Source organism: Shewanella sp. MBTL60-112-B2, from assembly GCF_019655055.1.
Classification (GTDB): domain Bacteria; phylum Pseudomonadota; class Gammaproteobacteria; order Enterobacterales; family Shewanellaceae; genus Shewanella.
This window is the reverse complement of the sequence record NZ_BPFA01000042.1, coordinates 1-44,024: the sequence shown is the minus strand read 5'-3', so window position 1 is coordinate 44,024 and position 44,024 is coordinate 1. Positions and strand designations below refer to the sequence as shown.

Sequence of the window (44,024 nt, the reverse complement as noted above, 5' to 3'; positions counted from 1 at the left end):
GGAAAGTAGAAGCAAATATCCATCAGGGCCAGAGGAGTACCTCAATAACAGGCCGAATATATGGGTGCAATGAACTCTTCTCAAAGTCGATATTAAATATCTTGCAAACCGGATGGGTCCATATATGGCGATTCTGAGGCGATAGCGATTTTCGAAAATGACTGAGGATCAACAACTTCGTCGGGGGCGGCTCGGGTGATGCAAGAGGGGGAAGCTGTTGTCCCCCTTTTGCCCGGGTGTGGGATGGAATCTCACGACGTTTATTAAGCGCAGCTTAATTGTCTATTGCTCTAAAGCATAAGTCAGGCGTAGCCTGATAGAATTATCAAACGAAGTTTGATTGCTAGCACTTGTTAGACGCAGTCTAACTATAGCAACTTGATTAAATTGCATCGGCAATACCAAAACTCAAAGCAAAAAAAAGCACCCCATTTGGGATGCTTTTTTGTTTTACAGCCTAACGTAAAACTCAACTTATTAGGCTTATCAAAGTTACCCGTGGGTAACTCAATGGGTATCCGATAGTATTTGCAAGACTCGGATTGAAAAGTAGTTCGGTCGAAGCTTCTAATAACAATGCCTCAGCTCTGTCGAATCCGGCTCAGCCAGCGGAGCTAGCTAATGTCGAACTCCCAGTCGATTGAGTCCTCGTTATATCAATGAACTCTCCGACCTAAACCGCTGAGTTCAAACTAGCAAAAAAGTGTGACGTATGTCAAATATTTATAGCTTTGAATTTTAACCCTACTAAACCAGCACATCTAAACAGTTAAATCTGTTGCTTAAAACTTAAACCGCTAAAAGAGAAATTATCCACTATGGCAATCATCATGGCTGCTGATTTAAATCTAAAATCAGCAAGCTTTTTTACTTGTTATTTACGCAACTAATTAAGTCCGCCCTTAACATAACCTAACTAGTTTCAGAGTAAGAAGTACCTACGGATAGTAGCCGCTAGCATATACAAATAGAGGCTAAAAAAACGTTAAGTTAACCTATGCAGGACACCTAGAAAACCAACTTTGGCGTTAACCTAGTAATTTAAACCATGCCTCTGAATCTGGACCAACAACACACTCTCCATCAACTCTTAACGATAAGCGTAATCGGCAACGGCGGGTGACGTCTTTAAACTCATCATCCGGTAACTGCCTGACAGAATCAACTAAGGCACGACAATGAGGAGCGGCTTGCTCTTTTAGGGTGTAGAACACCCACTTGCCCTTTTTTTCGTGGTTCAGTAACCCGGCGCGATACAGCATCTTTAAATTGCGCGACACGTTATATTGAGTGTCACCAATAATATCCATCGCTTCTGCTACAGCCATACACTCATCGACGTGCAAAAATAACCAAAACAAGCGCAAGCGATTAGGCTCTGACAATGCTTTTAGCGCATCAATATACTTTTCATCGATCATGCAATTACCTTTTAACAAAACACGCCACTCAACTGAGTGGCGTGACGTCTTTATACGACATATTGGAAGATAGCACCGCCAATTATCGCAGTCATTAATATAATACCCACAAAAGCGATTACCGCTTTGCGCTTAAGTACCGCTGATACTAACGCGATTTCAGGCAAACTAGCACCTGTGCCACCAATAATTAATGCTAACGCAGCACCTAAGCCCATGCCTTTTGCAATTAACACTTTCAGTAGTGGAATGGCCATTTCGATGCGCAAGTACAACGGAATACCAATCAAAGAGGCGATAACAATCGAGCCGAAACTATCGCCACCAACGTATTTTTCTACCATGTCTGCCGGTAAATATGCCGCAGAGAAACCACTGATTGCCGCGCCCAGTAACACGTATGGAATAATGCGCTTAAACAAAGACCAAGCTCCGGCCATGGCATTTTTCATTCTTGAAGTTGAGGTTGGCGCACCGCCACAGGTATTGGCTTTATTGCCGCTACAGCCTTTACCTTTAGTACCTTCTAGTTCATCGCCACGCTTGATCTCATTTTTCCAAGGAGACTTAGAGATTAAGTAACCACCCAGTACCGCTGCGGTAAAGGTGATGAACAAATAGATCACGGTGATTTTCAAACCAAAAGCAGCATAAATCATTGCTAATACAATGAAATTACATAAAGGCGCTGAAATAATAAAACTCATCACAGTGCCCAATGAAGCACCCATTGAGGCCATGCCCATAGTTACAGGCACTACCGCTGCACTACAAAATGGGGTCAACATACCAAACAGTGCCCCCAGTAAAGAGCCCCACTTTTCATGTCTAGTTAATGTCTGTTGCAGTTTATCTTGCGGGATATATTCACGCATGATGCCTGTTAACAACGAAACAATAGCAATAATAATCACCAAGCCTTGAGCCACATAAAAAAACTCGTTTAACGCAATACTTAATTTCGCATCCACAATCACAATCTCTCGCAAGTAATAAGGCGAGCGATCGTACGCACACATGCGCTTTTGTGCAAGTATAATATTAAGGTAATATCACAATAAATTAAATATCATTTAAAAACAGTTTTGTAGCTAAGCTTGTGTCAAAAAGGACAACTATCGCAGACAGCCACTTCTATGCAAAGTGGCCGAGTGAAACATTCATCATTAAGGGAAGATTCAATAAACCGATCCTACGCATTATGCTTGCCTTAGGTAGGCGATTGGAGGAATGCATCCACCTAAAATGCCTAGTAATATTAGTCTAATTGTAGCTATGCCTGTTTTTTCACTTACAACGCTGCTATTGATCTTATACCAACAGCCTCCCTAGCTTACTTGTATTCCATCGCAGTAAACTCCAGCAACTGTTGGTACAACCATCGCAAAGCAGGATCATTCATACTCTGCTTATGCCACACCAAACTATAGGCCACCTCACCATAATCTAGCGGCATTGCTTTAGTCACCAAGCCTTGTGCTTGCAGCGCGTTTTCAGCCCAACGCCGTGAGCAGGTAAATAGCAGTTCACTGTGATGACACAGTAACGCTGCGCTGCCAAAATCGGCCACCGAAATGGGTACTGCGCGATTACGCGATTGCTGGGCTAGCTGCATCTCAAAATATGGCGTATTGAGGTCAGTATCGCTAATGCTGATATGGCTGAAATTCAGGTAATCATCAATAGAGAACTGCGGTTGCTGTGCAAGCGGGTGTTCAGGGTTCATCAAGCACACCATTTCGTCGGTGAGCAAGGTCTCCCACACCAATTCTTGCTGCGAAATAGGTGGCTGACTTCTATCGTGGGGTAATAAGATAAAGTCCAAGTTGCCTTTAACTAGTCCTTCAAAACCCACGCTGTCTTTAGCATAAATGTCTAAACGAATATTGGGCGCGAGCGTCAACACATGGGCGATGAACTTCGCAGCCAATAACTCGAAGGAACTCTCACGCATAGCCAGTGAGAAACTCCCTTCGTAATCTGCAGGGTTAAACGCCTCTTGGGTTACCAATTGATTCATATCACTGATGATTTGATGCACGCTTGGGCCGAGCCTGCGAGCGAGCGGCGTGGCCACCAGCTTATTACCGTGACGATAAAACAGCTCATCGTCGAGGCTGAGCCGCAATTGACCCAAGGTCTTACTCACCGAGGATGGACTTAGGCACAAACGCTCAGCACTGGCAGTCACGCTCAAGGTGTCGAGCATGACGTGCAGGGTGATCAGGTGCTTCATGCTGATCCGAGAGAGTTTAGCGAGGTCCATAAGTCTGCCTAAAAGAGCCGTAGATGAGTAAAAGGGATATAGTCGTGAACTGGAATATAGTCGTAAACTGGAATATAGACGCAAATCCCTTTGCGGTATATTGCTAAGGCCAATATTCACGAGCATCATCGCAGATCCTGCAAAGTCTTTAAGACTGCCATTAAACCTGCCCGTAGCTAGCGAGTAGCTATGGCTGTAGTTAAAGCCTACCAATAAGATGAATTTTCCGTGGTTGAATTTTTGCCGTATAATCTCGGCTCACCAATTTTTAGGCAGGCCTGCATGTTTAATATCGCGCTTTATGAACCCGAAATAGCCCCAAATACCGGCAATATCATTCGCTTAATTGCAAACAATGGCTGCCACCTGCATTTGATTGAACCTCTGGGCTTCGACTTGGAAGATAAGAAACTGCGCCGTGCGGGTCTAGACTATGCCGATTTGGCCAATGTGACCCACCATAAAAACTTCGAGGCCTTCCTTGAGGCGATGGCTGGAAAGCGCATTATGGCTTGCACCACTAAAGGCAGCCGCCCACATTCAGAGCTAACCTTTAAGCAAGACGATGTGTTGCTATTTGGCCCTGAAAGTCGCGGCCTACCTGCCGATATCATCGACTCGATTCCAACCGATCAGCGTTTACGTATTCCTATGATGTCGACTAGTCGCAGCTTAAACCTGTCGAACGCCGTGGCCATTATTAGTTACGAAGCTTGGCGTCAGTTAGATTATGCAGGAATGTAACGGGTTAAAGCCACGCTATAATGCCAACAAAAGAAGCCGCGAACATCGCGGCTTCTTGCTGTGTGCACTTAAGTGTTTACAGCTCTAATCAGGTTTATCCACCAAAGCCCACATCGGTCATATTCACTTGCTTGACCTTGCCATGTTCTTTAGCAATCGGCGCTATCTTTGCCGCGTTACCTATGATGACAAACTGTAGGTTTTCTTTCGGAAAGTAAGTGTCAATTAAACGCTTAGACTCCGCTAGCGTTAAGCCATCCACCTTAGCCTGAAACTCATTGATAAAGGCATCATCAAAGCCATACAGGTACATATCTGTCATCAGCCCTGCAAGTTGCGCACTGGTTTCGTACTTTGGCGGAAACTGCCCCTTTACATAGGCTTTAGCCGAATCTAAGGTGGCTTGATCTAAGCCCTGCTCCCACAGTCTTGCATAGGTCTTCAATGCTAGATCTATGGTTTCCTTGGTGGTCGCCGTCTTAGTGAAGGTGCTGATCTTAAAGGTACCTGACGCCGAATAAGCGCTAAAGCCTGAGCGAGCACCGTAAGTCAGACCCGCGTTAACCCGTAACTCATCATTGAGCCATGAGGTAAAGCGGCCGCCTAAAATGGTATTCACTACCGTAAGGCCAACAAAATCAGGGTTATCTCGACTAATCCCCATGCCACCTATTAAAAACGTAGTTTCAATCGCATCAGGCTTATCCACTAGCAAGACGTCGGCTTCATCTAACTTAGGCAAACCTTTTGTAAGGTCGACTAAGGTAACTGGTTCTGAATCTTGCCAATTTGAGAATAGTTTCTCTAGCTTGGCCTGCATCTGTGCCGGCTCAAAATCACCGACTACGCTAATGGCAGTATTTGATGGCTGGTAGTAGCTCTTATGGAAGGCGCGTAGCTGCGTAATGTTCAGTTGGGCTAGCGAATCACTGTTACCCGATGTGGCATTACCGTATGGGTGCTCGCTAAAAATCAGCTTGTCGAAGTAACGACTAATCACCGCTCGCGGGCTCTCTTTAGCCTGAGACAGACCAGCGATTTCTCGCTGGCGCAACTTATCAAATTCGCTAGCATCAAAATCTGGCGAAACCAGAATATCCTTAATCAATGGCAGCATTTTGTCGGCATCTTTCGCCATAAAGTTAGCACTGATATAGCTACCCTCTTTACCGGCGCCGCTACTTAGATTTGCGCCTAAGAAATCGACCTCTTGCTCTATCTCAAGCTTACTCTTACCACCAGCGCCGAGCATCAAGCCTGCGGCGGTCATATCGGCCACACCTGAGGTGGTGTCGTTGACCGCGCCAGCGCGAACAATGGCGTCGACTGTGATTAGCGGCACTTCACGCTGAGGCATCATATACACAGTTAAGCCGTTTGACAGGGTAACTTGCTGGTAAGCGGGCACACTAAAACTGCCAGTATCGACGGCCTTTGAGGTCTGCGTTGCCGCGCAGCCCGCCAATGTCAGCGAACTAGCAATGGCTATCGCCGTAAGTAACTTCTTAGGTTGCAGCAAAGTGGCCGAGGCGCTTACGCTAGGGTTAACATTCTTCATTGGTCAGCCTCCTCGGTTGCAGCCAGTACGGCAACGGTGCGGTTTGCACGTTTTAGGTAAGTTTGCGCCACGCGCTGAATGTCTTCTGGCGTCACCTTGTTGTAGGCTTCTGGTGCATTGAATAGCTTGTCGTAACTACCAAAAAATAGCTCATAAGTGCCTATGGTATTGGCCTTGCCATTAATGGTTTCCATGGCACGATAAAAGCCCATTAGCTTGATATTTTTCACCTTTTCAAGCTCCTCAGGCGTCACACCGTCACGGGCAACACGATTGATCTGGCTGATCATCGCATCTTCCAGCTCTGGCGCGGTCACTCCGGGATTAGCCACACCCATCACGTAAAACAGGTTCGGATCAAATGACATCGGCATATAGGTATCGACTTCGATGGCGACTTGCTTGTCGACCAAGCCTTGATACATGCGCGAGCTATTGCCTGTGGTCAAGATTGATGACAATAGATCCAACGCATAATAGTCGGCATTTGAGGTGGCAGGGATATGGTAGCCCAGCATCACATTCGGCGTGCTAACCGAAGCTTTTTGCACAAAAACACGGCGCTCACCTTTTTGTAGTGGCTCAACCGTTTTCACCTCTCTCGGCGGTGCTTGAGCAGGAATTGGCGCAAAGTACTTATCGGCTAGTTTTTTCACTTCAGCCAGTTTCACATCACCAGCAATGACTACAACGGCATTGTTAGGCGCGTAGTAGGTCTTGTGATATTGAGTTAGGTCTTCTAACGTCCAGGCGGCAATATCGGATTCATGACCGATAACCGACCAGCTATAAGGGTGGGCTCTAAAGGCTGCGCCTTTAAGCTCTTCTTGCAACACGCGCCAGTTAGAGTTCTCTAGCCCGGTTAATCGCTCAGAGGCCACGACCCCACGCTCACTTTCCACCATCTGCTCGTTAATATCGAGGTTTTCGATACGGTCGGCTTCAAGATCAAAAATGGTCTCTAGTGCATTTGCTGGGAACCAGTCAGTGTAGACGGTGAGGTTTTCTGTGGTGTAGGCATTGTTTGCTCCACCAGCCGCTTCCATGGTGCGGTCGAACATCTTAGGGCCATATTTTTTCGAGCCGTTAAACATCATATGCTCGAAGAAGTGAGAGATCCCGGTTATACCCGGTACTTCGTTACGTGAGCCAACCTTCCAGAAAAGGTACATATTGGCGTTGGGTATGGAACTGTCTTCCAATACCATTATTTTCATGCCGTTATCCAAAGTGAAACTTTGAATATCTTTGGCCTGCGTCGCTTGTGCCATTGGCGCTGCTAATAGCAGGCCAATAGACAATAACAGTGCCTTGGTATAGCGCTTCATTATCCGCTCCTTGTTAAATGCCACTCAGTATAAGCACTCTAGTTATATGCTGATTTTTATAGTCAGAACATAACGAAAATTCGGTTTTCTTCGAGAAATATTCTTATCCATAGCGATTTGTCGCTAGAAATCAGCATCCATCAAAAAGCAAATTGTGATGAAAATCAAATTTACTGCGGCAAATATTTGTAACTCAAGGTAAACCTAAAGCTACGCAAAGCTGATTTGGTTTTTTCAGCGGGGCGTTTATGCTAGTTTCAAACTCTATTTCATCGATGGTTAGGCTGTTATATGTCATCAGAAAAGGATTTCAACACATTAGATACTCTCAACTGCAACACAGATGTGCATTTGCAGTTACTCACGCCGACGCAAACCATTCGCCTACGTAGCCGTTTAATCGGCGTAGATCCAGGACGTTCGGTCATTTTGGCCCAAGGGAATGACAAAGCTTGGCAAGCCGCAAGTGCCTATCTCAGGGAAAGACAGAGTGTGGTGATTCGGGTGGTGAATAGCGATGAGCAAGATGCCACTATCTTGGCCTTTAGAAGTAAGATTCATCAAATCACGTCAGCCGCAGGACGCTGGCTTATTGTTAGCTATCCAAAAGAATTACAAACGGTTTCTTTAAGGCAGCACTCAAGAGTTCCAATCAATATTAAAGCCTGCCTTACCGCTATAGATTCCAGTGAGCTCATCACCTCAGGTTATCTAAAGGATATTTCGATTAAAGGCGGCGCCTTTGTTAGTGAGACCAAGATTAATTTTAATATCGATAGTCAGTATTGTCTCAAGCTGGAGTTCGACGGCGAGCAAGAGTCCATCTCTATCACCATCAAGAACCAACAGGAGCTCGATCCTGTAACTAGGCTGGCCCAATATGGTTTTGCGCTCAACACCGAAGCCAAAGAGACTGAAAAGCTACTGCAGAAGATCATTTTGCAACATCTGAACCAATAGCGGTTAATTATGACTTTGTATCAAGAAGGGCTGCCCACCGAGTCAATCGAGTAGGCAGCTTAACGATTTACATCATTTACTGATCCAAAAATACCTGCTCAACCTTATGTAGCAATTGCGGCGATTTAAGCTCGACTTCGCCCGTCATCAATAATGAAAAGTTCTCGGCGATAATCTCTTCCGGATGAATGATGTAATTGGTATTGCGACCAATCTGCTTAAAGAAGCCTTTAAACTCAGATACCTTGACGATTTGTGCATTATCAGGATCGTAGGCTGCAATATTAGGTCGCTCATCGCTACCGACGATCACAAACATAAACTCCAGATAATCGAAAAACTCGCCGCCTTTCTCAAGACTGTAACCTTGCTCTTCGGAATATAGAATGGGGACCGCCCAAACCATTTTTCCGTCATGCATCACTCTAATGGCAAAGTCGTTTATCGGTGCATCTGGGTTAGTGATTTTCTGCTGAGTGAGTGAAGTAGGAAAAGGGATTTCACCAACGGGATAAAAGCCTATCGCGTGATAGAGCTGCTGCTTCACTTCCGGGTTGAAGCGAGAAAAAACATGCAGTAGCTCGTGGGCGATTAGGCCTGGGAGCCTTTGCTGATTATCAATCTGCTTCTGCTGCAAAATAATTGCCTGTCCACGGGTGTAGGCGGCACCTCCCTCTTCTAAACCTGTGGTTTTGATAAATTGAATCGGTTGTGGCAACGTAACTTTTAATGCCGTAAGCTTAGGTTGGAGTTGCTTAAATGCTTGGGTTACCGCATCACGATCTTGCTGGCTCCAGTCTAAAGTTTGGCTCGCGATAAAGGCTAGATAATCGACTTTACTCGGACTATCTTCGCGCTTCATACGCGAAGCCATATCGAATTGGCTAATGCCGCGAACGAAGTCATCTTCTTGAGTCAGCACCTTGGCGGCATCTTCTTTAGTTGAAAAGCTGATAGCATCTTGAGTCGCAGCCTGTACAGGGCTCAACAACATCACACTTAAACAGGCCCATGCCGAATAGCTAAATAGCCAATTTGTTATTCTCATGTCGATCATTCCTTTGTTGGTATTTATCGCCCCCCTTACAGCAAGCAAGAGAGGTGAAGCCGGATCACTTTAAGACTAGAGACCAAGATAACACTATGCCTTAGTAAACAGCACCACATCATTGCCCAGCACTTCTAACGTCCAATTATATTGCTCCGCAATCCACTCAAACGTCGCTGTTGAATAGAAACAAATATGTGTCGGATCGCCTTTGTAATGCCATCGACTGAAAGCCTCGAGATCACCGGCACGCTTAGTCATTATCACTAGTAGGCCGCTCGGCTTTAATAGGCTGTCTAATGTTGCTAATAAAGATTTTGCATCCGCGACATGCTCAATCACCTCAGTGATAGTGACGAAATCATATTGCTGCTGAAGCTTTTGAGGATCGTTGCAATAATAAAGATCGTAATTATCTACTTTAATGCCTTTTTCTGCCGCCATCACACTAATCGTAGGGCCTGGACCGCAACCAAAATCTAACCCTTGGGCGCCTTGAGGAACCCGTTCGAGGATCGGGTCGAGTGCCCGCGAGAGGAATCTGCGATAGCCGAGATCTTCTGAATCATTTTGATGTTGATCATATATGGCTTTTTCGTCGGCTGCGTTCAGGTGCAGCGCCGCAGGAACAGACACCAAGTCGCAATGGCTACAGCGCTGATACTCTCTAAATTTATCTTGATAAAAAGCCTGTAAACTCGGCTGCTGACACAGGGGACAGATACTCAAAGGATATTCCTAACTCTACTTATTTAAACTATTCAAAAGGTTTAGGGATTTGGCGATCTTTGCTTGCCGCTTCTCTAGCTTCACGTAAATACTTCTCTTCTCGAGACTCTCGCTTATTAAATTGCTTCTGTGCCTTTTCTCTTTGCTCGCTCTCCCAATCGCCGAACTCTTGTCTTTCGAGCACTTTCTTCTCTCGTTCTGCTCTTTGCTTGGCGGCATCTCGTGCCTTTTGCAGCTGATCTTGTTCGACTTCTTGTTTAATTTTCTCCGCTTGCACAGATAATGAATCGGCACGAACCTTTTCATTTTCCTCAGCCGCTAATCCTAAGCTTATCGACATAATGGTGGTTAGTGCCAACACTTGCGCTAACGATACGATACCTTTAATAGCCACTATAATTCCTTGTCATAATTTCCTCATCTCGGCCGTCCATTCTAACCAATTCATCACATTGGCACCGCCTTTTATTCAGCCCAAAAGAACAGCAGAGTTAAATCACAATAAACACACTTAAGTTCAGCCACTTAACTTATATGCCTTCCATCAATTTTTTAGGGCGACTTCAAGTGTATTTCTTAAGTTTTGTGAAATTATTTAATATAAATGTTCTCTAGATTCAAATTTATTACATCTTAATTGTACAAAGCGTCAAATAAAGGTACTTTTGACGCAAAAGCGACTGGCTGTATCAAAATTTAACTTTATTGTTGTAATTATCAGTAATTTGCCTCTAAAAATGTCATGCCAAAAGGGAAGAGTGTATGAGTTTGTCAACCTGGTCTGAATTGTACCCGCGTGTATCTTCTGCAGATCCGGCGCTATCCGAGCAATTCTTGCTTTGGCAAAATGAAGCTGAATCGACAGCTCTGGCAATATTACAAGGGCATCACTTTCTTGCCGCCACCCCTGCGGCGCTCAGTTATTTTGAAAGCCAAGAGCAAAACTTTATTCATGCCACTCCCTTTGACTTCTCTCCTAGGCTGCAGTCTTCAGGAAAAAGCAGTGTCGAGTATGGCCAGCAAATGATAAAAAAGGCCGCCAAAGGTGAAGTTGTCTCATTGAGTTGGTTGCATATGAGTCAGCAAGGTAAAGAACTGCCTACCGTGTTAACGCTGTACCCTGCACAACTCGATGAAAATAACGTGATGCTAGTGTCCTTCAAGCCTTTAGATAGACGCAAGCGCAGTAGGGTATGTAGCAGTAACGGCTTTGAAACCCTTCCCAAAGAGCTGATGTCGATAACCCTTGAAGACAGCGCCGAAGCCGTTTATATCACTGATGAACACAATAAGATTTTGGCGGTCAATAAGGCCATGTGCCGCATCTGTGGCTATAGCGCCGAGCATTTGATTGCCAAGACTCCTAGCGAAATCAATTTAGAGTTACCGCATCAAAGCCAAACTATTGATAGCCCACTCAAGGGCAAGGGCAGCTGGCAAGGAGAAGTTTGGAAATGCCGCTCTGATGGCTCAACCTTCCCAGCATGGCAAAGCTGCCGACGGATTTACGCCGATAACACCGTCTTTTACGTAAATCTATTTAGCGATATTAGTGAGAAGAAAGCACTTGAAGATAAGCTGACTCAACAAGCTAAGTACGACAAGCTAACCGGGCTGCCTAATCGTTTTCATCTGATCCAACTACTCAGAAAAGCGATCAACAATATCAAGCAATCTCCCGACTTACTCGGCGCCTTGATGTTTTTGGATCTTAACGGTTTTAAAAATATTAACGACAGCTTCGGCCATTCGACTGGAGATAAAGTCTTGCAACTCGTTGCCGCTCGCTTAGAAGCTTGTTGCATTGAAAATGCGGAAATTGCTCGCCTCGGTGGTGATGAATTTACCTTAATCTTGCCTCAGTGCCAGAGCAGGCGAGAGATTGAAGCATTTTCTGAGCAGATATTGTCACTCTTTGAGGCACCGTTCGAAATTAATGGTCAGAAATTCTATCTCGGCACCAGTATCGGGATCTCGTTATTCCCACAGCAAAGTGACGATCCGAACCAATTATTAAGTATGGCTGATACCGCTATGTATTCGGCTAAAAAAAGCCCGAAACATATCCGCTTTTATAATGCGATCATCCGCGAGGCTGCCGAGAAAAAGCTACATACTTTAAATGACTTACGCCACGCTCAAAGTCTGGGGCAGTTCAGTTTAGTTTATCAGAGCATTGTCGATTTAGAGTCTCATCACACGGTGGCCATTGAGGCTCTGTTACGCTGGAACCAGAGTAATGGCGAGGTTGTTGAAGCTCATAATTTTATTCCTCTACTAGAAGAGGCCGGCCTGATGGTCAACGTTGGCCTTTGGGCGTTAGAGCAAGCTTGCATTCAAATGCTGAAATGGCAGCAAGACTATGATCCAACACTTAAGATCAGCGTTAATATCTCAAGATCACAGCTAGAACACCCAGATTTTATTCACATGCTTAAAGAGTTACTGACACGCACTCGGTTTCCCACTAATGCATTGATTATTGAGATCACCGAGAGTGCATTTATACGCAGACCGAAATTGATGACAAAAGTCTTAGCTCAGTTAAAAGAGATGGCTATTAGCATCTCGATTGACGACTTTGGCGCTGGATTATCCTCCTTTAGTAGGCTCAGCAGCCTGCCGATCGACTGCCTAAAAATTGATGCCAACTTTGCTCAACGCCTAGATAGTGAGCAAGGTCGTAAACTTTGCAAAGCCATTATGCAGCTTGCGCAAACCTTAGAGATAAATTTTGTAGTTGAAGGGGTAGAAACTCGAGCCCAAAGGGATATGTTGTTAAATCTAGGAAAAGGCATGGGACAGGGACACTTCTTCAATACACCTGCATCGGCTGAGCTCTTCACTCACAAGATACTCGAGCCGCTCTACGATTCACCGCCGGCCGATAATGTAAACTCAATGAGGAAGGTAGCTACGCCAGCACTCTGAATAAGTTATTCAGTGTCGCCCCCTGCAAAAGCTGTTGCCGACGTAGCCCCTGATTATCATCATAAGATGATGGGGTTATTAGACCTGATTAATTGAAACATTAGCGTGATATCTACGGTGTTTTATCAAGGAATAAACGATTTAAATCACAAAAACTCACATCTGTATCCAACCTGAAAATATCAGCGTTTGTTTAGGTTTTACTTAGTATCTTGTTATCGATATCTAGCCCGCACATCGGCAGGCATAGAAGCTAACCTTTGTTCTACCATCGCATTTAATGCCTTAGTTAACGGGGCAACATCTTGCTGGTTATCTATGGCTTTTAACATCATGGCTGCAGCTTCTAATGTAGACAGACTATCACTACGGCTGGCCTTACGTATGGTGTAATTTGAAGCGCAATCAAGGTCAAGATGCAAGGCTGGGTAAGCCTGTAGCCAAGGGTTAAGCTGCAGCAATTTATAGGCTTTACGCCAAGTACCATCCAAGAAAAGCAGTATCACTTCTTGCTCAAGCTCTCTCTCGTTGGCCGACACGCTAATATCTGACGGATACACTAAGTAAACAGGCTTGTTAGACTGGGCTAATTGCTCGCGTAAGCCTGCAAAATCATCGGCAGTTTCCCCCACCACCACTTGAGTATTTGCAATAACCAGCTCTAACAAACGCACACTATTCTTCGCATGCCCAACTTCGCTTGGATCTTGCAAAATTATCAGCTCAGGTTTGACCTGCATGGTTTCAATACTGGCACATAGACAGGCGTTTTGTGGATAGTGGCAGTTTGGACAAGTTGGACGGGACACGAGACCTCGGGGTAATTGTTTAAAGTAGCCTGCAAATTGTAGCTGACTGTTGATACAAATAACATGACATTGAGATCCACTGAAACTCATTAAAAAAAGCCTGCATAGATGGTTAGTCTGTGCAGGCTAAAGCGTTTCAGGGTGAAACAAAGTTAACTGTTACTATCTTCAACTGACCTCTCGGCAATCAAGCCTAATAAGCGTGTTGTTCTTGATGCCAATGGTCAAACTTAGGCATCGCCATCATGGCCAGAAGCGCAACAGCGCCTACGCCCATCAAGGTTGCAACTGCATAAGGGGCAGTTAGAGTTGTTTGCTGCACTAATGCTGTTAGCAGTGAGGCACCACTCATCTGAATAAATCCAAGCATTGCCGTTGCAGTACCCGCTCTTTCGCCAAAGGCTGATAACGCCATACTGGTTGCAGGGCCAAGTAACAGTGCAAAACCAATACATAGCAACATCATAGGCAACATGTAGCTATACGCCGCCATCATGCCTGCTTGTGGGCCAACGAGCTGCACTAATACTTGAGTCACGGCAGACACTAGCATTAGCGCTAATGCGATAATCACCGTAGGACGATTACCTAACTTTTTGATCACTAGTGGCGCAGCAAAACAAGCAATAATATTCACCACTGCATTTAAACCAAATAAGCCACTAAACGTTAACTCAGAGACTCCTAGGTGGCCAATCAACCAAACTGGCGCGTAAGACACGTAACTTAGAATCGCAGCCATACCAGCCATACAAGCGATGGCATAAAATAGGAAGTGTGGTTCGGTAATAACCGGCTTATAGCGCGCCCAACGATACAGCGGACCATCGCTAATAGTATTTTGTGGACGAGTTTCAGGTAAACGTAGGCTGACTATGGCCAGAATAACTAGGCCGTACAAAGCCATAAAGATGAAATTTGATCGCCAGCCAAACTGCAACGCCAGCATGCCGCCTAATGTCGGTGCTAATGCCGGAATGATACAGATCATGCCATTTAAATAGCTGTAATAGCGTGCACCTTCTTTAGGAGAAAAACAGTCCCGCACCGCACTGAACACCACAATAGAGGTCGAACATGCCGCTAAACCTTGCATCACCCTGGCGATTTGAAGCCAATGAAACTCCACCGCAATAGCCGCTAATACACTGCTAATCATATAAAAAATGATGCCACCTATGGCAACCGGTCGACGACCATAGCGATCAGCCAGTGGGCCAATTAATAACTGGCCTGTACCCATAGCAAATAGGAACAGCACTAGCGTTGACTGGATCTCGCTAGCAGACACAGCAAACTCAGCCGCCATTACAGGCATAGAGGGCAGGTAAATATCGATAGCCAAAGGACTTAAAATCACCATTGGCAACAAAATGGGTAACAAACTACGACGCATGATCTTTCTCAAAATTAGGAAAACAGCGCTATAGTAATCAAACTAAGGTATGAACAGAAATGATATTATTTCCATTATGAATTTCCATTGAGGAATATCTTTGAAACTTGAAAATCTCGCACGTATCGATTTAAACCTATTGGTTATCTTGCAAGTGCTATTAGAGGAGCAGAGCGTCACCCGTGCCGCCAACCGCTTACACCTCAGCCAGTCGGCTCTGAGTAAAAGTTTAAATCGCTTAAGGGATACTCTTGGAGATCCGCTTTTCCTGCGTACAGCTCATGGACTTAAGCCAACAGCCCACGCAGTACATTTAGGCAAAATCCTGCCCCAGAGCCTTCAAAGCTTGTATCAACTGACACTGCCGCCAAGCTTTACGCCCCATAACAGTACGCGACAGTTTTCGTTTGCTATGGTGGAAAGCGCCTACGAAACCCTGCTGCCTTACTTTATCGGCACATTACTCAATCGCGCCCCCAACCTTAAACTCGATAGCTTTGTTTGGAGCGAGAATTCGATGCAGGCGATTCAACAAGGGCAGATTGACTTTGGAATTGCTGGTCGCGAACTCCACCCGCAATCGGCCTTCCAAGTGGATAGACTGCCCGAAGGTGTCGCTCATCAAACCCTGTTTACCGATCATCAGCTATGTTTAGTTCGCCAAGATCACCCCATTCTTTCTGCTGTAGCTGCGGGTCATTGGGATCTGACCGTCTATTTAGAGATGTCACATGTGCAGGTGCGTTGTGAAGGAAATGACTGGTGGGCACTAGACTATCATCTTGCCGATTTAGGCCATCATCGCCGCCTGAGCACTATCGTGCCCGATTTCTATGGCGCTGCGAGTGTTTGCGCCCATAGCGATTTGATTTTTACTCTACCAGCGAGCTTTGCCCAACATGCGAAGAAACTCTATCCCTTAGTGGAGTTGCCACTACCAATTGAGTTTATTCCGCTGGCCTACGTACTGCTCTGGCATGAGCGAAGTGCTGAAGATCCAGGGCATAGATGGGTTAAAGAGATCATTTGCGAAAGTGTCGCCAAGGCATTTTTAAATAGTGATAGCACTAAGCTTGTAAATTAGATTAACCTTTATTAACGTGATCTTGGTTCAAATAGACGGCAGTATAATATTCAACAGTTAGCCTTAAGCATCACGAACAAAAGACTAAGCCATTCAGTCTTCATTCATCTTCTTCGTGTAAGCTAACATTAAGATATTTTGGAGAACATATGATTTATAGCCAATTTCAGAACAATCCGATGCAGAACCGATTTTCAGGTACTCGCGGGTGGTTAGCATTCGTTATCGGAATCGCGTTTATGACATTAGCCTTAGTCGCGCTGCCATTTCTACTCCTGTTTGGTGCCATTACTTTTGTGGCCTTGAGCCTATTTGGACGGGTATACCTTAAACGTCAACTTGCTCGCTTTCAAAAACAGCAAGCGAACAAGGAGTTTCAATACAGCGAAGAGTTTCAGGAGTCGATTTACAAAGAAGCACCGACCTCTGCTACACACAAAGGCCGTACATTCGAACACAATCCTAACGAGCCTATTTAGTTTAATAGCTAAGATAGGCTAGTTAAGCTAAATAACCATATCCGACGCGTTTAGAGGTCTAGATAACAGACTTTCGAAGCGCGTCCATTTTTGTGCTTTTGTGTCTGCTTTCGCTTCGACCCAAGCCGCTACGGCATCTTCACCCACGCTATAATTAATCACGTAAGAACGATTGCGTTCGTAAAACTTTACTCGTTGTTTGGCGCGAGATTCAGGATAAAGTGCCCCCTCGATTAGCATATTTTCTGCCGTTTCGGCATCGACCTGCTTATCGGTTAGACACTTGCTAACATAGTTCTCAAAGTAGCCCAGCTTTTTCACCAATTTTAATATTTTGTGAAACAGAGCAAGATCACCGTTCAAGCCTGCCAGCGGCATTAAAATATCACGCTCAAAAGCTAACACTTCTTCATCAGACATGATCAGACTCAAGGCGTAGTTAGCGCTGCCCTCAGACAGATAAGAGATTGGGCTATATAAAGGATAGATGGCATATTCTAGCCACTGTTTAGCCTTCACCAATTTCTGCTCTTGTAAAACATTAAATACGTGATGCCCTGGGTAACCTTCATGTGAGGCTAACTCCAAGTAACGCTCAATACCTAGGGGCTGATCTTGATTTAACTGGATTAAACTGTGCGAGTCACCCTTATACCAGTTATACGCAGTCCACACCTTATCGTTCACATATTCAATTTCAAAACTTTCGTTTTCGGGTAACTCCATATGCTTACTAGTGAGGGTTCGCGCTATATCCACCGAAGCGCTAAATACCTCGGCCGCCTTGTCTTTAGGAACAATAAATTGCGATTTAAACTCATTGTAGCGATCGGTGAGCGAACCCTCTCCCGGTAATAGGGATTCTATTTCGGCCAGCACTTGTTGGTGTTCGAGCAAGGAATAGGGGCTGAGATGGCAATCGTATAAAGCAATGGCTTCTTCATCGAAACTCAACTGTTTACCTTGCAAAAAGTTAAGGTAAGCGCCGATGGAGTGCCACTGAGTCTTCAAAAATTGGTAACGCTCGCTAAGCTCATCAACAGTCAGTTGCTGGCCAATGCTAGCTAATAGCTCTGAGCCAAGCTGATGCTGATTTAACAAATCGGGGATTGGCTGCCAATACGTTTCTTTCTGCCAATCTTGTGGGCCGTAGTATGCGTCGACATAGTAATTATCATGCTGACCTACTGCCAAAGCGAGTTTGATATAACGCTCTGCAAATTTATTCAGGGCTTGCTGCTGCGCCTCATCGGATAATGTCGAAGTACGAGTTTTTTCAGTATCAAATTGTGGCAAGAGAGCTCCCTTTAAAAGCGGTTAAAATTAAATCTTCGCCCACTGTATACAATATGCAACACGGATGCAAGATAGAGGGATATGACTAACTAGTCAGCATCAGGAGGGATACACTTATGAAAAGCTATGATTTAAAGCGCTTAATGAGCAAAGACAAACCTAAGCCTAACGCCATGATGAATAAAAGTACGAACAAAAAAAAGCATTTCTAACTTAATTCTTAGTTAAAAATGCTTTTATGGTTATTTTCAAAAAAAATGCATATTTACGCTAAGTGACAGCCTCAGATAACAGCTCTGCCGCTTTGTTTAATGATAAAAGCTCTTGTTTTGAATTAGTAACCGCTAAAACGGCATCCACTTGTTGCGCCAATGAATGCCATAGCGGCAAAATCACATCAAGCTCAGTTTGACTGGCTCGCTCTCTTGCCATTTTGAGTAACGCTGCCGCAGAAACCACATCAATACGCCCCAAGATACCATCGGCCAGTGAGATACTGAGTTCAATCATAGCGGGTACGCTATGGCCATACTTAATCACCTCTCGCAGATAAGCTTCAGCTTGAGACAAGTCTTGCCCAATAGCACTGTCGTCATGCAGCATTCCCTGCGCGCAGGAGAACATAGCATCCACCTGCCCCTGCTCTGCCGCTTCCGCCATCCAATAAGCACTTTTAATACTGTCTTGTTTACAGCCTTCGCCACGAGCCAGCATCAAGGCTAGATGATATTGGGCGTGAGGGAATCCAGCTTGAGCCGCTCGATGGATATACTTGTAAGCGTTTTGCAAATCAGCCTGCTGATAATAAAGCACGCCTAAATTCGCCATCGCCTCTGATTGTTCCAGCTTGGCGGCTTCGCTTAAGTATTGCTGCGCCAGGTTTAGATCTGTTGCAAACTGCTTACTGCCTACCAGATAGAAATAACCTAATAACGCCATCGCATTCGCTATACCTGCTTCAGCTGCCTTAGCAATAGCAAGCTCTCCGGCAACCACATCGGTCTCTCCGCTGTAGCCGTGGATCAAAGAGACCCCATGCTCGAACAAGGCGTTCAAATTTTTCGTCGACGCCTGGGCAAACCAGTAGCTGGCCTGCTTAAAAGAAGCCGTTGAGCGCTCTGCAACCGCCTCATCACCACTGTCCTGCAGTGCGAGCTCTTGCTCTCGCTGCATCAAAGCTCGAGTTTTTAATGACATCCCCACCAAGTACTGCGACTCGGGATCGCGCTCCATAACTGCCCGATAACAAAGATCTCGGCCAGCTAACGAGTCAAAGTCTTCAAAGTAATATTCAGGTTTGGTTTGCTTAGTCACGTCAACAAACAGCGACTCAACCAGAGCTAAAAGCTGTTTAATCGAACGCTCACTTAACTGCTGTAGCTGCTCGGGAGTGAGGTGATACTTTTCAGGATGGGCGCCACGATTACCGTCGGCTCTAAGCTTGTGCAGTGCACGGGTGGTTTTAACACTAATGAGTCGATGCTGATTTAGCTGCTCGATACGGTCATACAGGTTAGGGCTTTCGAAACGGATCTTCTTAGGCTCCCCCAACAAACTCGTGAGCTTATGACTAAAACTACGCACATGTAGCAATGCTTGAGTCGGTACATCTTTTACATAACTTTTGGCCTTGCGATAGTCCTCACCTAATTCGGCAGAGAACAGATTGACGAACTCGATATCGTTCAACAAGACATTTACCCCTAATCAAGAATAACCCTAAGCTTTTCAGATAATAGGCTAGATATTGCAGCAGCTATATTAAGGTAAGTCGCTGCAATACCAGAGAATAAATTCCTAATCAGGAATATTATTCTTCGTTTTCAAGGTTGCCCGGAGTTTCAGGCGTTGGACGTGACACCATATATAAACGGAATAACGCCACGTTCACGAATAAACCGAAAAAGGCCACGATGACTTCACCAATAAGCTGGACAGGCATGCCACCTAACTGAGTTAATTGCGCTAATATACCGCCAAATAGCGACAGAGGAATATATAGCAATAACACCACTATCGTTTTAAAAGCGATAGGACCACTAAAACTAAAGCTGCGCTTAATCGCTTCCATCGGTGTGAGACGCTCAACCACCACCATAAAGTTTACAAAGGCTAAACGCGCAAACAGGTAGATGCTACCGACCAACCCAATAATGCCTAGGGCAGGGTTAATGGCGAGCAGAATAAACACTGGTGCGAGCACCGCAAGACCCGAGAACACCCCAGCCAACAAGAGCGCTGGCACAAAGTTCAAACTGGTCTTCAAAATCATTCCATTAGATGGACTATGACCCTGAGAGCGGATCTCTAAAAATAGCGTTAATGCCGCAATCAAGAACGAGAACACAAGTAATAACACCAACATGGCAACCATGTGGCTAGTACCAAATTGCGGGTTTTCGAGATCTGCTGCACTAATTTCTAAACTTAGCCATAACTGTATACCAACCTGTACAAATAGAATTGGTACAAACAAAAACGCTAACTGACTAATATTGTTTCTAAAAAAATTAAAAGCTTGAGTCAATATTGCTGACAATTGCATAGGGCTTTCCAAAAAATAAAATTCAATAACACGAGTTAAAGCTAAGGATACCCAAGTTTATAAATTAATGCACAGTTGAAATCACCAATTACTGCGCAGCGATAAACAAAAAATGCAATCGAATTGTTAAAAACGTTAGAATAAGCAATTATTCAAAGATTAGACGACACAAGGATAGCCTCGATGAAATCAATGACTGCAACTCTACTTACCATATCTGCTTTATTAACCACTCCAGCAAGCGCTGGGATTTTAGACCAGCTAGGCCAGGCGACGGCAACAGCTAATGAGCAAACTCAGCAGGCTGAATCGAGCGATTTAGTTGGCACGGTAATGTCTCAATTAGGTCTTAGCCAGACTCAAGCTGAAGGTGGCTTAGGCAGCTTACTCTCGCTAGCGCAAAGCTCTTTAGGTAGTAATGACTTTAGCTCTATAGCCAATTCGATCCCAGGTATTGATGGCCTCTTAAGTGCCGCACCTGAACTCGATAGCGACTCAGGTATGTCTGGCCTACTCTCGCAAGCAGGTGGTTTCGGTGAATCTTTACAAGGTGGTGCTATGGTCTATGATGCTTTTGAAAAGTTAGGCATATCTAAAGAATTAGCCGCACCAATGATTGATATTGTTAAGGGCTATCTAGACACTAATGGCAGTACAGGAACCTCTGATCTACTGATGAAAGGTCTTAACTCGATCTTGTAATTAGCTAAATACTCTTGCGGTTTTTTCGAAGTAATATTAAACGAATAAACCGCAAAATTTCTGCTAAATAAGCAGAACATACAAGTATACAGCCTCCTAGCCCAGATTTGCTTTCAAAACCCTAAAGCTGCCTTATAGCAATCGATATAAGCCGTTGCTCTACCCAGAGCGTTTATAGCAAACTAATTCAAAGCGAATAAATAGCCACAATCATTTCGACTCGAAGTTATTTTCACATTTTATCAGCAGTGCTATACTGCTCAATATTGTTTCGAATAAAAACTTAAGTGATATAAACAGTGAAAAATACAAATACAAGCAACATTTGCGACCTATTAGAACGCTTAAGCACACTATTTCGCAATGAGGTAAGGCAGGCTGGACTCAGTCATGGCTTGCATCCAGTACATTTGGAAGTACTCTTTTACTTAAATCGCTGCAATAAGTTCAGCGATACTCCTGCTGCCGTGAGAGATTTTCTAGGTACAACCAAAGGCACGACATCTCAATCAATCACATTGCTTGAGAATAAAGGCTATGTGATAAAAACAAAAGATAGCCACGATAAACGCGTATTCCATTTAAGCTTAACAGAATCAGGTAAAGCGATTGCCGAACAAACTATGCCCCCAACCAGCTTAAGAAGTGCATTAGAGCGCTGTACAGACAATGAGAATAATAGTTTAAAACTGCAATTAGAGAATTTATTAGCGGATATGCAAATAGAAACGAGCTCGACAGCTTTTGGACTGTGCCAGACCTGCATTTATCATTTGCCAAAAAGTCAGACTTTGTTTTTATGCCAGCTCACCCAACAAACTCTCCCTAAGAAGTTTGGTGAACTCATTTGTCGCGAGCACCAAATTAAGGCCGTTAATGAGTAACGACAGAGCTCAATAGCCAGCAAACTATGCTTACCAATTGAATCAATAGCGACAAAAAGCCAAGCAATGCTTGGCTATCATAAAAATATAATGAATTTGTCTAACTGACTATGCCGGGCAACCTTCTAATTTATAGATGGCATAACCTTGTCTTTTTATGGCTTCATCATACTCAGGCACTGAAGGTGCTGTATGGCAAAACGAACAGCCATCACTACGAATTTCAGCTCCCTGTTCACCAATTTCATTCAGCCATTGCTTGGCAATAGTTAGCGCGAGCTCCGCATCACGTTTAGGCAAGAGTACATCAAAGTGTATACGTTTGCCTGAAGTCGTGTATGCATAGGTATCAAAAACATGAATAGACATAATTTACCTGTTATTTTCTAGCGACCACTTTACCGGGCAGCGAAAGATCACCTGAAGCGATATCGTTAACTTGCGTTACGCACAGCAAAGGATTATGCACACTGGCATTGACTTTCAATACAGCAGTAACAGCATCGAATTTGAAGTCTTCTTGGAAAGAAATATCTTTAGTCGGTACTTCTACCGATACTGAATTCTTAACAAATTCTGGCGTGTAGCCAGGACTATCAATATAGATGGGTAAACCAGGCCAAGTGACCGGTAATGCTGGCTCCATTCCCTCGGGAATATCTTTCACTTTCAAGCCGCCGCCACAAGCTTCATCTTTAGCTAATACGACCCAGTGAGAATGCCATTCGTTGCCATCATTGGCCTTATCACCATCCAGATTTTCATCAAACTTTGGTGTGTCATCAAAATCAGGGTGTGAAGTCACAGCAAGCGCTAAAATACCCTGACCTTTTTCAAAGCCCACAGCTTCAGAGTCAAGATTAGTAGGCCAAACATAGCTGTAAACTTCAGCTCCTGCCAACTTACCAATCGATTGCGGTCTCTTTTGACCCAGCTTACCAGTCACCTCAGCCTGAAAAGTCAGCGAAGTGCCATTTTTAACTACTTTGGCATGAGTTAGGTCAAATTCACTGGCAACCTTATCACTCGACTGACTTAGGATATGACCATGATGGCCGGCATCTGCAAACACATTTGAACTCAACGCCAGTGTAATGGCAGCAACAAGATACTTATTCATCGGAGCCTCCGTTCTATATTAAAAGGGCAGTAAAAATACTGCCCAATAATCACTAAGCTTTAAGATCTGCTAGCGCAGCGCCAAAGTTAATGTGGAACACACCATTATTGAGCAATACAGCCGGGACTGATTGCACACCTGCAGCTTCAGCTTCAGATATACGTTCTGGTTGCTCACCTAAGTGAACAATTTCTGCATTTAGTGCTTTAGCAACTTCCTGTTCTGCTTCAACACAAATAGTACATCCGGCATGATAAAAAACGGGCTTATTCATAATGTAGAGTCCTTTTAATTAATGAAATCTAGTTTCGCCTCGAAACAACATTTAGTTTATACAAGTCTAATTAACTGTCAAATGGTTTCGACTGAAAACTTAGTTAAGGTTTTGCGACATTAAAGAATGGAACAGAAGTTTTACCGCTTTTAAACTGCAGAATGTGTTAATAAAATCATCCTTCCAAGTAAGAAAGACTTTATAGATCAATGAAAAAGATGAAAGGTTGCAATGGATAAAAGCAGCTGCACACTATGACTAATTGGTCTAAAATTAAATATCAGTTGCGAGCCAAAGGTTCACATCGGCCGCTAAATCGATGAGTTTTCAATGTAATTTATGCAAGAGTGGCATTAGAAATAAATAGTAATCAGACGTAATTGCTGGCAGATGTTTAAGATAGCTTAACGGACAAAGGAACTCTCTTGAGAAATTAAACTCTAAACACCTGTGACATCAATTACCGCACTTAGCTTTAGGAGCCAATATGATCGCTAAGCTCAAACAATTCTTTGGTAACCCGCAAGCCACTCTTTCAGACGAAGAACGTCAAGAGCACTTAAATCTTGCTGCCGCAAGTTTATTGCTAGAGGTTGTCATGGCTGACGAAAGCATGTCAGAGCAAGAAGCTAAGTTACTTCCTGATCTGCTGACGACAACACTGAGTCTAAGCACCGATGATGTGCAAAGCCTGATTAGTGAGGCTAAAACATCACAGCAAAAATCGACCTCTTTATACGAGTTCACTCAAGCTATTAATGACAACTTTGATGTGGCTCAAAAGCAGCAGCTAATCTTAGCTATGTGGCAACTGGCCTACGCCGATGGCCATCTATGTCAGTATGAAGATCAAATTATCCGTCGAACCGCAGAGCTATTTTATTTACGCCATAGTGAGCTCATTCAAATGCGAAATATCGCGATGGAACAAAAAGATAAATCTTCTTAGGCTAAATATTTATTATCTTTAAACCCACAGGTAAGCAAAGGTTACTATTTTAGCTAATCGCTAATTTGCTGCAAAATATAGGCTTTGATGCCACTAACGAAACCTTCTGGGCAGTTACATGCGTGATCACATCGCGATAATAGCGAGTAACTTGGCTTACGAATAACCGAATGAAGTAATTCATATTGCTGTTCGCACATTTTTACTGCTTTAAGACCATGAACCATACCAACAAATTCTGCGGCGCAGTGTGTACCGATAAATGAAATTGCATCACTACTGCGCAACTTTGTAATCAGCCCTGCGAGGCTATGGGTTTTATAAACAGAGCCTAAAGCTAGTTGGTTTTGCTCACAATAAGCTTCCAGTGGATCCCGAATATCGTTAAACCCTTCAATCGCCGTTACCACAAAGGGGTAGTGAGCGATATCCACTAAAGATAAGCCACTAAACCACACAGGATGCTCCTCCCGAGCAATAATATACACAAACTGCCCCGTTCCAATAGGGGTGGCCATAAGTGTCGACTTGTGCCTCTTTAAGGACTCTTGGGTGCTGTGATCATCATCTTGTATAACGGCTAAGCACATCCCACCTTGCAGCATCTCTTCGCAGGTTTGAGGCCTTACATGCTTGATGTGAGTAGAAGCACTCAAGCTACAGCTTTCTAAATCACTATCGATAAATTCCGGCAAGCCTACCGACAGCGTAGGCGGCACAGCAATAGTGCACTCTTTCTTAGGCGTTAAGCAGATTTCTGTGACACTGATAGCTGATAACAACTCGCTGATTTCACAAATTTTGGGGTATATCGCCTTCGCTCTAGCTGTTGGAATGAAACCTTCCTTTTTTCTTATAAATAGCGAATCTTGGTAATACTCCCTTAAACTTGAAAGATAACGAGTCACTTTAGAGTTAGAGATTCGGTACTGCCGAGAAGTCTCCCCACAGCATCCCGTTTCATAAACAGACTTAAAAATCACCAACGCCTTCACATCGACGTCTATCATCGTCAGTTCCTTAATTTACCTAGGGTTATTTTTAATTATTGAAATTGTATTTTCTTCAAACTGAAAATATTGCTTTACGCTGCAAATACTCACCTCTAAAAATACAATACCAATAATTCTAGGTAGAATACGCTCCATAGATAGGCCACTGATAAATAACACTTAAAGCGACAACTTTCAACCACTTACAGGACGATAACAGATGAAAAAGCTTGCAGTTTTATTACTATTACTCGTTAGTTCAAATGCTTCTGCTATCGACAGCTGTACTGAGTGTCATGATGAAAAGTGGAAGCAAACACCTGCTCATATATGGATAGATACCGAAGTCCATCTAGATGCAGTCAGCTGCATGGATTGTCATCGCTGGAAAGAGGGAGACGACCTGCCTCCAGTGCTGCCTAGCCAAAAGACCCTAGATAAAGATTGCGGCCTCTGCCATCACACGCCCGAAGATCTCGCACGTAAGATGAACATGGAGCAATACGAGCAAGAAACAGACGAATAGCACCTATCTAACCAGTCCCTGCAAAGGTCCGCGCCCTTCATCAGACGCGGGCCTTTTACCTTCTACGAATCAATTTAAAATCAACAGTGCTTCCCACTCAAGATTTCCAATACAAGACTGTTCTTGATGATAAAATATACCATCATATTTATTTCAGATAGATTTAGATCGCAGAACTGCCCTAACTGTCACAATATTTTACCTTTCAAAACAGATATTTATAATGCAAGTTCAGATATTAAAATCGAATAACTTCAAGGTAGGACTAACTTATTTAATAAGGCTTGTATGGGGATTTCCTCCAAAAGTCGTCAGCGAATAGCGATTTTTAGAGGAAGTGTGTACATACTTTAGTTTGGTAGATAAGTAACGGCTGAGCCCAGAGCTCAGCACATTGCTTTAGCTAAGCCACTTTAGCTAGTTTTTGCTGCTCATACAGCTCTTGTGCAAGAGTAAACTTTTGCTGTAGCAACTTAGATAATGCCTGAGAGAAGTCATTTTCATGAGACTGATGGTACTGCAAGAAGTAAGTGTAGCGCTCACGATTACGCTGAGGAAACAACACTTGATTAAAAAACTCAGTTGCATCGACATAATCAATATCATTGCGATTATTGAAATAAAGATAGGAGAAAACTGAAGCACTTAAACAAACATCATCTGTCTTAGCAATATGATTAAGCGCCATCGCTAAGCTCGTTGTCTTAAAGCTCAGCTTAAGATCTAAAGAACGATCTTTTGCATAACTTTCAAACCAGTGATCCACCAAGCCCACTTTGGAATAATTGATAAACACCAACTTATTTTCCAGCAAGCGCTGCAAAGTTAACTCTTGCTTAAACAGAGGGTGATTCTTGTTAGCGGCCAGGAAAAAATAGCGTACATCACCAACCTTGACGTTTTTTACCGCCTCAGATTGCTTTGAGTTAACCGTAATCGCGTAATCAATCTTACCTTGTGCCAATAGCTCCTGAACATTATCACTCCAAGGCTGAATAACGACCGACATCTCGCGGCCTAAGCCCTGACAAATTTCGGTAATTGATTCGACTAAGAATCCAGATAAATGCTCCTGAGCAGCGATAATCAACCGATTACTGTCAGTTGAATAACTGGTAATCTCTGCCATCTGCTCATAGCCTTGCACAATAGACTTAGCAAGAGGGTACAGTCTGTCCGCCATCAGGTTAGGCTCGACACCATACTGACGTCTGATAAACAACTCATCGTGGATCACTTCACGCATATTGCTCAGAGCACGACTCACTTTAGGCTGAGTAGTGTTAAGTTTCTGTGCCACCACAGAGCCATTTTTAAACTCAACTAACCCAATAAACACCTTAAGAGTGAAATAATCTAACTTTGAAAATTCCCTACGCATCAGACCCTTGCCTAAAAACACATTTTTGTTAATTTTTGTATACAAATTATAACACTGAAAAATAAACAGTTTTGCTACATCAATCACATACATACCTAATTATAGGTATTAGGGCGAGAGGCAAAACACAATTATTCTCAATTTCAGCTATCGCTTACCTCAGGGCAAAGAAAACCTAAGTGGGATCATACTCCTTTGCCGCAAAGCAAGTTAAACTAAGGCTATCAATGATATGGTACTCATCTATGCAAACTGAACACACCGCTGAACTTAATCTGCTTTGGGGAACTTTAATCTTAGAGGAATTGGCCCGCTTAGGCGTTAAACATGTCTGTATGGCGCCGGGTTCTCGTTCCACCCCACTGACTCTTGCTGCGGCGAAGCAAACCAAGCTTAGCCAACACATTCACTTTGATGAGCGTGGGCTCGGCTTTATGGCGCTCGGTTTAGCCAAGGCCAGTCAAGCACCTGTAGCGATTATTACCACCTCAGGCACTGCAGTTGCCAACCTGTATCCAGCAGTGATCGAGGCTTGGCTGACTCGTGTTCCCTTAATCGTATTATCTGGTGATAGACCTCCAGAGCTTATCGATTGCGGCGCCAATCAGGCTATTATTCAGCCTGCTATTTTTGCTCAGTATGCCAAGCAACTAAACCTGCCTACACCCGATCTAAATATTGCTCCTCAAGCATTGCTTAGCCTGTTAGATGAAGCGGTTTGCAACCAATCACAGCCTGTTCATATTAATTGTATGTACCGTGAGCCCCTGTACCCCAACGAGCCTAAAGTAGATTTTGAACATTACTTAGCGCCAGTTAAGCAGTGGCAACAAAATACAGCACCGTATAGCCAATTTGCCAAGCTAAGCACTGGCCTATTGCCTACATCTGACGCACTCGCCCGCTTCGTACATGGCAAAGGGGTTATTGTTGCGGCAACGCTCGCGCCAGAGCAGCAACCGGAGCAGCTGATTGAGCTAGCCCACAAGCTAGGTTGGCCTATTGTCACCGACGCCCAGTCGCAGCTCAGACAACATCCTGCTGCCATAGGCAATATCGACCAGCTGCTGCATCAGCCAAAATCTAAGGCACTTTTAGCTCAGGCTGAAAGAGTGATTGTCTTCGGTGGTCGCATTCTTTCCAAACGCCTTATCAACTACCTTAATGAGCAGAATTGGAAAGATTATTGGCAGGTGCTGCCACAGCAACAAAGGCTGGATCCTAGCCATAAAGCAAAACAGGTTTGGATTTCTCCTGCGCATCAATTTGCTAAGCTAGCTTGGCCAAGATCTTCTGAGGCTAACTGGGCGCTCAAGCTTGTACAGCATAACGATGACCTAGAAACGCTATATCAACAGCAAATTGATCATGCTGAATTTGGTGAAGCGCAGACCATTCGAGCCATAGCTAAGAGACAAACCGATGAGCAACAACTATTTATCGGCAACAGTCTCCCAGTTCGTCTATATGACATGTTTGCCCCTATCACTCCCTCAAGTCCCAAGGTCTTTACTAACCGTGGTGCATCCGGTATCGATGGTTTGTTAGCTACGGCGTGTGGTGTTGCAGCAGCAGAAGGTAAACCGACCACCCTTATTATTGGTGATATTTCGGCGCTACACGACCTTAATTCATTGGCAATCGCACGCTCGGTTACTAGCCCGCTGGTGATAGTGATCCTCAATAATGATGGCGGTAATATCTTTAACTTACTGCCTGTGCCCAATGAGCAGTTAAGAACCGATTACTACCGCTTGTCTCATGGACTCGAGTTTGGCTTCGGCGCCGCCATGTTTGGCCTCGCTTACAATCAGGTTGATTCATTAACTGACTTTGTCGAGTCCTACGAGTATGCAATGACCTACTCAGGCCCCTCTGTTATAGAAGTTACTGTTGCCCAAGATCAAGCCAGTGAACAGATAGCGCAGCTAGCCAATTGGGTGAAACAAGGCTAATGCTAAGCTATTGCACTGCAGGCAAGAGTGACTCGCCAGCCGTGGTATTTCTCCACGGTTTCTTGGGCAGTAAACAGGATTGGCAGGAGATCGTCGAGCAGCTAAAAGATGACTTCTTTTGTATCAGTCTAAACCTTCCAGGGCATGGCTTTAATCACCTTGAAAGTAGCAGTGTCGAACTGCCAACGCCCGGCTTTATCCCCTGCGCAGAGCTTATTCACACCACTCTAGAGCAACTTAATGTCAGCCAGTATCACCTGGTTGGCTATTCATTGGGTGGCCGTATTGCGCTACATTTAGCCCGCCTCTATCCGCAAGCATTACTTAGCCTAACCTTAGAGTCTTGTCATCCCGGGCTACAAAATAAGGCCGCGAGAACCGAGCGTAAAGCTAACGACAGGGCATGGGCGCAGAAGTTACAGATTCTGCCTATCAGAGGCTTTCTAGACCTTTGGTATCAGCAAGCGGTTTTTAGTGATCTAAGCCAGACTGAGCGTGAGCACTTAATTGATAAGAGATCTCACAATCAGCCCCTTATGCTAGCTAACTGCTATCAGGCTACCTCCCTTGCCGAACAAGATGATCTCAGGGATACCCCGAGTCTATTAACAGCTAGCAGCCATTTTATTGCAGGCCATCAAGACACAAAGTTCATGGCACTCGCCAAACGCTGGCAAGAACAACAACCATTATCGGTGCACTGCATCCATGCCAGTGGCCATAATGTGCATCTAGCAGCCCCGCAGGCTTTTGCAAAACAGCTAGCCAGCATTTTTACATCGACTCCACCTAACTCCTAAGCAGAAAGTGAGCCATACATGACCGCGACTCTTCAGCAAGCAACGCCATTAACCTTAACTCAGTTAGGTCAGTATCAGTTTGCTATCGACTTAGATAAGCCCCTGCCTGTAGGTAAGCAGCGCATAGAACAGCGGCAAGGATTAGTCCTAGTTGCACAGTGCCAGTCGCGACAGGAATGGGTAGAGATCTCACCGCTTTCAGGCTTAGATAATCAAGGCCAGGCACTAACAGATTTTAGCCGCGAAACATTAGCAGAGGTTAGCGAGCAGCTAGCGGCATTATTGCCACAATTGCACCAGCAACCCATTGGTGACTTGCTCGATGTGGCAGAACAAACCGCCTTGCCGTCCTTGGCGTTTGGCCTCAGTCAACTGCACGCCAAACTCGCAGGAAAATTTGACGGCCACGCCATCACCCCGCGCACCATTCCGCTGATTTATCGCCAAATTAATGAAACTCTTACGGCGGTTAGCGAGCGCGTTGCAAGCTTATCTAGCAGCATTTATGCAGTGAAAGTGAAGGTCGCTCAGGAGTCGCTTGAAGATGAGATTAAACTGATCCATCAGATCTTAGCCATTCGCCCCGATCTAAAACTCCGTTTAGATGCCAATCGCGGCTTCACACTAGAGCAAGCCATTGAGTTTGCAGCATGCATTCCGCTTAGCAGTGTTGAATATATCGAAGAGCCATGCCAAAACCCCGATGACAATCCGGCCTTTTACCATGCGATAGAGATGCCATGGGCACTGGATGAGTCATTAAATAGCGCCGAATATGAATTTAAGATGCAAGCAGGCTTAAGTGCATTAATCATTAAGCCTATGCTGCTTGGCAGCATTGAAAAATTGCAGCAGCTCATAGAGACAGCCACCGAGCACGGCGTGCGCTGCATTCTTAGCTCAAGTTTAGAAGCAAGCCTTGGTATTGAAGCATTAAGTCGCTTAGCAGAAATCATGACTCCAGATGAGATCCCGGGAATTGATACACTCGCAGCCTTCAGCCAAGACCTGATTGTTAGCTATGGAAAATCTGTCTGTTTGCAGCTTGATGACTTAACACTCCTAACTAGTGTCAGTAATAGCTAGCGTATGCAATAGCCATGTAAACAATGGCTAACAGATCGAACCTAACAGATAAGCGGTGCATTGATATGACGGTTAGCAGTACCAACAAGCAAATCCTCTCACCTATTCATCAGCAAGCATTAGCACAAGCTGAGGCACCCGCTTACCGTTTTTCAGGCGTGGCAGTTAGCTACCAAACTTTGCAGCAGCAAGTCATCGCCCTAACTCAGCAATTTAACCAAATAGGCCTAAAGTCTGGCGACCGTCTGGCCTGTATCGCCCATAACTGTCCGCAGTTACTACAACTCTATTGGGCCTGTGTCGATAGCGGTATCTTGTTCTGCCCTATCTCACCGCGCTTTGCACCGCAGCAGATCATCGAGCTGATGCAGTGCCACAACTATCAGCATTACTGGCTTGAAGCTTCACAATTGTCTGACTCCTGCCTTGTTGATGCACTGCAAAAACGGCCACAGCTAACAGTTGTCCCACTGGATTTTAATCAGCTAAGTAAAAAAGCTCAGCAAACTATAGACCCCGATGCCGCGGTCAACGCCATACTCACCTCTGGCAGCAGCGGCACACCCAAAGCCGCCGCCCATAGTCTGGCAAATCATATGGCCAGCGCAGCGGGTTCGAGTGAGCTAATCACCTTAGCGGCCGAAGATAGCTGGCTACTGTCTCTGCCACTGTTTCATATCGGCGGCTTAGCAATATTAAATCGCTGCGCTCTCGCGGGTGCCTGCGTGGTATTTGAAGACAAGAACCTATCTCTAGCCGAGCAGCTAATTCGAGATAGCGTCAGCCACCTGTCCTTGGTCAGCGCCCAGTTACAACAGCTACTGAATCCAGATAGCGAAAGCGATGCGGGATGTAATCCAGAAAACGACTGCCTAGCCCAAGTTAAAGCCATGCTACTCGGCGGCGGCGCAATTTCAGCCAACCTATTAGCAGAGCTAAGCAAACGTGATATCAAAGCCTACACCAGCTACGGCATGACCGAGATGGGTTCGCAGATCACCACAGGCATCGCCCGCACCGACGGCTCAAGCGGCAAGCTATTATCGGGGCGTGAGCTTAAGATTATTGATGGTGAAATCTGGCTAAAAGGCGAATGTCTGTTTCTCGGCTATTTAGCCGAGGATGGTTTTAATCTACCGCTCGATAAAGACGGCTGGTTCTACAGCAAAGACCTAGGGCACTTTGATGCAAACGGCAATCTCTGCATCGACGGCCGCGCCGATAACATGTTCATCAGTGGCGGCGAAAATATCCAACCAGAAGAGATAGAAGCCGCCCTAAAGCTGCACCCGTTAATCAGCGATGCCATCGTGTTTCCTGTGGCTGACGCCAAGTTTGGCACGCTCCCAGCAGCCACTCTTAAGTTAAATGAGAGTAAGCTGAATAACAGTTCAGCGAACCAACCTTTGGAAGCCGAGCTAACCGAGTTTCTCGCCGACAAAATCGCCCGCTTTAAGCGACCAAGGCAATATTACCCTTGGCCAGAAGTCAGCAGCGCCGGGATTAAGGTTGTGCGGAAACAGGTGATAGCCGCAGTTAATATCGCGAAATAGTGAGTTGAATTTCAATCAACTTTGACACTTCAATCAAGCTTTGCTTGATAAACATCGTGGACGGCCAGCGTACTCTCTGACACTTGTTTGATACATTCTAACTCCAACAATCAAAGCAACTTAACTGTGTCTATTTCCGTATCTAATATCGTCATTATTCACGGCTTCCATCAGATACAGCTAATTACCTGCAGCAGGCGTATGTGCAGACACTGCTGAAGCTCGCTTTACGTCATCCCTGACCGCTCAACGAAAACATCCATGTTTCCGACGGCCTCAGCTGTATCTACACTGAGTTAGAAAGGCACAATCACTAGGTTTCAGTGTTCATAACAGAAAAGCAAAAGTCTACCAGTCGCTAATCAACGCACAGGAAACACCAACCCCCCATCGAAGTTGCCGAAGTACGTAGATGAAAATGCCGTAGAACCATCATGGATGATGGTTCAGGTTCTGAGGGACATGGATGTCCCATCTGAGCCGTTAGGCAATTTTTATTGGAGTATGAGGCCCGTATCTAATGTATGTAACTTCGTCGGGGCGTCATGGTGGATGCAAGGAGGATAAGGACGAGCAGTCCTCCTTGCCTGGGGTGTGGGATGGAATCCCACGACTTTAATTGTTAGACGAAGTCTAACTCAAAGCCCAGGTGCAGCCTGATGCCACTGACACATGTGTCAGCCAAAATTCCAGACATAAAGCCCAAAGCTACCCATCCATGGGCTCATTTCTGACATAAATGTTCCAGACATAAAGCCAAAAGCTAACCATCCATGGACTTTTGGCATAAATGTTCCAGACATAAAAAACCTGCTAAAAAGCAGGTTTCATTTCTCGAAGAAGCAGGGAAATAAAAAATGCTCGCACTGTAAAAACACTGCGAGCATTAGCACTCTTCAAACTCTAATCACTATGAAAGCAATTACTCTGGCGCCATCTCATTGGTAATTTTCTCTAAATTCACCGTCGATACTCTCGCATCATGTGACAATATATCGAGCAAAGCTGACAACTCCATATCTTGAGGTGCTTTCAGTATGGCAAGATTCCCCTTAGTAAACTCGACATCAAGCCCATGGCTTTTTGCGATAGCCTCTAAATCAGCTTCATTTTTAAGTGATAGAAAGAACTTTCCATTTAAGGTTGCTACTTTTGAAACTTGTCCGCCTTTAATCATATCTCCTGCAAATAATTCAACCGGTCCAAAAGAACGTTTCATCATTGCAGGCCCGGTACCTTCCTTATCTTTAATGACTTTTTGAAATGCCTCCCCTTGAAGATACACAGTGCCAACTGTGGCGTAATCTTGCTTCACCAAAACAGGTAACTCTTTTGTCGCCGACGCGAAGGCTTGACTGGAGATAGCGAAAATTGCCATTAACATTATTTTCTTTTTCATTGTTTAGTCCTCCTCGTGACCAATAAAGCGTACTGACCAATTCTGAATAATACCTGGGCTTACATTGTTAGCTTGGGTCACATTTTGTACTGGATACCAAATAAACTCACCATCAGCTTCACCACCGGTATCAACAACTTTCAATGTCCAGTCGCCTTCAGCCTCTTCACCATAGAAATGCGTTGAAGATAGCAACTTATTCACGTAACCATCACCACCAAAAGCTTGACCGTACATGCCATTTCTTGGCGTCATTAATACACTGCGTGTACCTTCTGGAGAGATAAGCTCAATCGCTAAATCTGTCACTCTTGGATGATCTATCGTCACTAATACTTCAACACCCTCAATAACGAAATCATCTAAATCAATTTCCTGAGAGGTTGCGCCACCATTTGGATCGACGTCAGGCACTTCTACATTGACAGCTTTAGCATGCCATTGACTCACTAACTGAGGCGGTAGCTTTATATCCTCTAAATCGTCTTTAGACTCCTTCCTTACAAGCTGAACCGCTTTACTCACATTAGGACGGCCTAAACCGTAAAACAGGTGATAATCAAAACCGGCATCATTTTTCTGCCAGCCATCAATGGCAGGGTATTCGACTAGATTTCCGTGAATGTCAGTAAAGGTTAACGTCACCCCTTTATTGTTAGGATCCGTCTTTTTAGCCGTTAGCGCTAACACATGCTTAGCATCGCGAGTCGTTAAATTAGGGTTAGCTGACATCACTGCCGCGATCGCCCCAACCATACTCGGTGCAGCAGATGATGTACCGTTCATCACACTGGTATAATTACAATTTGGATCATCCGCGGTACCACCATGAAGACCATTTTCACCTAAACCAGTACTATCATTAAAACCACTATCACAACCCATCAGATCTGTCGTCACCATTGCTGGAGTTTCAGAACCATACTCTCCTCCTGTAGCCGTCATAAATACATTGGCGCCTACGGTCGAGTAGCTAGAGCGCTCACCATTAGCATTTATAGCACTCACCGTCGTGCTCCAGTGAGTCGCTTTACTATTAGTCATATTGCTATTTTGCATAGGCAAACCATGGTTACTCGCTTCAACATCGAAGTAATCAGCGGGTAAAAAGTAATATCCTGCGTAGCCAAAATAGTTATAAGAGTTACCTGCAGAAGAGACAAAAGCAGCGCCACGGCCATTATTGCTATTGCTCGCCACATCCTCCATCACATAATTTTCGATAGCCAGTTGCGGATCATTTTCAAGATCAAACGGGGGAATAAATAATGCTTGCGAACCATAGCTTTGATTAAATAGCTCGGTATTCTCTGTTCCCTCACCATACCCGTGAGAAAGTAACCAAGAGTTCATGCTCTGTTCTGAAAGGAAGTTGAAACCATTAATACCGGCTTTGGGTGCCACTCCTCTAACGCCCTCTTCATTAAACCCTACTGCGGCAATAATCCCTCCGACAGCTGTACCATGGCCATGGGTATCTTCCGGGTAATCACTACCAGTGATTAAATTCATAGAGCCAGGTACAACATTGTCGGCCAGGTCGACATGGTCAATCTGTAGGCCTGTATCTACAACAGAAATTTGGACCCCTTGCCCAAGAGCTCCCTTTTTATGAGCTTGTTTAGTTTTTAAATCATTGCCTGCTTTGCCTCCATTTAGTGAGAAGGCGGCTTGGCCAGTATTTTTCAAATGCCATTGATGTTCATACAGAGGATCGGACTCTCCTGCATAACTTGCAGTCGATAGCATTAGCGGTAAAAGTGCTAAGCTACATTTCGATAATTTATGCGTCATATTGTTTCCTTACATTTTTATTATTTGCCCCGGTCACATTTGTTAACGAAAAGTTAAACAAGAAGTGACCTAACAAAAATACACACAATTTATTTTTTTTCAATTTGTATCAAATTCGAACAGTAGGATAAGCGATTAAAGGTAGGTTAAACCGTAAATAAATTGATACAAGCCATGGGCTAAAGAACGAAGTATGCTGTTGGTTTGAATAAACTTACTTTATTACATATCAACAACTTAAATAAGGAATCCGATGGAACATGCTATTACTGCATAGCAGAATTAATGATGTTCCTACATCACACAGACATTTCGCGGTTTCAGGTGAGAACACAATCGTAAAAACAGAAGTTAACTACTCAGCCAGCGTATATGCAGCCACTGCTGAAGCACGGTGAGTAAAGCGAAGCTTTATGCTACGAACGAGAAGCAAGGATGCTGAACTGGCTATTAGATATGGACGTCGTTGCAAGCACATCCTTGTGAGCCCTTCGGTTTCATCCCTGAAACCGAAGGCTTCAGCCGTATCTACGCGGGTTAGAAAAGCATAGGCTCTAGGTTTCAGTGTTCATTATACGAACAGTAAAGCTAACACTTGTCACTGAACTTACAGGAAACACAAATTCCCCATCGAAGTTACCGAAGTACGTTGGAATAAATCACGTGATGCCGACATGGACGTCGGCATAGCTTTCGCGGGGCAGGATGCCCCATCGGAAGCGTTAGCGATTTATCCATAAGTATGAGGCCTGTACCTAACGCATGTAACTTCGTCGGGGCGGCTGGGGAGATGCTAGAGGGGGTAGCTGTTGACCCCTTCTTGCCCGAGTGTGAGCTGGAAGCTCACGACCTTTTATCAAACGAAGTTTGATTGATTCAGTTGTTAGACGCAGTCTAACTCAAAGCTTAGGCGCAGCCTGATGCCAAAGGCACATATGCCTAGGTAAACTCCAGACATAAAGCCAAAAGCTTTCCGTCCATGGGCTTTGGGCATAAATGTTCCAGACATAAAAAAACCTGCTTGGGTAGCAGGTTTTAATTATTAATAAAGTCTCTAAAACTGATAATGAAATTAAGCTTCCATGCAGCCTTTAAGCTTATTCATTGCATTCTTTTCCAATTGCCTAATACGTTCAGCCGACACTTGGTAAGTTGCCGCTAAATCTTGCAATGTGGTCTTGTCTTCATCTAACCAACGCGCTTTAAGAATATGCTGGCTACGCTCATCAAGTGTCTTGATAGCCGATAGCAGACGCGCTTGGTTATTCTGTTCCCAGTTGTCGTTTTCAACTTGAGACGCTAAATCTGATGAATGATCTTCAAGGTAATGCATAGGTGCATAATCTTGTTCGTCATCGTTGTCGCTAGCGAGATCAAATGCTGGATCTTGCGCCGCCATGCGTGATTCCATCTCGGTGACATCGGCTTTCGATACACCTAGACTGTCAGCAACCATTCCCACTTCACTGTCACTAAACCAACCTAGACGCTTTTTAGCTTTACGTAGGTTAAAGAACAGTTTGCGCTGAGCTTTAGTGGTAGCCACTTTAACAATGCGCCAGTTTTTAAGCACATACTCGTGAATTTCAGCTTTAATCCAGTGCACGGCAAACGATACCAAGCGTACGCCCACATCTGGGTCGAAACGCTTAACCGCCTTCATCAGGCCGATATTACCTTCTTGAATTAAGTCAGCTTGTGGCAGACCATAGCCTGAGTAACCTTTTGCAACATGTACCACAAAACGTAAGTGCGACATAATCAACTGTTTCGCAGCCTGTAGATCACCCGTTTCTTGCAGACGCTTCGCTAGCTCATATTCTTTATCAGCTTCCAACATTGGAATGTTGTGTGCTGAATGAACATAAGACTCGAGGCTACCGCTACTTTGGGGAACCATTAGTGCCATTGTTTGCGTTTGATCTGTCATTTACGCTCCTGCTACTGCTTACAAATGTCTTGCTAAAATCTACTTTCTGACCATTCATTGCTGAAATGGACAATGAACTATCGACTAATTGACAAAATATGTCAACCATCAACTTTATCTAATATGCGTCAATACTCATTATTGCTTATTAGAGTCTTGCATCTAGTTGTAGGCAGATCAAATGAAACAAAGTTCATCTTTTAACCTATCATCTATTGCCGAGTGTAACTGGTGATTATGACGGTTCTATTGCTCTTAAATGCTGGCGTACTGAAAGATACGAACCTAACCATCCCAAGAAAGACGCCAACAACACCAGTTGCCCTAATTCACCGAAGGTAAGTGATTCCATCTGCAGTTGGCTACCATATAAACCTAGCAGTTCGCCTAAAGCCGAGTCCAAATATAAGACCAGCAGGTTAATAATAATCCAAGCCAAAATCCCGCCAATCACACCGTACCAGATCCCAGTATATAAGAAGGGACGCTGAATAAAGGCTTCGGTAGCACCGACAAGCTTCATCACCTCAATTTCGGTGCGGCGGTTCATAATCGCTAAACGTATTGTGTTACCAATGACTAGCACCACAGCGAGTACAAGCAGCGCGGCAATCGCTAATACCGTTCGCTCCAATAACTTTACAACCGCCTGCAAGCGCTCTAGCCACTCGATATCTAAACGACCAAAGCTAACCTCGGGTTCCTGCTCAAGCTTACGCAGCAATTCTCTCGCGCCGGTGGGGCTGGAATACTTAAGGCTTGGCGTTACCATAACTACCGCAGGCAGCGGGTTAGAATCTAAATAGGATAGCGCCTCACCAAAGCCCGATAAACGCTGGAACTCCTCAAGCGCCTGATCACGATCGATATAACTTACGTCACTCACTTCCGGGTAAACCCTAAGGCGAGTAATTAAACTTTGAATACTGGTTTCGCTACGACCTTCATCGATAAACAAGGATATTTCAGCAGCGCTGTTCCATGACTCGGTAATGGTTTCAGCATTCTTAACCAGCACTTGCAACGCCGCCGGTAAACTGAGACTCACGCCCAAAACAGCCATGGTCATGATAGATGAAACAGGGTTACGCCATAGCTCACCAATACTGGCCATTGCATGCTGAATGTGACGGATAAAAAACATCACAATACGACCTGAAAAGGGTAATTTACTACGGTTTATCTGAGGTTGCTGGCTCATAATTTATCCTCAGCTAATGCCTAGGTTGTCTTGAGCATTTAGCTCTTCTGCACCTAACACTCGGCCCTGTTTAAGGGTTAAGGTTCGATATTTCATTCGTGCAATCAAGCCCAAATCATGGGTAGCGATAAGTACGGTTGTCCCCGCATCATTGAAAGTTTCAAACAAACGCAGAATATCCATAGATAGCTTAGGATCTAAGTTACCCGTCGGCTCATCGGCTAATAACAATGGCGGTTTGTTCACAATCGCCCGCGCAATACCCACTCTTTGCTGCTCACCACCCGATAGCATGATTGGGTTATGGCGTTCTTTACCATATAAGCCCACCATATCGAGCGCCCCTGCAACACGCTTGCGGATCTCTCCAATCGAGAAGCCTTCGATAATCAAAGGTAAAGCAACGTTGTCGAACACACTCTTATTCATCAGCAAGTGATGATTTTGGAAGATCATACCAATATCACGACGTAGATAAGGCACCTGCGACCGGGTCACCTTAGCGATATCATGACCATTAATTGAAACGCGACCACCGTTAGCTCTTTCAATAACGGTGATCAGCTTGAGCAGCGTACTCTTACCCGCGCCGGAGTGGCCAGTTAAAAAGGCCATCTCACCGCGCTTTAGATGAAAACTCACATCCGATAGGGCTTTTTGCCCGCCGGGATAGACTTTACTTACCTGCTCAAATCGAATCATTAATAAGATTTCTTTTTAGTTGGCATTAATCGGCATTAGTAAAAGCACCCATGTAGGGTGCTTTTACTTAGCTATTTTTCAGTAACGTTTGCTATAAGCTAACGTTATTTCGCGTCTTTGTCGTCTTTTGCTTGGCTAAACAAGGCTTCAATAAAGTCTTTTGCATCAAAGGTACGTAAGTCGTCAATCTGCTCACCAACACCGATATGACGAATTGGAATACCAAACTTATCGGCGATAGCGAAGATAACGCCACCTTTAGCTGTACCATCTAGCTTACTAATAGTAATACCAGTGACGCCTACAGCCTCTTGGAACAGCTGCGCCTGACTAATCGCATTCTGACCAGTGCTCGCATCTAAAGTTAGCATCACTTCATGCGGAGCACTCTCATCTTGCTTTTTCATCACACGTACGACTTTCTTCAGCTCGTCCATTAAGTGGGCTTTGTTCTGTAAACGACCTGCCGTATCGGCAATCAGTACGTCAACATTACGTGCACGAGCCGCCTGTAGGGCATCAAACAATACTGACGCACTGTCAGCACCTGTATGCTGGGCAATCACAGGGATCTCGTTACGTTGACCCCACACTTGTAACTGCTCAACCGCTGCTGCACGGAAGGTATCACCTGCCGCCAACATTACCGACTTACCTTGTGCCTGGTACTGTTTAGCCAGTTTACCAATCGTCGTGGTCTTACCCACGCCATTCACACCTACCATTAAGATCACAAATGGGCCATCGGCATTTTCAGGGATCAGAGGTACAGATACAGGATCTAGCGTCTTTTGCATCTCTTCACGCAGAAGATCGTACAGCGCTTCACCATCTTTTAGCTGCTTACGGCTGGCCTGCTCAGTAAGGCTCTTAATCAAACGTGTGGTTGTTTCCACGCCCACATCGGCAATCAATAACTGCTCTTCTAGCTCTTCAAACAGGTCGTCATCGATCTTCTTACCGCTAAATAAACCAATAAAGCCACTACCAATACTTTCGCTGGTGCGCTTTAGGCCACGCTTAAGACGGGCAAATAAGCCTTCTTTGACTGGCTTAGCCTGTGGTTCTGGTTGCTGCTCTTCAGTTGCTGCCTGTTCTGCAGCCAACTCTTGTGCCTCAATGCGTTGCTGCTCAATACGCGCAGCTTCTGCTTGCTCAGCTGCAACTATTTCTAATTCAACACGTTCAGCTTCAACTCGTTCGGCTTCGGCTTGAGCCGCTTGCTCAGCAGCTAATCTTTGAGCTTCTGCTTGTTCTGCCGCTATACGTGCTTGCTCTGCTTCTTCTGCTACACGAACTTGCTCAGCTTCTGCTGTAACTCGCTCGGCTTCAGCTTGAGCCGCCTGCTCAGCTGCTAATCTTTGAGCTTCTGCTTGTTCTGCCGCTATACGTGCTTGCTCTGCTTCTGCTGCTACACGAACTTGCTCGGCTTCAGCTGCAACTCGTTCGGCTTCAGCTTGAGCTGCCTGCTCCGCTGCTAATCTTTGAGCTTCTGCTTGTTCTGCCGCTATACGAGCTTGCTCTGCTTCTGCTGCAACTCGCTCGGCTTCGGCTTGAGCCACTTGCTCTGCTGCCAATCTTTGAGCTTCTGCTTGTTCAGCCGCTATACGTGCTTGCTCAGCGTCTGCTGCAACTCGCTCGGCTTCAACTTGAGCTGCCTGCTCCGCTGCTAATCTTTGAGCTTCTGCTTGTTCAGCCGCTATACGGGCTTGCTCAGCTTCTGCTGCAACTCGCTCGGCTTCGGCTTGAGCCGCCTGCTCTGCTGCCAATCTTTGAGCTTCTGCTTGTTCAGCCTCAATGCGTGCAGCTTCGGCCTGCTCGGCTGCGACTCTTTCTAATTCAATACGCTCAGCTTCGACTCTTTCAAGCTCAAGCTTGTCAGCTTCTAGTTTCGCCGCTTCTGCAGCCTGCGCTTCTTCTTTAGATTTATCCTTGCGGAACCAGGAAAAAAAACCTTTCTTTGCCATGTGTTATACCGGTGCTCAAGTAGCTGTACATAAATGCATTGGGGTGGAGGACGTTATATCAAAATCCAGCTTAAATTACGCTGATAAAAACAGCAAAAACGCCATTCAGACGGATTCTATCGACTGCTTTTTACCTTTTAGCTGTGCTTTGATATAAAATAACGACCTAAATTCAGACGCCATAGTCTACCACTTTCTTTCATTAGGCAAAATCACGAGGACACCATGGTCAAAAAAAGACCTTCTAGCGGTCAAGTTAGGATAATTTCAGGCCAATGGCGCTCTCGAAAGTTGCCCATTCACGACCTTGAAGGATTACGCCCAACCACAGATCGCGTCAGAGAAACCTTATTCAACTGGGTTGCTAACGATGTGCGCGGTTCCCGTGTACTCGACTGCTTTGCAGGTAGCGGCGCGTTAAGCCTTGAGTCACTGTCGCGTTACGCGAGCTACGCTAAGATTTTTGAGCTTCAGGCTCAGGCGGCGAAACAGCTTGTGGCCAACCTTGCCACACTGAAGTGTGATAATGCTGACGTCATCAAGGGAGATAGCTTAGCGTTACTGGCTAATAAGCCAAGTGAAGGCTTTGATCTAGTGTTTATCGACCCGCCTTTTAGAAAATCACTAGCAGAAAAAAGCATTGCACTTATCGATCAGCACCAATGGTTAAACGATGATGCACTGATCTATGTCGAAACAGAGAGCGAAATTGCTCAACTAAATGTGCCTGCTAGCTGGGCGTTGTTAAAAGAGAAAAAAGCAGGTCAAGTGATCTATCGTTTATATCAATACTCTGCAGAGCAAGTTTCAGAAGCAGACATCAATACTGATACTGGGGAAGCGAGTTAAATGAAAGTCATGTTAGTTTTAGGAAAATTAGTTACTGGCCTTGCTTGGGTAATGATGTTGTATAACTTAGTCGTGCCATTTGCAGGCAATATATCTGTAGTGCTCAATATCTTATTTGCAATGACCATCTTTATGCATTGCTTTCAGACACTCATTTTCCACACTATGTTTAAACCGCTACTGCAACTGAAAAAATCTGACTATCTGCAGGTATTCCTGTTTGGTGTATTTAGCCTACTGCAGTATCGCAAGCAAGTTATGGATAAGCAGGCTCAGCTTTAAAAGAACAACCTAGATCCTAGGGCGCTTCGCTGCGAGGACGGGCTATGCCCTGCTAGGAAAATCAAAAGCCAAAATCACTGGCTTTGCTTTTTCCGTAAGCGCAGCGTTCCGTCAGTGACGCAGTCACGTTCCCTAGGCCGAAGGCCGTCCGTCTTAGCTCTAAAAGAAGAATCTAGATCCTAGGACGCTACGCTGCGAGGACGGGCTATGCCCTGCTAGGAACAGCAAAAGCCAAAAGCACCGGCTTTTACCGTCTTTGCTTTTTCCGTAAGCGTAGCGTTCCGTCAGTGACGCAGTCACGTTCCCTAGGCCGCAGGCCGTTCGTCTTTGCTCTCCCGTCTTAGCTTTCCCTGGGACCTAGAACCTTTCTCAGCCTTTCCTAGGACCTTCTTTTACTTTCCGAAGCTTAAAAACAAAAAAGCCCCAATTAAGGGGCTTTTAGCGATTTTAACTTGCCGACATAAATGTCTAGGCTGATGCCTGAGTATTATCCCTTAGGATAAACGTGAGCAACACCTTTGTGACAGTCTACACAAGTCTTACGCTTGTCTTCTTCTTTCTTGAAGTTATTAGCGTGCATTCTCTTCGCCATTTTCTTCATAGTTTCAGGCTGGTTCTCGTAGATACGAGAGTGACAGTGCTGACAGTTAGCAGAGTCATTGCCTTTGAAATACTTAAGTGCAAGGTCTGCTTGCTCTTTACGGTTTTCATCCAACCACTCTTGAGTGTTGAAACCGTCAATTGTTAGGTAACCATATAGATCTTTAGATACGATGATCTTCTTAACTAGGTACTTAACAGGGTTGTGTGGAAGGTGACAATCTTGACATTGAACCACGATACCCGCGCTACCGCCGCCGTGAGCAGATGCAAGTACTTCATCTTTCAATGAATGGTTGCTATGACAGCTCATACAGAACTCATCTGTACTCGTTGCGTGTAAAGTTTGTTGTGTAGCAAAGTACTGAGGGATCCCCTCATAATTTCCCCAAAGCACAACCATGTTTGAATAGATTTTGAGCAAGCAGGGTTGCAGCCGCGAGCAAGTCTTCCCTCGTTATTGTGTAGCCAGAATGCCGCAAAA

The 44,024-nt window shown here is 44.8% G+C and carries 40 protein-coding genes; 15 read left to right on the top strand and 25 right to left on the bottom strand.

Going from position 1 to position 44,024, the window contains the following annotated elements:
• Positions 1 to 1,028 precede the first annotated feature (1,028 nt).
• The 3 genes from K5Q73_RS19690 to K5Q73_RS19680 form a co-directional block, all read right to left on the bottom strand.
• The gene (locus K5Q73_RS19690; protein ID WP_220765600.1) at positions 1,029 to 1,421 is read right to left on the bottom strand and encodes a metalloregulator ArsR/SmtB family transcription factor; all 393 of its coding nucleotides are present in this window, start codon (positions 1,419 to 1,421) and stop codon (positions 1,029 to 1,031) included.
• 50 nt (positions 1,422 to 1,471) lie between these two features.
• Positions 1,472 to 2,392, bottom strand: a complete 921-nt coding sequence (locus tag K5Q73_RS19685; RefSeq protein WP_220765599.1) for a permease — start codon at positions 2,390 to 2,392, stop codon at positions 1,472 to 1,474.
• Between the two features lie 362 nt (positions 2,393 to 2,754).
• Positions 2,755 to 3,687, bottom strand: a complete 933-nt coding sequence (locus tag K5Q73_RS19680; RefSeq protein WP_220765598.1) for a LysR family transcriptional regulator — start codon at positions 3,685 to 3,687, stop codon at positions 2,755 to 2,757.
• Between the two features lie 282 nt (positions 3,688 to 3,969).
• On the opposite strand from K5Q73_RS19680, the gene trmL reads away from it, so the two are divergent.
• Positions 3,970 to 4,431, top strand: a complete 462-nt coding sequence (trmL, locus tag K5Q73_RS19675; protein ID WP_220765597.1) for a tRNA (uridine(34)/cytosine(34)/5-carboxymethylaminomethyluridine(34)-2'-O)-methyltransferase TrmL — start codon at positions 3,970 to 3,972, stop codon at positions 4,429 to 4,431.
• Positions 4,432 to 4,525: 94 nt separating this feature from the next.
• Here the strand turns inward: trmL and K5Q73_RS19670 are convergent, their stop codons facing one another.
• Together K5Q73_RS19670 and K5Q73_RS19665 are read right to left on the bottom strand one after the other, a co-directional pair.
• Entirely contained in the window at positions 4,526 to 5,989 is a 1,464-nt protein-coding gene (locus K5Q73_RS19670; RefSeq protein WP_220765596.1) for a pitrilysin family protein, read from the bottom strand.
• Positions 5,986 to 7,317 (bottom strand): pitrilysin family protein, encoded by a 1,332-nt coding sequence (locus tag K5Q73_RS19665; RefSeq protein ID WP_220765595.1) that lies wholly within the window; start codon positions 7,315 to 7,317, stop codon positions 5,986 to 5,988. Before K5Q73_RS19665 ends, K5Q73_RS19670 begins: the two co-directional genes overlap by 4 nt.
• Positions 7,318 to 7,608: 291 nt before the next feature.
• Between K5Q73_RS19665 and K5Q73_RS19660 the strand changes: the two genes are divergently transcribed.
• Entirely contained in the window at positions 7,609 to 8,277 is a 669-nt protein-coding gene (locus K5Q73_RS19660) for a PilZ domain-containing protein (protein ID WP_220765594.1), read from the top strand.
• A gap of 76 nt (positions 8,278 to 8,353) precedes the next feature.
• On the opposite strand, the gene K5Q73_RS19655 is transcribed toward K5Q73_RS19660, so the two are convergent.
• From K5Q73_RS19655 to K5Q73_RS19645, 3 genes are all read right to left on the bottom strand, one after another.
• Positions 8,354 to 9,325, bottom strand: coding sequence for a hypothetical protein (locus tag K5Q73_RS19655; protein WP_220765593.1), 972 nt, complete (start codon positions 9,323 to 9,325; stop codon positions 8,354 to 8,356).
• A gap of 93 nt (positions 9,326 to 9,418) precedes the next feature.
• Positions 9,419 to 10,054 (bottom strand): class I SAM-dependent methyltransferase, encoded by a 636-nt coding sequence (locus K5Q73_RS19650; RefSeq protein ID WP_220765592.1) that lies wholly within the window; start codon positions 10,052 to 10,054, stop codon positions 9,419 to 9,421.
• A gap of 28 nt (positions 10,055 to 10,082) precedes the next feature.
• Positions 10,083 to 10,448, bottom strand: a complete 366-nt coding sequence (locus K5Q73_RS19645) for a hypothetical protein (RefSeq protein ID WP_374706889.1) — start codon at positions 10,446 to 10,448, stop codon at positions 10,083 to 10,085.
• Positions 10,449 to 10,816: 368 nt separating this feature from the next.
• Between K5Q73_RS19645 and K5Q73_RS19640 the strand changes: the two genes are divergently transcribed.
• Positions 10,817 to 12,985 (top strand): EAL domain-containing protein, encoded by a 2,169-nt coding sequence (locus K5Q73_RS19640; RefSeq protein WP_220765591.1) that lies wholly within the window; start codon positions 10,817 to 10,819, stop codon positions 12,983 to 12,985.
• A gap of 215 nt (positions 12,986 to 13,200) precedes the next feature.
• Here K5Q73_RS19640 and K5Q73_RS19635 read toward each other — a convergent pair whose 3' ends face one another.
• Both K5Q73_RS19635 and K5Q73_RS19630 read right to left on the bottom strand, forming a co-directional pair.
• Positions 13,201 to 13,794: a tRNA-uridine aminocarboxypropyltransferase gene (locus tag K5Q73_RS19635; RefSeq protein ID WP_220765602.1), complete on the bottom strand. Its 594-nt coding sequence runs from the start codon at positions 13,792 to 13,794 to the stop codon at positions 13,201 to 13,203.
• A 193-nt stretch (positions 13,795 to 13,987) separates the two neighbouring features.
• Complete coding sequence (locus tag K5Q73_RS19630) at positions 13,988 to 15,190, bottom strand: multidrug effflux MFS transporter (RefSeq protein ID WP_220765590.1); 1,203 nt, start codon at positions 15,188 to 15,190, stop codon at positions 13,988 to 13,990.
• 100 nt (positions 15,191 to 15,290) lie between these two features.
• Between K5Q73_RS19630 and K5Q73_RS19625 the strand changes: the two genes are divergently transcribed.
• A complete protein-coding gene (locus tag K5Q73_RS19625; protein ID WP_220765589.1) occupies positions 15,291 to 16,274 on the top strand; it encodes a LysR substrate-binding domain-containing protein in 984 nt (327 codons plus the stop codon).
• Between the two features lie 149 nt (positions 16,275 to 16,423).
• Positions 16,424 to 16,753, top strand: coding sequence for a hypothetical protein (locus K5Q73_RS19620; RefSeq protein ID WP_220765588.1), 330 nt, complete (start codon positions 16,424 to 16,426; stop codon positions 16,751 to 16,753).
• Between the two features lie 27 nt (positions 16,754 to 16,780).
• On the opposite strand, the gene K5Q73_RS19615 is transcribed toward K5Q73_RS19620, so the two are convergent.
• From K5Q73_RS19615 to K5Q73_RS19605, 3 genes are all read right to left on the bottom strand, one after another.
• Positions 16,781 to 18,049: a hypothetical protein gene (locus K5Q73_RS19615; protein ID WP_220765587.1), complete on the bottom strand. Its 1,269-nt coding sequence runs from the start codon at positions 18,047 to 18,049 to the stop codon at positions 16,781 to 16,783.
• A gap of 270 nt (positions 18,050 to 18,319) precedes the next feature.
• Positions 18,320 to 19,741: a DUF4145 domain-containing protein gene (locus K5Q73_RS19610; RefSeq protein WP_220765586.1), complete on the bottom strand. Its 1,422-nt coding sequence runs from the start codon at positions 19,739 to 19,741 to the stop codon at positions 18,320 to 18,322.
• Positions 19,742 to 19,859: 118 nt separating this feature from the next.
• Complete coding sequence (locus tag K5Q73_RS19605) at positions 19,860 to 20,594, bottom strand: hypothetical protein (protein ID WP_220765585.1); 735 nt, start codon at positions 20,592 to 20,594, stop codon at positions 19,860 to 19,862.
• A gap of 183 nt (positions 20,595 to 20,777) precedes the next feature.
• Here K5Q73_RS19605 and K5Q73_RS19600 point away from each other — a divergent pair, with 183 nt between their 5' ends.
• On the top strand, positions 20,778 to 21,296 hold the full coding sequence (locus K5Q73_RS19600; protein WP_220765584.1) for a DUF2780 domain-containing protein: 519 nt from the start codon (positions 20,778 to 20,780) through the stop codon (positions 21,294 to 21,296).
• A gap of 299 nt (positions 21,297 to 21,595) precedes the next feature.
• On the top strand, positions 21,596 to 22,180 hold the full coding sequence (locus K5Q73_RS19595) for a MarR family winged helix-turn-helix transcriptional regulator (protein ID WP_220765583.1): 585 nt from the start codon (positions 21,596 to 21,598) through the stop codon (positions 22,178 to 22,180).
• A 108-nt stretch (positions 22,181 to 22,288) separates the two neighbouring features.
• On the opposite strand, the gene K5Q73_RS19590 is transcribed toward K5Q73_RS19595, so the two are convergent.
• From K5Q73_RS19590 to K5Q73_RS19580, 3 genes are read right to left on the bottom strand one after another with little or no spacing between them, the layout of a single operon-like run.
• Positions 22,289 to 22,549, bottom strand: coding sequence for a DUF2024 family protein (locus tag K5Q73_RS19590; protein WP_220765582.1), 261 nt, complete (start codon positions 22,547 to 22,549; stop codon positions 22,289 to 22,291).
• 10 nt (positions 22,550 to 22,559) lie between these two features.
• Positions 22,560 to 23,300 carry a hypothetical protein gene (locus K5Q73_RS19585; RefSeq protein ID WP_220765581.1) on the bottom strand — a complete coding sequence of 247 codons (741 nt, stop codon included), beginning with the start codon at positions 23,298 to 23,300 and terminating at the stop codon, positions 22,560 to 22,562.
• A 52-nt stretch (positions 23,301 to 23,352) separates the two neighbouring features.
• Positions 23,353 to 23,574: a hypothetical protein gene (locus tag K5Q73_RS19580; protein ID WP_220765580.1), complete on the bottom strand. Its 222-nt coding sequence runs from the start codon at positions 23,572 to 23,574 to the stop codon at positions 23,353 to 23,355.
• A 487-nt stretch (positions 23,575 to 24,061) separates the two neighbouring features.
• On the opposite strand from K5Q73_RS19580, the gene K5Q73_RS19575 reads away from it, so the two are divergent.
• Complete coding sequence (locus tag K5Q73_RS19575) at positions 24,062 to 24,523, top strand: TerB family tellurite resistance protein (RefSeq protein WP_220765579.1); 462 nt, start codon at positions 24,062 to 24,064, stop codon at positions 24,521 to 24,523.
• 53 nt (positions 24,524 to 24,576) lie between these two features.
• Here the strand turns inward: K5Q73_RS19575 and K5Q73_RS19570 are convergent, their stop codons facing one another.
• The gene (locus K5Q73_RS19570) at positions 24,577 to 25,533 is read right to left on the bottom strand and encodes a LysR family transcriptional regulator (RefSeq protein WP_220765578.1); all 957 of its coding nucleotides are present in this window, start codon (positions 25,531 to 25,533) and stop codon (positions 24,577 to 24,579) included.
• A gap of 202 nt (positions 25,534 to 25,735) precedes the next feature.
• Here K5Q73_RS19570 and K5Q73_RS19565 point away from each other — a divergent pair, with 202 nt between their 5' ends.
• Complete coding sequence (locus tag K5Q73_RS19565; protein WP_220765577.1) at positions 25,736 to 26,041, top strand: multiheme c-type cytochrome; 306 nt, start codon at positions 25,736 to 25,738, stop codon at positions 26,039 to 26,041.
• A gap of 403 nt (positions 26,042 to 26,444) precedes the next feature.
• On the opposite strand, the gene K5Q73_RS19560 is transcribed toward K5Q73_RS19565, so the two are convergent.
• A complete protein-coding gene (locus K5Q73_RS19560; protein WP_220765576.1) occupies positions 26,445 to 27,422 on the bottom strand; it encodes a LysR family transcriptional regulator in 978 nt (325 codons plus the stop codon).
• A gap of 245 nt (positions 27,423 to 27,667) precedes the next feature.
• On the opposite strand from K5Q73_RS19560, the gene menD reads away from it, so the two are divergent.
• The 4 genes from menD to menE all read left to right on the top strand — a co-directional run bounded on the left by menD (position 27,668) and on the right by menE (position 32,816).
• Positions 27,668 to 29,377 carry a 2-succinyl-5-enolpyruvyl-6-hydroxy-3-cyclohexene-1-carboxylic-acid synthase gene (gene menD, locus K5Q73_RS19555; protein WP_220765575.1) on the top strand — a complete coding sequence of 570 codons (1,710 nt, stop codon included), beginning with the start codon at positions 27,668 to 27,670 and terminating at the stop codon, positions 29,375 to 29,377.
• Entirely contained in the window at positions 29,377 to 30,177 is an 801-nt protein-coding gene (gene menH, locus K5Q73_RS19550; protein ID WP_220765574.1) for a 2-succinyl-6-hydroxy-2,4-cyclohexadiene-1-carboxylate synthase, read from the top strand. The genes menD and menH overlap by 1 nt, the downstream gene beginning before the upstream one ends.
• Positions 30,178 to 30,195: 18 nt before the next feature.
• A complete protein-coding gene (gene menC, locus K5Q73_RS19545; protein ID WP_220765573.1) occupies positions 30,196 to 31,263 on the top strand; it encodes an o-succinylbenzoate synthase in 1,068 nt (355 codons plus the stop codon).
• Positions 31,264 to 31,328: 65 nt separating this feature from the next.
• Positions 31,329 to 32,816 (top strand): o-succinylbenzoate--CoA ligase, encoded by a 1,488-nt coding sequence (gene menE, locus K5Q73_RS19540; protein WP_220765572.1) that lies wholly within the window; start codon positions 31,329 to 31,331, stop codon positions 32,814 to 32,816.
• Positions 32,817 to 33,738: 922 nt separating this feature from the next.
• On the opposite strand, the gene K5Q73_RS19535 is transcribed toward menE, so the two are convergent.
• The 6 genes from K5Q73_RS19535 to ftsY form a co-directional block, all read right to left on the bottom strand.
• Entirely contained in the window at positions 33,739 to 34,215 is a 477-nt protein-coding gene (locus K5Q73_RS19535) for a hypothetical protein (RefSeq protein ID WP_220765571.1), read from the bottom strand.
• 3 nt (positions 34,216 to 34,218) lie between these two features.
• On the bottom strand, positions 34,219 to 36,009 hold the full coding sequence (locus K5Q73_RS19530) for a S8 family peptidase (RefSeq protein WP_220765570.1): 1,791 nt from the start codon (positions 36,007 to 36,009) through the stop codon (positions 34,219 to 34,221).
• Positions 36,010 to 37,081: 1,072 nt separating this feature from the next.
• Complete coding sequence (gene rpoH / locus K5Q73_RS19525) at positions 37,082 to 37,939, bottom strand: RNA polymerase sigma factor RpoH (protein ID WP_220765569.1); 858 nt, start codon at positions 37,937 to 37,939, stop codon at positions 37,082 to 37,084.
• A gap of 235 nt (positions 37,940 to 38,174) precedes the next feature.
• The gene (ftsX, locus tag K5Q73_RS19520; RefSeq protein WP_220765568.1) at positions 38,175 to 39,140 is read right to left on the bottom strand and encodes a permease-like cell division protein FtsX; all 966 of its coding nucleotides are present in this window, start codon (positions 39,138 to 39,140) and stop codon (positions 38,175 to 38,177) included.
• Between the two features lie 9 nt (positions 39,141 to 39,149).
• Complete coding sequence (gene ftsE / locus K5Q73_RS19515; protein WP_220765567.1) at positions 39,150 to 39,842, bottom strand: cell division ATP-binding protein FtsE; 693 nt, start codon at positions 39,840 to 39,842, stop codon at positions 39,150 to 39,152.
• Positions 39,843 to 39,946: 104 nt separating this feature from the next.
• Positions 39,947 to 41,809 carry a signal recognition particle-docking protein FtsY gene (ftsY, locus tag K5Q73_RS19510; protein ID WP_220766168.1) on the bottom strand — a complete coding sequence of 621 codons (1,863 nt, stop codon included), beginning with the start codon at positions 41,807 to 41,809 and terminating at the stop codon, positions 39,947 to 39,949.
• 225 nt (positions 41,810 to 42,034) lie between these two features.
• Between ftsY and rsmD the strand changes: the two genes are divergently transcribed.
• Entirely contained in the window at positions 42,035 to 42,658 is a 624-nt protein-coding gene (rsmD, locus tag K5Q73_RS19505) for a 16S rRNA (guanine(966)-N(2))-methyltransferase RsmD (protein ID WP_220763590.1), read from the top strand.
• On the top strand, positions 42,659 to 42,940 hold the full coding sequence (locus K5Q73_RS19500) for a DUF1145 domain-containing protein (protein WP_220763588.1): 282 nt from the start codon (positions 42,659 to 42,661) through the stop codon (positions 42,938 to 42,940).
• Positions 42,941 to 43,427: 487 nt separating this feature from the next.
• Here the strand turns inward: K5Q73_RS19500 and K5Q73_RS19495 are convergent, their stop codons facing one another.
• Positions 43,428 to 43,943 carry a NapC/NirT family cytochrome c gene (locus tag K5Q73_RS19495; RefSeq protein WP_220763586.1) on the bottom strand — a complete coding sequence of 172 codons (516 nt, stop codon included), beginning with the start codon at positions 43,941 to 43,943 and terminating at the stop codon, positions 43,428 to 43,430.
• Between the last annotated feature and the right edge of the window lie 81 nt (positions 43,944 to 44,024).

Coding starts and splice junctions, on each gene's coding strand:
- K5Q73_RS19690 (WP_220765600.1), bottom strand. CDS start 1,421: ATGATCGATGAAAAGTATATTGATGCGCTAAAAGCATTGTCAGAGCCT.
- K5Q73_RS19680 (WP_220765598.1), bottom strand. CDS start 3,687: ATGGACCTCGCTAAACTCTCTCGGATCAGCATGAAGCACCTGATCACC.
- trmL (WP_220765597.1), top strand. CDS start 3,970: ATGTTTAATATCGCGCTTTATGAACCCGAAATAGCCCCAAATACCGGC.
- K5Q73_RS19670 (WP_220765596.1), bottom strand. CDS start 5,989: ATGAAGAATGTTAACCCTAGCGTAAGCGCCTCGGCCACTTTGCTGCAA.
- K5Q73_RS19665 (WP_220765595.1), bottom strand. CDS start 7,317: ATGAAGCGCTATACCAAGGCACTGTTATTGTCTATTGGCCTGCTATTA.
- K5Q73_RS19660 (WP_220765594.1), top strand. CDS start 7,609: ATGTCATCAGAAAAGGATTTCAACACATTAGATACTCTCAACTGCAAC.
- K5Q73_RS19655 (WP_220765593.1), bottom strand. CDS start 9,325: ATGAGAATAACAAATTGGCTATTTAGCTATTCGGCATGGGCCTGTTTA.
- K5Q73_RS19640 (WP_220765591.1), top strand. CDS start 10,817: ATGAGTTTGTCAACCTGGTCTGAATTGTACCCGCGTGTATCTTCTGCA.
- K5Q73_RS19630 (WP_220765590.1), bottom strand. CDS start 15,190: ATGCGTCGTAGTTTGTTACCCATTTTGTTGCCAATGGTGATTTTAAGT.
- K5Q73_RS19620 (WP_220765588.1), top strand. CDS start 16,424: ATGATTTATAGCCAATTTCAGAACAATCCGATGCAGAACCGATTTTCA.
- K5Q73_RS19605 (WP_220765585.1), bottom strand. CDS start 20,594: ATGCAATTGTCAGCAATATTGACTCAAGCTTTTAATTTTTTTAGAAAC.
- K5Q73_RS19600 (WP_220765584.1), top strand. CDS start 20,778: ATGAAATCAATGACTGCAACTCTACTTACCATATCTGCTTTATTAACC.
- K5Q73_RS19590 (WP_220765582.1), bottom strand. CDS start 22,549: ATGTCTATTCATGTTTTTGATACCTATGCATACACGACTTCAGGCAAA.
- K5Q73_RS19585 (WP_220765581.1), bottom strand. CDS start 23,300: ATGAATAAGTATCTTGTTGCTGCCATTACACTGGCGTTGAGTTCAAAT.
- K5Q73_RS19580 (WP_220765580.1), bottom strand. CDS start 23,574: ATGAATAAGCCCGTTTTTTATCATGCCGGATGTACTATTTGTGTTGAA.
- K5Q73_RS19575 (WP_220765579.1), top strand. CDS start 24,062: ATGATCGCTAAGCTCAAACAATTCTTTGGTAACCCGCAAGCCACTCTT.
- K5Q73_RS19570 (WP_220765578.1), bottom strand. CDS start 25,533: ATGATAGACGTCGATGTGAAGGCGTTGGTGATTTTTAAGTCTGTTTAT.
- K5Q73_RS19565 (WP_220765577.1), top strand. CDS start 25,736: ATGAAAAAGCTTGCAGTTTTATTACTATTACTCGTTAGTTCAAATGCT.
- K5Q73_RS19560 (WP_220765576.1), bottom strand. CDS start 27,422: ATGCGTAGGGAATTTTCAAAGTTAGATTATTTCACTCTTAAGGTGTTT.
- menD (WP_220765575.1), top strand. CDS start 27,668: ATGCAAACTGAACACACCGCTGAACTTAATCTGCTTTGGGGAACTTTA.
- menH (WP_220765574.1), top strand. CDS start 29,377: ATGCTAAGCTATTGCACTGCAGGCAAGAGTGACTCGCCAGCCGTGGTA.
- menC (WP_220765573.1), top strand. CDS start 30,196: ATGACCGCGACTCTTCAGCAAGCAACGCCATTAACCTTAACTCAGTTA.
- menE (WP_220765572.1), top strand. CDS start 31,329: ATGACGGTTAGCAGTACCAACAAGCAAATCCTCTCACCTATTCATCAG.
- K5Q73_RS19535 (WP_220765571.1), bottom strand. CDS start 34,215: ATGAAAAAGAAAATAATGTTAATGGCAATTTTCGCTATCTCCAGTCAA.
- K5Q73_RS19530 (WP_220765570.1), bottom strand. CDS start 36,009: ATGACGCATAAATTATCGAAATGTAGCTTAGCACTTTTACCGCTAATG.
- rpoH (WP_220765569.1), bottom strand. CDS start 37,939: ATGACAGATCAAACGCAAACAATGGCACTAATGGTTCCCCAAAGTAGC.
- ftsX (WP_220765568.1), bottom strand. CDS start 39,140: ATGAGCCAGCAACCTCAGATAAACCGTAGTAAATTACCCTTTTCAGGT.
- ftsE (WP_220765567.1), bottom strand. CDS start 39,842: ATGATTCGATTTGAGCAGGTAAGTAAAGTCTATCCCGGCGGGCAAAAA.
- ftsY (WP_220766168.1), bottom strand. CDS start 41,809: ATGGCAAAGAAAGGTTTTTTTTCCTGGTTCCGCAAGGATAAATCTAAA.
- rsmD (WP_220763590.1), top strand. CDS start 42,035: ATGGTCAAAAAAAGACCTTCTAGCGGTCAAGTTAGGATAATTTCAGGC.
- K5Q73_RS19500 (WP_220763588.1), top strand. CDS start 42,659: ATGAAAGTCATGTTAGTTTTAGGAAAATTAGTTACTGGCCTTGCTTGG.
- K5Q73_RS19495 (WP_220763586.1), bottom strand. CDS start 43,943: ATGGTTGTGCTTTGGGGAAATTATGAGGGGATCCCTCAGTACTTTGCT.